Below are 52,001 nucleotides of genomic sequence, written 5' to 3'. Positions count from 1 at the left end.
CGGCCGAGGCGGAGTCCAGGACGCTGTGCACGCGTGCGCGCAGCCGGGAGGAGGGAGGCAGCGCGGGGAACCAGCTCAGCCACGTCTCGGCGGGCAGTTCGCGCAGCAGCTCCGTCACGGGCTGCGGCAGACCCCCGGTGTGCCGGACCAGGCCGTGGGCCGCAGTGACGCTGAGGTCGATGCCGTGCAGGCGCCGGGCCACTTCCTGGACCTGCTGCGGAGTGAGCGGCTCCATGGGAATGCGGACCACCTGGTGCCCGGTGAGGTAGTCCAGGACGCCTGCCGGGATGCGCGGCGCGTCGGCGGGGTCCAGGGTCAGCAGGAACAGGATCTTCTTGCCGTGCAGCCGGCGCATGACGAATGTGAGGATACGCAGGCTTTCCACGTCGAGTTTGTGGACGTCGTCGACGGCGACCACCACGCTCCCGTGCGATTGCAGCCCTTCCAGGTGGGTGCCCAGCGTCGACGCGTAGTTGACCACCTGGTCCGTACTCAGGGAGGCGAGGGGACCCGCCGGAAGGTGCGGGCCGCCGTCGTACGCTTTCGCCGAACGCAGCGGCGGGGCGAGCATGAGCTGCGAATAGCCCGCGAGCGCAAACTGCGCTTCCCACTCGTCGCCCATGGCGGAAAGGACGCGGACGCCGCGGGCCCCCGTGCGGCAGTGTTCCAGGAAGGACTCCAGCACCGCGGTTTTTCCGGAGCCGGCGGGCCCGGCGAGGACCACGGCGGCCACCTTGCCCTTACGGACGGTGCGGAGGATTTCCGCGAGCTCAGTGAACACTGCCTCGCGGCCTACCAGCGCCGAATCCGCGCCAATGTCGCCCTGGACGGACCCCGCAGTCATGGCCGCCAGTCTACCGGAGCGCCCTGCCCGCCCGTTCCGGCGGGGGTCCATGCTAGCCCAGGTCCCCGCCGGCCACCGGAAGGATGCTGCCGGTGAGGTAGGACGCTTCGTCGGAGGCGAGGAACACGATGGGCGCGGCCTGCTCGTCCAGGGTGCCGTAGCGCTTCATGAAGGACGATTCCACGGTCTGGTCCACGATCACCTGGTACCAGGCCTTCTCGGTGGCGGATTCGGCTTCCGGGCCACGTTTGACCTTCCGCGGTGGAGCTTCGGTGCCGCCCGGCGCAGTGGCAACCACGCGGATGCCGCGGCCGGCAACCTCCATGGCCAGGGCCTGGGTCAGGGCGTTGACGCCTCCCTTCGCCGCGGCATACGGGACGCGGTGCATGCCGCGGGTGGCAACCGAGGACACGTTGACGATGGTCCCCGATTCCTGTTCCAGCATCGCCGGCAGGACCGCCCGGCAGCTCCAGAGGGTCGGAAACAGCGAGCGGCGGATCTCCTTTTCGATCTTGTCCTCGTCGTATTCCTCGTATGGGCGCGCCCAGATGGTGCCGCCAACGTTGTTGACCAGGACATCCACGCGTCCGTGGGCTGCAAGCGCAGCCTTGACGGCCCGGTTGGCGCCGGCGAAGGTCTCCAGGTCCGCTGTGACGGACGTGGCCGAACCACCGGAACCGGAGACCTTGGCGGCCTCTCCGATGCCGCGGGCCACGTCGTGGACCAGGTCGGCGCGGTCCACCAGGACCACTGCGCCGCCTTCGGCGCCTATGCGTTCGGCCACTTTCCGGCCGATCCCCTGGGCGGCACCGGTGACGACGGCGACCTTGCCGCCGAAGCGGCCGGGGGTCACGAACTGCCCGGCGTACGGCGCAGCCATCAGAGGGCGGCCTTGGCGTCGATGGCGCCGGCCATGGTGTCCTTCGCGTCGTGGGCATGTGCGGTGATGACGGCGCGGAGGCGGTTCTTGTCACCGCGTTCGAAGGCGTCCACGATGTCCAGGTGGTCCTGGGTGACCCGCTCGAAGATCGGCGTTCCGGCGTCGAGGGCCGCGGCCATCTGGGCGTGCACATCCAGGCGCCGGTAGGACTCCAACAACATGGGGTTGTCGCAGACCATGAAGAGGTACTCGTGGAATTCCTCGTTGGTGCGCGCGAACTCCTCGGGGTCCCTGATGTTCCCGCCGTCCACTGACGCTGTGGTGGCTTCGGCGAGCCGGCGGAACTGGCGCAGCTGCGCTTCGCTGAGCCTGCCCAGCAGCAGTTCGCTCACCGCCAACTCCAGGCCCATGCGGGCGTCCAGCTGCGCGAAGCTGTCTTCCTTGCGGAAATCCAGCCGGCCGGTCTCCAGCGAGGACACTGCCTCGCCGCGGCTCATCGTGTCTCCTTCGGCCCGGATCTTCCCGGCCGGCGCCGGGGCACCCGTTTCGGCGTCGCCTCCGGTCGTCTCCTTCGGAGCGAACCGCTCGAAGTAGAAGTTGGCGGGCTGGATGCCGTCAGTGTCCAGCCACTTGGAGACGGCGTTGACCATGGGGGGCGGGCCGCAGAGGTAGATGTCCACGTCGCCGTCGTTGAGGTGTTTCGGTTGGATGATCTGGGTGACGTAGCCGGTGTGCGGGGCCGAGGTGCCGGGCTCGGAGACGATGTAGTCCCAGGTGAAGCCGGGCAGCTTCGCTTCGTAGGCACGCAGCCAGTCCAGGCCCACGATGTCCGCCTCCCGGGTGAGCCCGTAAATGAGGTGGACCGGGCTGGACGGCGGCTTTTCGGAGAGTTTTTCCAGGATGGACAGGAGCGGGGCCAGTCCGGTGCCGCCGGCCAGGAGCAGCAGGGGCCGCTTGGGTTCGCGCAGGAAGAACGAGCCGTAGGGGCCGGTGAATTCAACGGAGTCGCCTACTGCGGCGCGGTCACGTAGGTATTCGGACATGGCGCCCTGTGGGGTGACGCGGACCATGAAGGACGCGTCCTGAACCTCGGGGCCACTGCTGAAAGAGTAGGACCGCTCGGCGTCGGTGCCGGGGACCTTGAGGTTAACGTACTGGCCGGGAAGGAAAGCAAGCGCTTCCCGGTTGTCCACCTCAAGGGTGAAGGACACCGTGGTGTCCGTGTGCCGGTTAAGCTCCTTGATGGTGGAGGTGAAGGTGGCCGCCGCCGTTTTGGCCGATTCCGACGTGGCCGGGATCTGGATGGCCAGGTCGGATTCCGGGACGGCCTGGCAGGTCAGCAGGTAGCCCTTTTCGAGTTCCTCTTCGGTCATGGCGTCGTCGATGTAGTCGCCCGGGTCGAAGGACCCCGAATCGCAGAAAGCCTTGCAGGTGCCGCAGGCGCCGTCGCGGCAGTCCGACGGGATGTTGATGCGCGCCTTGTAGGCCGCGTCCATGACGGTCTCATAGTCGCCGACCTTGATGACTTTGGTGACGCCGTCTTCGAAGCTGAGGGCTACTTTGTGGCCCATGGGGTCCTCCTGGCTGTGCGGGCGCGTCGTCGCGTCCCGGGAAAGTTCTGGCGTGCCCGGCGGGCACGGAATGGGACCTGCAGTGCGGCGCCGGGGAACTCCGGGCGCCGCACTGGGCGGGTCAGATCATGTAGACGTCCACCACGTGGTGGATGTAGTCGTTCTTCAGGACTACTTTCTTCTTCAGAATCACCGGCTCGGGGCCGGAAAGGTCGATCGTGTAGTAGCTGGTGCCGAAGTATGTGTCCGTCGTGTTGTAGCGGAAGTACAGGGTGAACCAGTTGAAGCGCACCTCGACGCGGCCGCCGTCGTTCGCCAAAACCTCAACGTCCGTGATGTTGTGGCCCGTGCGCGGCTCGGGGAGGGAGGTCGCCGAAGACCGGTCGGTCTTGATCCGGAACACCCGGTCCTCGATGCCGCCGCGGTTGTCGTAGTAGATCAGGGAGATCTCGTTCTGGGGGTCCTGCGTCAACTGGTCGTCCACGTCCCAGGCCGGCATCCAGAATTCGGAATCCGGGTGGTAGCACTCCAGCCACTCATCGAACTGGCGGTCGTCCAGCAGGCGGGCTTCCCGGTAAAGGAAGGCCCGGACCGTTTCGAGGGTTGCGATCTCCTCTTCGGTCTTTAGGACCGGGGCGGTTTGGGTCAGGTTTGTCATGGGTTCTGCGCTCTCTGTGGTTCCGGTGGGCTCTGTCAGGCGGAGGCGGGGACGGAATCCAGCGCGGCGCGGTCCTCTTCGTCCACCAGGGCACGGTCCATGACTTCCTTCCAGTACCCGTGCTGGATGGGGTAGAGCCCTTCGTCTTCGGTGCGCACGCCGGAGGCGATGACCCTGGTCATGCCCAGGGCCTGGGCCTGCTCGTCCGGGCCGGCGATCTCGTGCGTAGAGCCTCGGGTCATGTCGTTCCACGGGGCGCTGGTGGCCCAGTAGGTCTTGTTGCAGGAGCGGAATTCCTCCAGGTCGTCCGGTGTGGCCATGCCGGTGGCGTTGAAGAAGTCCTCGTACTGGCGGATGCGCTTGGAGCGGTTCTCCTGGGACTCGCCCTTGGGCGCGATGCAGTAGATCGTCACCTCGGTCTGGTCCGCGGAAATCGGCCGGAAGTGGCGGATCTGCGAGGAGAACTGGTCCATGATGTAGACGTTCGGGTACAGGCACAGGTTTCGCGAGATGTTGATCATGAAGTTGGCCATCTCCTCGCCGTACTTCTGGACCAGTTCCTCGCGGCGGTCCCAGAGCGGACGGTCCTCGGGATTGGTCCATTCCTGCCACAGGAGCAGGTGGCCGTGGTCGTAGGAGTAGAAGCCGCCTTTGACCTTGCCCCACTTGCCGGCGTCCATGGCCTTGGTCTTGTTGGCGGAGTCACCGGCGCTGCGGCGGGCTGTGGTGGCGGCGTAGTTCCAGTGCACGGCCGTGACGTGGTAGCCGTCCGCGCCGTTCTCGGCCTGGACCTTCCAGTTGCCGTCGTAGGTGTAGGTGGATGATCCGCGCAGCACCTCCAGCCCTTCGGGTGACTGGTCAACGATCGAGTCGATCACCTTCGTGGCATCGCCCAGGTGCTCCTCGAGCGGCAGCACGTCAGCCTTCAGCGACCCGAACAGGAAGCCGCGGTAAGACTCGAAGCGGGCCACCTGGGTGAGGTCGTGCGAGCCTTCCTTGTTGAAGGTCTCGGGGTAGCCGGCGTTCCTGGAATCCTTGACCTTCAGCAGTTCGCCGGAGTTCTTGAACGTCCAGCCGTGGAACGGGCAGGTGAAGGTGGTGCGGTTGTCCGTCTTGCGGCGGCACAGCATGGCGCCGCGGTGCGAACAGGCGTTGACCAGGCAGTTGAGTTTCTCGTCCTTGTCCCGGGTGATCATCACCGGGGTGCGGCCGATGTACGTGGTGAAGTAGTCACCCACATTGGGGATCTGGGACTCGTGGGCCAGGTATACCCAGTTGCCTTCGAAGATGTGCTTCATCTCGAGCTCGAAGATCTCCTGGTCGGTGAAGATTTCGCGCTTGGCCCGGATGATGCCGTTCTCACGGTCGTCGATCACGGCGTCGGCAAGGACCTCGCGGGCATGGATCAGGTTCTCGGTCATGGCGTGCTCCCTCATTGGAGATTGCTGGACGGATGGGCGGGAGGTCCGGGCTGGCGGCGGCGCCGGCCGTGGACGTTAGAGGCAATCCTTCCCCGCCGTGACTCGTCCCACATCAGGCAAACACCTAGGGTCCACCAAGGGTGTTTTTATGTCCCGATAATGACTAAAAACCGGCCCTATCAATATTTGTTTCGTCATTATCTTCGGACCTACGATGAGACAGACATCACGCGACGCCACGGCCCGCAGGTTCTCCTGCGCCGGCGTCCCGCGGCGGGTACAGGAGACCTTCCTGGGCCCCAATTTCAAAGACGAAGGTGGAGACCGCCATGACTGAGACCCAAGTGGATATCCGGAACGAGAACGAGGGCACGGCCGTTGAAGCCGGCTCGAAGGCCACCGAACGCTTCACCGCTTCCGGCAAGCTTTCGGAACTGAACGTGCCCAAGGAACGCGTGAGCCTGCTGGCCGGCGCGCTCATCAAGGCCGCGAATGACATCGTCGTTGAGCACGAGGTCACCTATGAGGAGTACAACGCCCTGAAGGCGTGGCTCATCAAGGTAGGTACCGACGGCGAATGGCCGCTGTTCCTTGACGTGTGGCTGGAGCACACGGTGGAGGACGTCAACTCCCAGGAGCGCCCCGGCACCAAGGGCACCATTGAGGGCCCTTACTACGTGCCAGGGTCGCCGGAGCTTGCGACGCCGGCCACTGTCCTCATGCGCGACGGCGAGGAGGGCACCCCGCTGCGCTTCACCGGCCAGTTCACGGACACCAACGGCAGCGCCCTCCAGAACGCCCAGGTGGAAATCTGGCACGCGGACGCCGCCGGTTTCTACTCGCAGTACGCCCCGGGCCTGCCCGAGTGGCTCTTCCGCGCCACGGTCAAGGCTGACGACCAGGGCCGCTTCGAAATCAACACCATGCGTCCGGCGCCGTACCAGATCCCCACGGACGGCGCCTGCGGCCAGCTCATCGAGGCGGCCGGCTGGCACGCCTGGCGCCCGGCCCACATCCACATCAAGGTCTCGGCACCCGGCTACCAGCCTGTCACCCAGCAGCTCTACTTCCCGGGCGACCCGCACAACGCCGACGACATCGCCTCGGCCGTCAAGCCGGAACTGATGCTGGACCCCCGCCCCCGCACGGACGGCGGCGCGGGCGAGGAAGTTGTCTACAACTACATCCTCGCCAAGGAAGGCGAGACCAAGTAGGTCTTTGCCCCTGCCTGTTTGAGGCCGGGCGCCAGATCCCGGCAACCCAGGCGCCCCGGAGCTGCATCTCCGGGGCGCCTGTCCTTTCTGACCACGCAGCCAGGAGCCAGGATGCCCACTTCCCGCAAGGACCCATTCACCCAGCCCGAAACCGCAGCAGCACCCGTCCATGCAGAGGCGGCGCCCGGGCTGCCGGCCGCGGAGGTGCCGCCTGCGCAGCAACCGCTCCTGGAACGGCCCGGACGCCGTCCGGCCGGACCACGACGTTTCCTTCGGGACGTGGCACCCGCCTACCTGTCCAACGGCGCCATTGGCCTGGTCTTCACCGCCTCCGGGCCCATCGCCGTCACCCTGGCGGTCGGGGCAGCGGGCGGGCTCAGCCAGGACCAGCTCGCCTCGTGGGTTTTCGGCATCCTGTTCTCCGGCGGCGCCGCGACACTCCTCATGTCGCTGCTGTACCGGCAGCCGCTGGGATTCGCCTGGTCGATTCCAGGCACGGTACTGCTCGGGCCGTCGCTGCAGCACCTTTCATTCGCGGAAGTAGTAGGCACGTTCTTCACTGCCGGGCTGCTCATCCTGGCCTTAGGGGCAACAGGGGTGGTCCGGCGAATCATGGCGATGATTCCCATGCCGATCGTCATGGCCATGGTCGCCGCCGTCTTCCTCCGCTTCGGTACGGACATCGTTTCCTCCAGCCAGTCCAATCCGGCCATTGCCACGCCGATGGTGGGCGCCTTCCTGCTCCTGACCGCCGTACCCGCCCTGGGGAAGTTCCTGCCCCCGGTCCTCGGGACCCTCGTGGCCGGCTGCCTGGCGGTGGCAGTCAGCGGGCAGTTTGTCGCCGGCGTACCCGGGCCGCTCCTGGCCGCCCCGGTCTTCACTCCTCCCGTCTTCACGTGGGCGGCGCAGCTGGAACTGGTGGTCCCCCTGGCGCTGACGGTCCTCTTCGTCCAAAACGGCCAGGGCATCGCCGTGCTCCGGGCCGCCGGCCACCGGCCACCGGTGAACGTCTTCGCCATCGTGTCCGGCGTGTTCTCCCTGCTGAACGCCAGCCTGGGTGCCGTATCCGCCTGCGTGACGGGCCCTACGAACGCCCTGTTGACGTCGTCGGGAGTTAAAGAACGGCAGTACACAGCAGCGGTGACCTACGGCTGCCTCGCCCTGGCCGGCGCCGCGCTGGCTCCCACCCTGACCCGGCTGATGCTCGCCACGCCGAAGGAATTCGTCCTGGTCCTTGGCGGAATTGCGATGCTGCGGGCACTCCAGCAGGCGTTCGTGACCGCCTTCTCCACCACCTTCACTCTGGGAGCGCTGGTGACCTTCGTCGTGACCATCTCCGGCCTGGATCTGTTCAACATCCACGCAGCCTTCTGGGGCCTGGTCATCGGATACGCCGTTTCACGGCTGCTGGAGCGTCCGGACCATCTCGATCTCGAGGGGATCAACCCGCAAGGTCGTCCTCGGACCAGCCCCTACCCAAGCGTTGGACCTCAGTCTCACTGAGGGATACTCAGCTCCGCCGCCCACAACGCCAGGTCGTGGATGCGCAACAGCTGAAGCACCAGTCCTATGTGGCCAATCAAGCAATTCACGTGTCTTTCCTTTTAGGCTGCGCGAGAATCACCGGCCGAAACGTCGGAGGGCCGGCCTCCACCGAAGGCAGTCCCCCGGCAGGCAGGCAGCGCGTCACCAGCCCACGCTTTGTTCCACACCAAAGTCAGCGAAGTCATGTAGTCCCACGTACCTTCGCCCATGAACAGCTGTTGGCCAAGAAACCACGGACCCCACCACAGCAGGCGGAGAGCGCACCAGCCAGGACCCTCAACCCGTCACCTCACACCTGAAGAGGCCATCGCGGCGGCCAGGCCACAGTCGGCGAACCACCCGGCAGAGCGACGGTGCCACAAGATCTGTACGCACGTTAAAGCAAAAAACCCCTCTGACGAGGGGATATGCTGTGCCCGAGGTGGGACTCGAACCCACACACCTTTCGATACCGCATTTTGAGTGCGGCGCGTCTGCCAATTCCGCCACTCGGGCGCGGAATACGCAAAGCAAACCGGTACGCCCACAGCTGATTGTGAGCAACGCGATCGCTTCACGTACGCGGAATTACTCTACAGCCAGATAGGCTGAATTCCAGAATCGCGCCGCCGACGCCGCAACCGACCATGCAGATCATGTACAGGACCGGGCGCACCTAAGATAGTGATGTCCCCGCCGTACCTTTCCAAGGAGATCCCGTGACTGAACAGACGGAGTCAAAGCCCACGTCCCAGCCGGCGCGCCGCGTCATTGTGGCCGAGGATGAAACCCTCATCCGCCTCGACATCATCGAAATCCTGCGCGGCGAAGGCTATGACGTTGTGGGCGAGGCGGACAACGGCGAGAAGGCCGTCCAGCTGGCCGAGGAACTGAAGCCGGACCTCGTCCTGATGGACGTCAAGATGCCCGTTATGGACGGCATTTCCGCAGCCGAGAAGATCGTCAAGGCCCGCATCGCCCCCGTGGTGCTGCTGACCGCATTCAGCCAGAAGGAACTCGTGGAGCGTGCCCGCGACGCCGGTGCCATGGCGTACGTGGTGAAGCCGTTCACCCCCGCAGACCTCATCCCCGCCCTGGAGATCGCACTCTCCCGCCACGAGGAAATCAAAGCACTGGAAAGCGAAGTCTCCGACCTCCAGGAGCAGTTCGCCACCCGCAAGCTCGTGGAACGCGCCAAGAGCCTGCTCACCACCAAGATGGGCCTCACGGAGCCGGAAGCTTTCCGCTGGATCCAGAAGACCTCCATGGACCGCCGCCTGAGCATGCGCGAAGTCGCCGAGACCATCATCAACCAGGTCAACTAGGTCCGCACGGTCGGGTCTGCCAAAATCCGGCAGGCCCAACCAGCGGACCACAACGTAAAAGGACCCCTGCCGGCCGGCAGGGGTCCTTTTACGTAATCCGAAAGCCTAGGCCTTCTTCTTCTTTTCCGGCCAGGGGCCGAGCTTTTCCTTGTTGCTGGTTGCTTCGCCAACGCGGGTGGAGTCGGCGAGGTCGCCCACCTTGTGCACCTTCAGAGAGTTGGTGGAGCCGGCCTTTCCGGGAGGCGAACCGGCGGCAATAACCACCAGGTCGCCGTCGTCCACCAGGCCCATCTCCATGAGGCTGCGGTCAACCTGCGCGGTCATCTCATCGGTGTGGTCCACCATCTGGACCAGCACCGGCTGGATGCCCCAGGTCAGTGCCAGCTGGTTCCAGACCTGCTCCACCGGAGTGAAAGCGAAGACCGGCTTGATGGGGCGCAGGCGGGACAGGCGGCGTGCGGAGTCGCCGGACTGGGTGAAAGCACAGATGTACTTTGCGTCCAGCTGGTCGGCAATTTCGACGGCGGCACGCGTGATGGCGCCGCCACGGGTCTTGGGCTTGGTACCCAGCGGGGGGACGCGCTCAAGGCCGTGGACCTCGGTGGACTCGATGATCCGGGCCATGACCTTGACGGTCTCGATGGGGTACTTGCCCACGCTGGTCTCGCCGGAGAGCATCACAGCGTCTGCACCGTCGAGGACGGCGTTGGCGCAGTCGGAGGCCTCTGCACGGGTGGGGCGCGGGTTGTCGATCATGGATTCCAGGACCTGGGTTGCCACGATGACCGGCTTGGCCCAGCGGCGGGCCAGCTCGATGGCACGCTTCTGGACGATCGGCACTTCCTCCAGGGGAAGCTCAACGCCCAGGTCGCCACGGGCCACCATGATGGCGTCAAACGCATCGATGATCTCGGACAGCTGCTCCACGGCCTGGGGCTTCTCGATCTTGGCGATGACCGGCACGCGGCGGCCTTCCTCGTCCATGATCTCGTGCACGCGGACAATGTCCGACGCGTCCCGGACGAAGGAAAGTGCCACCAGGTCAACGCCGCGGCGCATGGCCCAGCGGAGGTCGTCCTCATCCTTTTCGCTCAGGGCGGGCACGTTGACGGCCACGCCGGGAAGGTTGATGCCCTTGTTGTTGGACACCATGCCGCCCACGGTCACCTCGGCGACCACCTTGACGTCGTCAACAGCCGTGGCACGCAGGGCCACCTTGCCGTCGTCGATCAGCAGGGCGTCGCCCACGTTAACGTCATCGGTGAGGCTCTTCAGCGTGGTGGAGCAGATGTCCTTGGTGCCGGGAACGTCTTCGGTGGTGATGGTGAACGTGTCGCCAACGGCGAGTTCGTGCGGGCCGTCAACGAAGCGGCCCAGGCGGATTTTGGGACCCTGCAGGTCGGCCATGATGGCCACGGCCTTGCCCAGGTCCGCCGCTGCCTTGCGGACGTTCTCGTAGGTGTTGTCGTGCACGGAGTAGTCGCCGTGGCTCATGTTCATGCGGGCAACGTCAACACCGGCTTCCAGTACCGCGAGTGTGTTTTCGTAGCTGGCGATGGCCGGGCCGAACGTAGCCACAATTTTTGCGCGTCTCATATACCTACCCTATTGGTCTCTTGCATTGGTTAAGTTGTCGCGGAGGTGAACCTCCGGTGCATCGCTAGAGGACGGCGATGGCGCGGTCCGTCGGGGCCACGGGAGCGGGCAGGATGGTGCTGCCCATCAGGTACTTGTCCACGGCTGCGGCGGCGGCGCGCCCTTCGGCGATGGCCCACACAATGAGGGACTGGCCGCGGCCGGCGTCACCGGCCACGAAGACGCCCTCGGTGTTGGTCATGTAGTAGCCGTCGCGGGACACGTTGCCGCGGCCGTCGAACTCCGCCTTGACCTGCTCGGTGATGCCTGCGGGCTCCGCTCCGGTGAAGCCGAGTGACAGGAACACCAGGTCCGCGGGAATGATCCGTTCCGTGCCGGCCTTGGGCAGGCGCTTGCCGTCAACGAATTCCGTCTCGGCAACCTTGACGCCCGTCAGCTTGCCGTCCTCGCCCACGAACTCCACGGTGGAGGCAAGGTACGTGCGCTCACCGCCTTCCTCGTGGGCGCTGGCAACCTCGAACAGCGTGGGGAACGTCGGCCACGGCTGGTGGCCGGCGCGCTCCGCCGGCGGCTGCTTGCCGATTGCCAAAGTGGTCACCGAGGCGGCACCGTGCCGGTGTGCGGTGCCGAGGCAGTCCGCGCCGGTGTCGCCGCCGCCGAGGATCACCACGTGCTTGCCCTGGGCGTGGATCTGGTTCTCGATTGCCTCCCCGGCCACGGCACGGTTTGCCGGAACCAGGTAGTCCATGGCGAAGTGCACGCCGTCCAGTTCGCGGCCCGGGATGGGCAGGTCCCTCGGGACGGTTGCGCCGGTGCAGACCACCACGGCGTCGTAACGCCGCCGCAGCTGCTCCCAGGTCACGTCGGTGCCCACGGCCACGCCGGTACGGAAGCGGGTGCCTTCCGCTTTCATCTGCTCGACGCGGCGGTCCACCTGCTCCTTTTCCATCTTGAAGTCGGGGATGCCGTAGCGGAGCAGGCCGCCGATCTTGTCGTCGCGCTCGTACACGGCCACGGTGTGGCCCACGCGGGTTAGCTGCTGCGCCACCGCCAGCCCTGCGGGGCCGGAGCCGACGACGGCGACCGTCTTGCCGGTCAGGCGTGCGGGAGGCAGGGGCTCTACCCAGCCGTTGTCCCAGGCTTCGTCAATGATGGAGACTTCCACCTGCTTGATGGTGACCGCAGGCTGGTTGATCCCCAACACGCAGGACGCCTCACACGGCGCCGGGCAGAGCCGGCCGGTGAACTCCGGGAAGTTGTTCGTGGCGTGGAGGCGCTCAATAGCTTCCTCGCCCTTGTCCCGCCACGTGAGGTCGTTCCACTCGGGAATGAGGTTGCCCAGGGGGCAGCCCTGGTGGCAGAACGGCACGCCGCAGTCCATGCAGCGGCCGGCCTGTGCCTTCAGGGTGCCCTTCTCCTGCGCCTCGTACACTTCCTTCCAGTCCATGATGCGGACGGGAACGGGACGGCGCGGCTGGGTTTCACGCTGGCGTACTTTCAAAAATCCGCGTGGATCAGCCACCGGTTACCTCCAGGATTCGGGACCACACTTCTTCGCCGTCGGGGTCCAGGCCCTCTTCGATGGCGTCGAGACGGGTCTGCAGTACGGCAGCATAGTCGCGCGGCAGCACCTTGGTAATGCGGGCGGCGGTGTCATCGAAGTTCTCGAGGAGGCGCGCCGCCAGCTGGGAATCAGTTTCTTCAACGTGCTTGACCAGCAGGCCGTGCACTATGTCGCGGTCCTCGGCGTCCAGCTCGCGGAGCTGGAGTTCGCCGGACTGCAGGGCGTCCTTGTTGACGCGGGCAGCGTCAAGGTCAAGGACGTACGCGGTACCGCCGGACATGCCGGCACCGAAGTTGCGTCCGGTGCGGCCGATGATCAGCGTCTGGCCGCCGGTCATGTACTCGCAGCCGTGGTCGCCGATGCCTTCGACGACGGCGGTGGCGCCTGAGTTGCGGACCAGGAAGCGTTCGCCCACCTGGCCGCGCAGGAACATTTCACCGCTCGTTGCACCGTAGCCAATAACGTTGCCGGCGATGACGTTGGTCTCCGCTTTGAAGACGTTGGTGCGGTCCGGGCGGACGATGATGCGGCCGCCGGAGAGGCCCTTGCCCACATAGTCGTTGGAGTCGCCGAACAGCCGCAGGGTGATGCCCGCGGGCAGGAACGCGCCCAGGGACTGGCCGGCGGTGCCGCTGAGGGTGATATCAATGGTGTCCGTGGCCAGGACATCCGTGCCGAACGTCTTGGTGACCACGTGCCCCAGCATGGTGCCCACCGAACGGTCCGTGTTGATGACGTCCACGGCAATCTTGACCGGGCTGCGGTCCGTCAGTGCCTCGGTGGACATGGTGATCAGGCGCTGGTCGAAGTGCTTGTCCAGCTCGTGGTTCTGGCCGGTCATGTTCCGCAGCGGGGCGTCGTCGTCGAACTCCAGCCCGTGCAGGATCGGGTCCAGGTCCAGGCCGTCGGCCTTCCAGTGGTTGACGGCCTCCCGGGCGTCGAGGACCTCGGCGTGGCCGATTGCCTCCTCCAGGCTGCGGAAGCCAAGCTCGGCCAGGATTTCGCGGACTTCCTCTGCGAGGAACTCGAAGAAGTTGACCACGAATTCGGGCTTGCCGCTGAAGCGTGCGCGGAGTTCCGGGTTCTGCGTTGCCACGCCCACCGGGCAGGTGTCCAGATGGCAGACGCGCATCATGATGCAGCCTTCCACCACCAACGGGGCGGTGGCGAAGCCGAATTCCTCGCCGCCGAGCAGCGCTGCGATCACCACGTCGCGTCCGGTCTTGAGCTGGCCGTCCACCTGCACCACCACGCGGTCGCGCAGTCCGTTCAGCATCAGGGTCTGCTGGGTCTCGGCCAGGCCGAGCTCCCACGGAACACCAGCGTGCTTGAGCGAGTTCAGCGGCGAGGCGCCGGTTCCGCCGTCATGGCCGGAGACCAGTACGACGTCGGCCTTCGCCTTGGTGACACCGGCGGCAACCGTGCCGATGCCCACCTCGGAGACGAGCTTGACGTGCACCCGGGCCGAGGGGTTGGCGCGCTTGGCATCGTAGATCAGCTGCGCGAGGTCCTCGATGGAGTAGATGTCGTGGTGCGGGGGCGGGGAGATGAGCCCGACGCCGGGCGTCGAGTGCCGCGTCCGGGCCACCCACGGGTAGACCTTCTGCGCCATGAGCTGGCCGCCCTCGCCGGGCTTGGCGCCCTGGGCCATCTTGATCTGGATGTCGTCCGCGTTGGTCAGGTACAGGCTGGTCACGCCGAACCGGCCGGACGCGATCTGCTTGACGGCCGAGCGGCGCTTGGGGTCGAGCAAACGGTCAACGTCCTCGCCGCCTTCGCCGGTGTTGGACTTGCCACCCAGCTGGTTCATGGCGATGGCCAGCGTCTCGTGGGCTTCCTGGGAGATGGAGCCGTAGCTCATGGCACCCGTGGAGAACCGCTTGACGATGCTGGAGACGGGCTCCACTTCCTCGAGCGGAACGGGCGGGCGCTCGTTCTTGAACTTGAGGAGGCCGCGGAGGGTCATCAGGTTCTCGGACTGGTCGTCCACTCCCCTGGTGTACGCCTTGAAGATGTCGTAGCGGCGCTCACGCGTTGCGTGCTGCAGCCGGAACACTGTCTCCGGGTTGAAGAGGTGTGGCTCGCCGTCACGGCGCCACTGGTACTCGCCGCCGCCCAGCAGCGGGCGGTGGGGCTGCTCGATGCCGCCTTCGGGGTAGGCCATCTGGTGGCGCGCCGAAACTTCCGCGGCGATGACGTCCAGGCCCACGCCGCCAAGCTGCGAGTGGGTGCCGGCGAAGAACTCGTCCACCAGCTCCTGGCCCAAGCCGAGCGCCTCGAACGTCTGGGCGCCGGTGTAGGACGCCACCGTGGAGATGCCCATCTTGGACATGATCTTCAGGACGCCCTTGCCGAGGCCCTTGATCAGGTTGTACACGCCGTCCTGCGGGGTGACCCCGGTGACGTCGCCGGCGGCAATCAACTGCTCCACCGATTCCATGGCCAGGTACGGGTTGACGGCGGAGGCGCCGTAGCCGATCAGGACGGCCACATGGTGCGTCTCGCGGACGTCCCCGGCTTCCACCACCAGGGCAGTCTTGGTGCGGTTGGCGCTGCGCAGCAGGTGGTGGTGCACGGCGCTGACCAGCAGCAGCGACGGGATGGGCGCCCACTGCGCGTTGGAGTCGCGGTCGGAGAGCACCACGTACTGGACGCCGCGGTTGATGGCACCGGACACCTGCTCGCAGATCTCGGTGAGCCGTGCACGGAGCGCGTTCTCGCCGCCCTCGGGGCGGTACAGCCCGCGGACTTTCATGGCCACCTTGTCGCCGTCGGCGTTTTCAATGTTGGCGATCTTGGCGAGCTGGTCGTTGTTGATCACCGGGAACGGCAGCTGGACCTGCGGCTGGCGGACCTGCTTGGTGTCCAGGAGGTTGCCGTTGGGGCCGATGGCACACGTCAGGGAGGTGACCAGTTCCTCGCGGATGGCATCCAGCGGCGGGTTGGTCACCTGCGCGAAGGACTGCACGAAGTAGTCAAAGAGCAGACGGGGGCGCTTGGACAGCACGGCCACCGGGGTGTCCGAGCCCATGGCGCCCAGCGGCTCGGCGCCGGTGCGGGCCATCGGGCCGAGCAGGATCTTCAGTTCCTCGGTGGTGTAGCCGAAGGTGCGCTGCCGGATGTTCACCGACGCGGCCGTGTGGACCACGTGCTCGCGTTCGGGGAGCTCGTTGAGGTCAATCAGGTTGTCCTTGACCCACTCCGCCCACGGGTTGGCGGCGGCGACCTCGGCCTTGACCTCTTCATCGTCGATGACGCGGCCAGCCTCGGTGTCCACCAGGAACATCTTGCCCGGGGACACGCGGCCCTTCTTGACCACCTTGGAGGCTTCGACGTCGATGACGCCCACCTCGGAGGCGAAGACGATCAGGCCGTCCTCGGTGATCCAGAAGCGTCCCGGACGCAGGCCGTTGCGGTCAAGCGTGGCGCCCACCAGGCTGCCGTCAGTGAAGGAGACGGCAGCGGGGCCGTCCCACGGTTCCATCAGCAGGGAGTGGTACTCGTAGAACGCACGCCGTGCCGGATCCATGGTGGCGTGGTTTTCCCAGGCCTCGGGGATCATCATCATGATCGAGTGCGTGATGGGGCGTCCGGAGAGCCACAGCAGCTCGGCCACCTCGTCGAAGGACGCGGAGTCCGAGGCACCCGGGGTGCAGATGGGGTACAGCTCTTCCGGGGTGTCGCCCAGCAGCGGGTTGGCCAGCTGCGACTGGCGGGCGCGCATCCAGTTCCGGTTGCCCTTGACGGTGTTGATTTCGCCGTTGTGCGCGATGGTGCGGAACGGCTGGGCCAGCGGCCAGGACGGGAAGGTGTTGGTGGAGAAGCGCGAGTGGACGATTGCCAGCTTGGTCTTGAAGCGCTTGTCAGAGAGGTCCGGGTAGAACGGCTCCAGCTGGGCGGTGGTGAGCATGCCCTTGTAGACAATGGTGCGCGAGGACAGCGACGGGAAGTAGACGCCGAACTTGTTCTGGGCGCGCTTGCGGATCCGCCAGGCGCGGGAGTCCAGCTCATTGCGGTCCAGTTCCTCGCCGGTGGCGGATCCCAGGAAGGGCTGGGAGAAGTACGGCATGCAGGCGCGTGCCATGGCCCCGACCAGGTCCGCGACGATGGGCACTTCGCGCCACCCGAGCACCGTCAGGCCCTCGTCGGCTGCCAGGCCCTCGATGCCGGCCTTCGCGGCGTCGGCCTCGCGCTGTTCGGCGGGAAGGAAGGCGGTGCCGGCCACGTACTGGCCGGGAGCGGGAAGTTCGAACTCCGTGACCGCGCGGAAGAACTCGTCCGGGATCTGCATGAGGAGGCCCGCGCCGTCACCGGTGCCCTCGTCCGCGCCCACGGCACCGCGGTGCTCAAGGTTGCGCAGGGCAGTGAGGGCGGCGTCCACGATGTCATAGCCGGGCTCGCCGCGGAGCGTGGCGATGATCGCAAGACCGCAGGCGTCCTTCTCCTGCTCCGGGTTGTAGAGCCCGGCCGCCTCCGGCAGGGCTGCGAAGCGCTTGAACGGCGACATGGCAGTCTCAGGCTGGTCCGGTTCTGACCAGCTGGGAGTGTGAAGAGTTTGGGTCATGGGAGACGTCCTTCCTCCTGATCGTGCGTATGGAAGGGACACCGTTGGCCCCACTCGTCGGCGCCGCTCTGATGGGCACAACAAAGTGTTATTTACTGGAAATTGTAGGTCAGCATGGCCTGCTGAACTAACAGTTACGCAGGCCCCTGCCCCGGGCAACACCGGACAGCAGCTCTATGCTGTCCAGGGTGGCCCCGCTGCCACGACGCTGTGGTGATTGGGCGCTTCGAGCGGTGGCTCTGCTGCCCTGCCTGGCCCGCGCGCTACTTGGTAGCGCCGGCTTCCGGCCCGGTTCCTGTGGCGGTGCTGCCGGACTTTCCGGCGGCCGTTGCATCCGGTCCGGGCGTGGTGCCCGCCGGTGCAGCCGCGGCCTCTTCCGTTGGCACGGAAGCACGCCGGGAACCGTTTTGGTTATCAGGGAGATTATCACGCGATTCACTATCTGAGACAACAGTGTCCGGATCACGGACCTCGTCGCCGGCGGCGGCTGCAGCCTTCGGACCGTCAGCCTTCTCCGGCTCACGGCCCGTTAAATACACGGTGTCCCGCCCGGTGCGCTTCTTCCGTCCCAGCAGGATGAAGGCCACGAGGGCTGCCAGGAACACGAAGATGCTGGTCCAGACGTTCAGGCGGGTGGTGATGCCAAACAGTTCAATCTGCTCGGCGTCATCGATCCGCATCGCCTCGATCCAGACCCGGCCCAGCGTGTAGTACATGGCGTACAGCCAGAAGAGCCTGCTGCGCCGGAAGTTGAACTTCCGGTCCAGTGCGAGCAGGAGGACGACGCCGGCCAGGTTCCACAGCGATTCGTACAGGAACGTGGGGTGGAACAGCGTGTCCGCCGGAGTTCCGGCCGGAAAGTTGGGGTTGTCGGCGTCGATCTGCAGGCCCCACGGCAAAGTGGTGGGGCCGCCGAAGAGTTCCTGGTTGAAGTAGTTGCCCCAGCGGCCTATGGCCTGGGCCAGCAGCAGCCCTGGCGCGGCGGCGTCCAGGAAGGCGCTGAGCTTGACGCCGCTGCGGCGGCAGCCGATCCAGGCGCCCACGACACCCAGCACAACGGCGCCCCAGATGCCGAGTCCGCCGCGCTGGATCTGCGGAATCAGGGACAGGTCGCCGGTGCCGTCGAAGCCTGGGCCGAAGTAGGCGTCAGGCGATGACACCACGTGGTAGAGGCGGCCTCCGATGATGCCGAAGGGGATGGCCCAGACCACGATGTCCCAGACGCTGCCTTCAGGCGCGCCGCGTTTGGCCCAGCGGACGGAGGTCAGCCAGAGGCCCGCCATGATGCCCGCCAGGATACAGAGGGCGTAGGCGTGGATGCGCAGCGTTCCCCAGGGCAGGGGAATATCGAAACCGGACCAGTCCGGGCTCGGAATGCTGGCCGGCACCAGTGCGGCTGCCTGAAGGAGGATCTGCATTGACTAGGCTTCTTCCTCTGTCAGTCCGGAGCGGCTCAGTCCGGTGCTGAGGTCCTTGGTGAGGGCAGCGACGGCGTCCACACCGCCGTCTCGGATTGCTGCCACCAGGGCGGTGCCCACGATCACCCCTTCGGCGTAGGCGGCGATCTCGCGGACCTGGCTGGCGTTGGAGACGCCAAGGCCCACGCAGACGCGGTCGGCGCCGGCAGCGTGTGCTGCTGCCACTACGTCCTTCGCCGCGGTGCTGACGGAGGTCCGCGCGCCGGTGACGCCCATGATTGACACGGCATAGACGAAGCCCCGGCTGGCGTCCACTGTCCGCTGCATGCGCTCGGGGGTGGAGGACGGCGCCACGAGGAACACCCGGTCCAGGCCGTACTTGTCGGAGGCTTCCATCCACTCGGAAGCCTCGTCCGGAATGAGGTCAGGGGTGATGAGCCCTGCTCCCCCGGCTTCGGCCAGGCGGCGGGAAAACTCGTCCACACCCATGCGGACCACGGGGTTCCAGTAGGTCATGACCAGGACGGCGGCATCGGTGCTGCTTGTGATGCCCTGCACGACGTCGAACACCTGGCTGACGGTGAATCCGTTGGCCAGTGCCTCGGTGGTGGCGGCCTGGATGACCTGGCCGTCCATCACTGGGTCGGAGTAGGGAATGCCGATCTCAATGAGGTCGGCACCGTTCTCAGCCAGGGCGATGCCCGCAGCGATGGTGTCTTCAACCCTGGGGTAGCCGGCGGGAAGGTAGCCGATCAGGGCGGCGCGGCCCTCGGCACGGGCCTTGTCGATGGCCGCTGCTGACTTGCTGGTGGTCTGTGCAGTGGTCACAGCTGCTCCCCCTCTTTGCCGATTTCCGACTCGGCGGAATCCTTGTCCAACAGGTCAAACCATTCGGCTGCGGTGGCTACATCCTTGTCGCCGCGGCCCGAAAGGTTCACGATCACGATCTTGTCCTGCGCAGTCCCGCCGCTGGCCGCGGCTTCGGCGGCAAGGCGCTGGCCCACCTTGATGGCTCCGGCCAGGGCATGGGAGGACTCAATAGCGGGAATGATGCCTTCCGTGCGGCACAGCAGCCGGAAGGATTCCATGGCCTCGCTGTCCGTGATGGGCTCGTAGCTCACCCGTCCGATGTCCGCCAGGTAGGAGTGCTCGGGGCCCACGCCGGGGTAGTCGAGGCCGGCGGAGATCGAGTGGGACTCGATTGTCTGGCCGTCGTCGTCCTGCATGAGGTAGGACCGGGCACCGTGCAGCACGCCGGGCTTGCCCAGCGTGATGGTGGCTGCGTGGCGCCCCGTGTCCACGCCGTCGCCGCCGGCTTCGAATCCGTAGATCTTCACGGACGGATCGTCAAGGAAGCCGTGAAAGATGCCGATGGCGTTGGAGCCGCCGCCGATGCAGGCACAGACGGCGTCCGGGAGCCGGCCTTCCTGCTCCAGGATCTGGGCACGGGCTTCCTCCCCGATGACTTCGTGGAAGTACCGCACCATGGCCGGGAAGGGGTGCGCGCCTGCCGCGGTGCCAAGGAGGTAGTGGGTGTTGTCCACGTTGGCCACCCAGTCGCGCAGGGCGTCGTTGATGGCGTCCTTGAGGGTCTGCGATCCGCTGGTCACGGGGATGACTGTGGCGCCAAGGAGTTCCATGCGCGCAACGTTCAGCGCCTGGCGGCGGCAGTCCTCGGCACCCATGTAGACGACGCACTCGAGCCCCATGAGGGCAGCGGCAGTGGCGCTGGCCACACCGTGCTGGCCTGCGCCGGTCTCAGCGATGACGCGGGTCTTACCCATCCGCTTGGCGAGCAGCGCCTGGCCGAGGACGTTGTTGATCTTGTGCGATCCGGTGTGGTTGAGGTCCTCGCGCTTGAGGAAGATGCGGACCCCTCCGGCGTGCTGGGAGAAGCGCTTGGCTTCGGTCAGCAGGGACGGGCGGCCGGAGTAGTTCTTGTTCAGGTCGGCGATCTGTGCCCGGAATTCGGGATCTTCCTTGGCCTTGTTGAAGGTGTCCTCAAGCTCGTCCAACGCGGCGATCAGGGATTCCGGCATCCAGCGTCCGCCGTAGCTTCCGAAGTAGGGCCCCGGGGCGTGCTTCAGGGAGCCGCCCTGCAGGAATGCTTCGGCGGCATTGTTGTCAGTATCGTTGCCGGCGTTGCCGGAGGGTGCTTCAGCCATCAGTCCCGTCCTGTTCCAGTTGGATGTTTCTCAAAGTGTGGTGCCCGCGGGCCGGGTATACAGGACCGGCCGGCCGGGCGAGCCCCGCCTTCCGCTCCTGCACCGTGTGTGCGTCAGGCGCGGGCTGCGATGGCGGCGGCGCCTGCCGCCTTGAATTCGGCGATCCGCTCCCGCGGCGTCGAGTGGCTGACCAGGGCCTCGCCGACGAGCACGGCGTTGGCGCCGCTGGCGGCGTAATGCGTGACGTCGTCGGCGTCCCGTACGCCGGACTCGGCGACCACCACTGCCCCGGCCGGGATCTGCCCGGCCAGTGAGGCAAAGACCGAACGGTCGACGTCGAGCGTCTTCAGGTTCCGCACGTTGACGCCGATAATGCGCGCCTGCGCGGCAACCGCCCGCTCGATTTCCTCTTCAGTGTGCGTTTCCACCAGCACGCTCATGCCAAGGTCGCGGCTGAGGGCACTGAACTCGGCGAGCTGGGCGTCGGAGAGCGCGGCAACGATGAGGAGGATCAGGTCCGCGCCGTGGGCACGGGCTTCCCAGATCTGGTACTCGTCAAGGGTGAAGTCCTTCCGCAGGAGTGGAACGTCGACGGCGGCCCGCACGGCGTCGAGGTCCGCGAGGGACCCGCTGAAGCGGCGCTGTTCGGTGAGGACGCTGATGACGGAGGCACCGCCGTCGGCATACTGCCTGGCGAGGGACGCGGGGTCCCCGATGGCGGCAAGGTCTCCCTTGGAGGGGCTGCGGCGTTTAATTTCCGCGATGACTTTGAGCTCAGCCCGGGAAGGTGATGGGCCGCCGAGCGCTGCCCAGGCGTCGCGGGCAGGTGCCGCGGCCTGCGCCAGGTCCTTCAGTTCAGCCAGCGAAACAAGCTGTTTCCGGGCCTCCATATCCTCCCTGACACCGGCATTGATGTCATCGAGAACAGTGGACATCAGTGGCCGGAGTTCTTCAGCTTGCTGCCTTCAACGCCGTAGCCTGCCTTGCGCATGACGTAGCCCAGGATCAGGCCCAGCACCATGACGCCGCCGCCGGCGATGAAGATGGGGGTGTTGGCAATGACGAATGCGATTGACATGATCAGGGCGCCGACCAGCATCACGATGACGCAGGTCCAGGCTGCGGGGCTGTTGCCGTGGCCAAGTTCCTGGCTGTGGTCGATGACGCCCGGGGCAACGGTGCGGGTGCCGGACTTGGAAACGGACGCAGGTGCTTTGCTCATGGAAATCTCCTCAGGGTGAATACTGCTTACATTCTGCCATTTTTTGGCCCGCAACCGGTTATCGGGCGGCGCGCAGCCGGTGCCGCGGCCAGTCCAGGCCGGGTCAGGTGGGATCGTCGCCGCGGGAGAGCCGGTCCCAGCTGTCGATCTCGTCCACCGGGCCTGCTGCCGCGGGACTGCCCGCCGCCGGTGCGTCATATTTCGTCCGGGCCTTCCAGTACCGCCCCGCGGGGACAATCAGCAGGGCAGCCAGGGCCAGCAGGCATCCGGCCACGACGGCGAGGAGCGGGAAGGCAGTGACAGCCACCTGGGCCTGGCTTCCGGTAACGCCGGTGGCTTCCGCAATGGAACCCTGGGCGGCCGCCAGCGGGCTGGAGAGGACCGTCGCGGCCGCGGCGACAATTCCGGCGGCGGCCAGGACGATGATGGCGGTGATGATCCACCGGGCAATCCTGCCGGCAATGGCGGCTGCCAGTCCCCCGGCGAGGGCCACCAGGGCCAGGGCCGTGACGGCGGTGGCGGCCTTGCTGCCCTGCACCGGGAGTGGTTCCTGCGCGGCGCCGCCCTGGCCAAGCTGGTTGGGATCGAGGGTGACACTGATCCAGGTCTGGGTGGTGGTGCCGAAGACCGCCAGGGCCAGGACGGAAATGAGCAGCACCAATGTGGACCTGCGTGCCCAGGCGGGCGCCGCCGGGCCCGTGCCCGCAGCTGCCGCATGTGCTGAGCCTGCTTGCCCTGCTGCAGGTTCCTGTGCTTGTGCGGGTTCCGGACGGGGCATCAGGACTCCGACCCGCCGGGAAGCGAGTCCGCGGAGATGTTCTGCAAGGTACCCGCGGTGTGGACGGCGCGGAGGGGCGCTGCGGCCTTGTTGACGGTTTCCAGGGCCTCGGTGTCGTTGACCGAATCAGCCACGATGCCGCCCCCGGCCTGGACATAGGCGCGCCCGTCCCGGATCAGCGCGGAGCGGATGGCGATGGCCATGTCCATGTCGCCCGCGAAATCGAGGTAGCCCACCACTCCGCCGTAGATACCCCGGCGGTGCGGTTCGAGTTCGTCCAGGAGTCGCAGCGCACGGGGCTTGGGGGCGCCGGAAAGGGTGCCGGCCGGGAAGGTTGCCTTCAGCACGTCATAGGCCTTGGCCTGCGGCGAAAGCTGCCCCACCACGGTGGACACCAGGTGCATGATGTGGCTGAAGCGCTCCACCTCCATGAACTGGGTGACGTCCACCGTCCCCGCCACGCAGACCTTGGACAGATCGTTCCGTGAAAGGTCCACCAGCATCAGGTGTTCGGCACGTTCCTTCTGGTCCGCCAGGAGTTCCTCGGCAAGTGCCTTGTCCGCCTCCACTGTCCGGCCCCGCGGCCGGGACCCGGCAATGGGGTGGGTGATGACTTCCTCACCGGTCACCGTCACCAGCGCCTCGGGCGAGGAACCAACAATGGAATACTCCCGGCCCTCGGCGTCCTCGAGGCTGAAAATGTACATGTAGGGGCTCGGGTTGGTGTTCCGCAGGACCCGGTAGACGTCCAGGGCCGATGCCTGGCACTCCATTTCGAAGCGGCGGGAGATGACCACCTGGAACACCTCGCCGTCCACGATGGCCTCCTTGCCGCGGTCCAGGGCAGCCAGGTACTCGGCCTCGTCCCAGCGCTCCTGGACGCTCGAGGCGAAGTCCAGTGCCGCGGGAGCCAGGACCGAGACGGGCTGCGCCACGGGAGTGCTGACCTTGGCAAGCAGCGCCTTGACCCTGGCCACGGCGTCGTGCCAGGCCTCATCCACGCGCTCGGAGCTGTCATCGAAATTGATGGCGTTTGCGATGAGCAGCACGGTGCCGTCCACATTGTCGTGGACGGCCATGTCCGTGACCAGGTTCAACGCCATCTCCGGGAGCTGCAGGTCGTCCTCGGGCGGGCTGACCAGGCGTTCCCAGTGCCGGACCGTTTCCCAGCCCAGGAATCCCACCAGGCCGGAGGTAAAGGGCGGCAGTCCGTCGAACCTGTCGGTCCGGAGGGCTTCGATGGTGTCGCGAATGGCGTCCACCGGGCTGCCGTCCACGGGGACGCCGGCGGGAGGCTGGCCCAGCCAGTGTGCGTTCCCGTCCTTGGTGGTCAGGGTGGCCCTGGACCTCGCGCCGATGAACGAGTAGCGGGACCACGCCCCGCCTACTGCCGCGGATTCCATCAGGAACGTGCCGGGCTGGCCGTTCGCGAGCTTCCGGTACAGGCCGATGGGGGTCTCGGCGTCCGCGAGCACCTTGAGCCGGACGGGGATGACGCGGCTGTGCCCGGCCAGCTCCCTGAATTCCTCGAGGCCCGGGCTGATGATTCCAAGGTCCTGCATGGCTATGCTGTTCCGCCTGTTCTCGTTGGGCCGTCTGCGCCGGCGCATGTGGGTGTGCTTGCGGGGGCGGCCGGCCCTCCCCCGCGTGACCGCAGCTGGCTGCGGCTCCTGAAGATGTTCAGCCCGCCTGGCCGGTGGTGACAGCCAGGTCCCGGCCGTCGAAGCAGGTGCGGGTGCCGGTGTGGCACGCTGCGCCCACTTGGTCCACCCGCACGAGCAGCGCGTCGCCGTCGCAGTCCATCGCCACGGACTTGACCCACTGCACGTGCCCGGAGGTGTCCCCCTTGCGCCAGTATTCCTGGCGGGAACGCGAGTAGAAGGTGACCCTCCCGGTGGTCATGGTGCGGTGCAGGGCTTCGTCGTCCATCCAGCCCAGCATCAGGACCTCGTTGGTGTCGTACTGCTGCACCACCGCGGCCACCAGGCCGGCGCTGTCACGCTTGAGCGCGGCGGCCAGTTCCCCGGGAAGCGGGCTTGGGGATGACGCGGCGGCCGGGCCGGGCGTGGCAGCCACAGGCACGGCGGAGCCGGGGTTCGGGACGGGGGCGGGGTACTCAGACATCAGGTCAAGTCTAGTGCCTGCACCGCCGCCCCGAACGTGTGTGAACAACGGCACGCCAGCGGGGTGGCCGCGCTGCCCAACTCCGCGCCGGTCATGCTAGTTTCACAAGTGATGCATTTCGTCGAACCGTCCCGAGAAGTCCTGGCCGAGACCCTGCTTGCGGCCGGCCCTGATGCGCCCACGCTGTGCAAGGGCTGGCGCACCAGGGACCTTGCCGCGCACCTGTACCTGCGCGAACGCAAAGCAGCCGTAGGGCTGGGCCTGATTATCAAACGGCTGGCTAAAGCCTCGGACCAGGCCACTGCCAGGCTCGCCGCGAAACTGACCACTCCGGAAGCTTACGCAAAGCTGGTCAACACATTCCGGGCAGGGCCGCCTGCGCTGTCCCCGATGAACATCAAGGCCCTCGACGAGAGCTCCAACCTCATCGAATACTTCGTGCACACAGAGGACATCCGCCGCGCCGTTGACCGGTGGGCGCCGCGGGCACTCGACGAGGCGTACTCGGAGGCCCTCTGGGACGAACTCGTCAAGCGCGCCGCGATCCTTTACCGCGGCGTTGACCTGGGAATCGTCCTGGTCCGCCCGTCCGGGCCCCGGCACGTCGCCAAGCGCGCACCTGTATCGGTGGCCATCGTGGGTGAGCCGGGCGAGCTGCTGATGCACGCCCACGGCCGCACCCGCCACGCCCTGGTGACCTTCGAAGGCCAGCCCGACGCCGTCGCGCTCCTCCAGTCGGCTGAAGTAGGCCTCTAACCCCTCCAACTGAGTAGCGCTAAGTGTCGTTATGAGCCCCCAAAACGACACTTGGCGCTACTCAGTTGGGTTGGGACACGCGTTAGCGGACTTCGAAGCCTGCGTTCCGGATGGCGTCCTTGACCTGGGACATCATGTTGTCCGGTCCCCAGTGGAAGATCGATGCTGCCAGCACCGCGTCGGCACCCGCGGCGACGGCCGGCGGGAAGTGGGCAGGCTCCCCTGCCCCGCCCGAGGCAATAATCGGGACCTTCACCGCAGCCCGGACCAGCCTGATGAGTTCGAGGTCGAAGCCGTCCTTGGTGCCGTCAGCGTCAATGGAGTTGAGCAGGATCTCGCCCACTCCGCGTTCCGCGGCTTCCCTGGCCCACTCAATGGCGTCGATCCCGGTGCCGGTCCGTCCGCCGTGGGTGGTTACTTCAAAGCCCGACGGCGTGGGCTGGGACCCGGGGCGGGTGCGGCGGGCATCGAGGGACAGGACGAGGACCTGGGAACCGAAGTGCCGGGTGATTTCGTCGATGACGTCGGGCCGGGCGACGGCGGCGGTGTTGATGGAAGCCTTGTCCGCGCCGTACCGCAGCAGCTTGTCCACCTCGGCGACACCGCGGACGCCGCCGCCCACCGTGAGCGGAATGAAGACTTCCTCCGCGGTGCGGCGGACGACGTCGAACGTGGTTTCCCGGTTGCCCGAGGACGCCGTGACGTCCAGGAAGGTCAGCTCGTCCGCGCCGGCGTTGTCGTAGCGGTGCGCCAGCTCCACGGGATCGCCGGCGTCCCGCAGGCCCTCGAAGTTAACGCCTTTGACGACGCGCCCGGCGTCCACGTCGAGGCAGGGAATGACGCGTACTGCTACTGCCATGGGAGCTCCTGGAAATTCTGTCTTTTGCTGCGCTGGGTTGTTAAAGCGCGGGTTGGTACTGCGGGGGCCGGCTCAGATGCGGCAGGCGTGGATGCTGCTGACCAGGATGGCGCGTGCACCGAGGTCGTACAGCTCGTCCATGATCCGGTTGGTTTCCTTCTTCGGGACCATAGAGCGGACGGCCACCCAGTCCGAATCCCGCAGCGGGGAGACGGTGGGCGATTCCAGGCCGGGGGTCAGCGCAGCGGCACTTTCCACCAGTTCCTTGCGGATGTCGTAGTCCATCAGCACATACTGGCGCGCCACCAGCACGCCCTGCAGGCGGCGGATCAGGACCTCGATCTCCTTGGCGGTGCCGTTCGCGGCGCCGCCTTCGCCGGTGCGGCGGATCAGCACGGCCTCGGACTTCAGGATGGGATCGCCGAAGATTTCCATCCCGGCGGCCTTGAGGGTGTTGCCGGTTTCCACGACGTCGGCGATGGCGTCTGCCACGCCCAGCCTGACCGATGATTCAACGGCGCCGTCCAGGCGGACCACCTTGGCGTTGATGCCCTTCCCGGCGAGGTAGCCGCGGAGCAGGCCGTCGTAGCTGGTGGCCAGCCGCTTGCCCTCAAGCTCCTCAACCTTGGCAAAGTCCCCAACGGGACCTGCGAAACGGAACGTCGAGGCAGCGAAGCCCAGCGGAAGGAGCTCTTCCGCCTCCACCTCGGCATCCAGGAGAAGGTCGCGTCCGGTGATGCCGACGTCGAGCGTTCCCTGGCCAACATACACCGCGATGTCCCGCGGGCGGAGGAAGAAGAACTCGATGTCGTTGTCCGGGTCCACCATGACGAGTTCACGGGTATCCCGCCGCTGGCGGTAGCCCGCCTCGGAGAGCATGGCGGAGGCGGCTTCGGACAGGGAGCCCTTGTTGGGGACGGCTACTCGCAGCATTGGAGGTCTTTCTGGTGTGGGGAGGTCTAGGTGTTCAGGCAATGCAGGCCACAGCGGGCACCGGCGGCGTGGAGCGCGCCGGACCGGTGGCTACAGATGCTTGTAGACGTCTTCCAGGGTCAGGCCTTTGGCGAGCATCAGAACCTGCAGGTGGTACAGCAGCTGGGAGATTTCCTCTGCCGCGGCTTCATCGGATTCATATTCGGCAGCCATCCATACTTCGGCTGCTTCCTCAACGACTTTCTTGCCGATGCCGTGGACACCGGAGTCCAATTCAGCGACGGTGCGGGAGCCTTCCGGGCGGGTGGCTGCCTTCTCGCTGAGCTCAGCGAACAGCGTCTCGAAATTCTTCACGCCCTCCAGCCTACTTGCTGCAGCCCACAGGGCGCTTCCCGGGCCGTTGCATGACGGGCGCGATGTGAGCGAATACACAAGCGCGCCCGTCCTGCAGGCTCCGTTACTTGCCGTACTGCTTGAGCACGACGGCGGTGGCCAGCGCCGCGGTGACGGCCTCGTGGCCTTTGTCTTCCTTGGAGCCGGGAAGGCCGGCACGGTCCAGGCCCTGCTGTTCGGTGTCGCAGGTCAGGACGCCGAAGCCCACCGGGACGCCGGTGCGCACGCTGACGTCGGTGAGTCCCGACGTCGCTGCCTGGCACACATAGTCAAAGTGCGGGGTTCCGCCGCGGATGACGACGCCAAGGGCCACGACGGCGTCGAAGTGCGGTGCGAGCCGGGCGGCGGCAACCGGCAGCTCAAAGCTTCCCGGTACGCGCAGGACGGTGGGCTCGGCGATGCCGGCGTCCTTCGCTGCCCGGAGCGCTCCGTCCAGGAGCCCGTCCATGATCTGGGTGTGCCAGCTGGCCGCCACAATCGCCAGCCGCAGCTGGGACGTTTCTGCGGGGTTGAGGGTGCTGAGGTCGATATCGGGGGCGCCGTGTCCGCTCATGGGTCAGTCTCTTCCGTTCAGTGGTGGTGTGTGTTGTCAGTGCCGCGGCCGGAGGGCAGGCCTCAGCCGGTCAGTCTTGTTCGTGGTCGAAGGTTTCCGGGGTGGTGACGGGAACAGCCACCACATGGGTGTCCAGCAGCAGCCGGTGTTCCATGCGGTCCTTCTTGGTGCGCAGGTAGCGGATGTTCTCGTCGCGGGACGGCACTTCGGTGGGAACCATCTCCACTACCTTCACACCGGCCCGTGCCAGCCTGTTCTGCTTGTCCGGGTTGTTGCTCAGGAGCCGCACCTCATGGAGTCCCATCTCCGCGAGGACCTGGGCCGCGGCGTTGTAGGAGCGTGCGTCCACGGGAAGGCCCAGCTGCTCGTTGGCCTCCACCGTGTCAAAGCCCGCCTCCTGCAGCGCGTAGGCCTTGATCTTGTTGGCCAGGCCGATGCCCCGGCCTTCCTGCCCCCGCAGGTAGAGCAGGGTGCCGCCGTTTTGCTGGATCATTTCCAGGGCGAAGGCAAGCTGCTCCCCGCAATCGCAGCGGTAGGACCCAAAAATGTCGCCGGTGAGGCATTCCGAGTGCAGCCGGACGAGGGGGGCCTTGCCGTCCTTGGGCGGGTTGGGGGAACTGACGGCCAGGTGCTCCACGCCGGTCACCAGGTCGGTCCAAGCCTGCGCCACGAAATCACCGAAGGCGGTGGGCAGCTGCACTATCGGGCCGCCGCTCACGGGGTGCGGGGCAACGCCGCTGCTGCTGCGCTCCTGACCGTTGGCGGAGGACCCGTGGCTCGCCGTGGAAGCCCCGTGGCCGTTCCGGGACGTTCCGTGGCCGTTCGGCGAACCGCTGTCGCGGGCTGTCGAAGAGGTCATCGTGTCTCCTTCTTGCCGCCCGCAACTTCGCGGGCGCTCTCCGTGGGCTTGCCTTGCCCCGCTGCGAGGTAGGCCGCGAGATCCTCAATGGAGATCAGGGGGCAGCCATGCTCAGCAGCGAAGGTCAGGAGCCCGTCCAGGCGCATCATCTCGCCGTCGTCGTAAACAACTTCCGCAATCACGCCCACAGGCTCGAGGCCAGCCAGGCGGCACAGGTCAACCGCAGCCTCGGTGTGGCCGGGACGTTCCCGCACACCACCGTCAACTGCACGCAGCGGAAATATATGCCCGGGCCGGGTCAGGGATGCCGGCACGGCGTGGGGGTCGGCCAGGACCCTGGCGGTGAGGGCCCGGTCCGTGGCGGAAATCCCTGTGCTGACACCCAGGGCGGCATCGCAGGAAACGGTGTAGGCGGTCCCCTTGGCGTCCTCGTTGACCGCCACCATGGGAGGCAGCGCAAGGGCATCCGCCCGGTCGCCGGACAGCGGAACGCAGATGACGCCCGAGCTGTGGCGGATGGTCCATCCCATCAGCGCGGGGGTGGCATGCTGTGCCGCGAAGATGATGTCGCCCTCGTTTTCGCGGTCCTCGTTGTCCACCACGAGCACCGGCCTGCCGGCGGCCATGGCCTGCACCGCCACCTCGATGGAGTCGAGCCCGCGGACACCGGGGGCAGGCTCAACACCTGCCTGCGCTGCCTCGGGTTCGAGCCGGAGAACGGCGTTCACAGTGCACCTCCGTCAGCAACTGCCGGCGCTGACGTGCTGAACGCCAGGAGGCGTTCCGTGTACTTGGCCAGGACGTCCACCTCGAGGTTGACCCGGCTGCCCGTGGTCTTGGACCCCAGCCCGGTTTCGGCCAGGGTGGTGGGGATCAGGCCCACTTCGAACCAGGGCTCGGGCTCGGCGGCCGCGCTGACGGCGGTGACGGTAAGGGAGACGCCATCGATGGCGATCGAGCCCTTTTCCGCGATGTAGCGGGCCAGGTTGGCCGGCACGCCGAACCGGAGCCGCTCCCAGTTGCCCAGCGCTTCCCGCTCCAGCAGCACGCCGACGCCGTCAACATGCCCCTGCACCACATGCCCGTCCAGCCGGCCGCCCGCAGGAACGCAGCGCTCAAGGTTGACGGCGTCGCCCGGAGCCAGTTCGCCAATGGTGCTGCGGACCAGGGTCTCCCCCATCACATCGACGCTGAAGTCCGTGCCGTTGATCTCGGTGGCCGTCAGGCAGACCCCGTTCACGGCCACAGAGCCGCCCAGGGCGAGCCCTTCAGTGCTGCCGGGCGCGTGCAGCCGGAGGGTGGCGCTGGCGTCCCCGTCCCGCTCGACGGACAGAACGTGCCCTTGTTCGGCAATAATTCCGGTAAACATCAGTGGCCTTCCTGGGCTTGCTCCGCTGTTGCGCGGGATGGTTGGGGGTCTAGGGCAACGGTTCGTTGCGGTCTGAGGTGGAGTCTCAGGTCGCGGCCAAGCCTGCGCACCGCACCGCCGTCGGACTCGTCCCATTCCCACTGCTGGGCATCGGCGAGGGTGCTGATTCCGAGGCCGTCCAGGGCAGGGGTGCCGGAGCCGAGCAGGGTGGGCGCCAGGTACACGATGAGCTCATCCACGAGTCCGGCAGCAAGGAACGCGCTCAGGATGCGCGAGCCTCCCTCCACCATGAGGTGGCGGGTCCCGGACGCGTACAGCAGGGACAACGCCTCGTGCGGGTCGCGGGTGCGCAGGTGCGTGACCCGCCCGTCAGTTCCGCGTACGGCGGCCCCGCCGGGGACGTCCCGCAAGCCCATGACAGCCCGGACCGGCTGGTTCGGCGCCGGTGTTCCCTGCGGGTCGCGGGCGGTGAGCCGGGGGTTGTCCACCAGGACGGTCTGGGTGCCCACCAGGATGGCGTCGATCCGCCCGCGGATGGCGTGGTTGTCCGCGAGGGATTCCGGGCTGGATATCCACTGGCTGGTGCCGTCCTGGGCAGCGATGCGGCTGTCCAGCGTCTGGGCGATGTGGAGGGTGACGAAGGGCCGCTTCGCGGTCACCGCTTCGAACCACTGCCGGTTCACGTCCAGGGATTCAGCGGCTCCCAGGCCGCTGCGGACGCGGACGCCGGCGGCGCGCAACGTTGCTGCTCCACCCGCCGCGGGGTCATGCGGATCGTCCACGGCGTACACCACGTCCGTGATTCCGGCGGCAATGATGGCCTGCGCGCAGGGGCCGGTGCGCCCGAGGTGGTTGCAGGGCTCCAGCGTCACCAGCATGGTGCAGCCTGTAAGGTCCAGGCCCGCTGCTGCCGCCTGGGCGATGGCATCGGCCTCCGCATGCGCGGTGCCGGCGCCGCGGTGGAACCCGGTGATCAGGTGGTTGCCATCAGGATCGACGACGACGGCGCCCACGAGGGGGTTCGCCCCACGCGGGCCCCGCAGGGCTGCTTGCAGCGCAGCCTCCATAGCCCTGGTCTCGCCGGCGCTGAAGGCGGTAACCACGCCATCGGCGGGCTGGAGCGGGTGGCCCGAATGCAGGGCGGTGCCGGCTCCGGCACCGAAAGATTGTGTGGCCGCCATCATGCCGCGACCATCGCCACGGCTGCGTCCTCCGCTGAAGCGGCGGAACGTTCGGCATCTAAGAGCCATCGCTTGGGGTTCATGCTGTGTCGTTCCTTCCCTCTCGAACCGCGATGGCTCCGGGGGTATACGACAGCAGAAGGCTGCGGGACCGGGACGGCCCCACAGATACAGCTGTACGTGCTTCTCTCATCCAGACTTTAACTGTCGGTACCGGAATTTCACCGGTTCAACCGTCTGCCGGGCTTTCCTTGCGGAAGGCACCGGCTCGCGGGTCGCGGACTGTCACCGCCGGTTCGGACTTACACCGACCCCGGAGCACGTATGTGTGTTGCTATTGTGCCATAACAGGCGCGGGCTCCCGGCTATTCCGCAGACGCCGCACGTAACGGACGGCTGCCCTGGACGCGGAGCCGCTCGATGGCTGCGGCGGGATCGTCAGCGCCGTAAACAGCGGAACCGGCAACAAAGACAGTGGCGCCGGCTTCTGCTGCCCGGATAATCGTTTCCTCCGTGATGCCGCCGTCCACCTGTATGGCCACGCCGGCTCCGGAGCCGTCGATAGCTGCCCTTGCCCGCCGGATCTTTGGCAGGGTGAGGTCCAGGAAGGCCTGTCCACCGAACCCGGGTTCAACGGTCATGATGAGCAGCATGTCCAGCTCCGTGAGCATGTCCAGGTACGGTTCCACCGGGGTGGCGGGCCGAAGCGCCATTCCTGCTTTCGACCCCCTGCTGCGGAGTTCGCGTGCCAGCTTTACCGGGGCGAGGGAGGCCTCGGCGTGGAAGGTGACCGAGGCCAGGCCGGCGTCGGCAAATCCCGGCGCCCACCGGTCGGCGTCGGCAATCATGAGGTGGGCGTCGAGGGGGATGGGGCTGACAGCCTGGATGCGCTGCACCACGGGCAGCCCGATGGTCAGGTTGGGGACGAAGTGGTTGTCCATGACATCCACGTGCACGGCGTCAGCGGTGCTGATGCGCTTCAGTTCCGCTTCCAGGTTGACGAAGTCGGCGGAGAGGATGCTCGGGTTGATGCAGCATTGCGTCACGGGGTTGCCTTTCACTGGTCTGTTGTTGCTTTCGCCTAGGCCTTTTTATGGATGAGCGCCAGGAACATGGCGTCCGTGCCATGGACGTGCGGCCAGAGCTGCGCCGTGGACTCGTGGCCCGCGTCCAGCTTCCCCGGAAGGCTGACGGCGTCCAGAGCTGCCCCGGCGTCCAGGAGCTCCAGGTCCTCACGCTTGCGGAGGGCGTCGGCAACCACGGCGGTGGTCTCCGCCGGATGCGGGGAACACGTCACGTAGGCCACCACTCCCCCGGGCCGCACGGCTGCCAGCGCCGAGGCGAGGAGCTCGCGCTGCAACGGGCCGAGGTCCGCCAGATCCTTGGGCGACCGGCGCCAGCGGGACTCGGGCCGGCGCCGCAAAGCGCCCAGCCCGCTGCAGGGAACGTCCACCAGGACGCGGTCAAAGGAGCCGGGCTTTTCGGAGCCGAGCTCGCGGCCGTCGCCGGTGCGGACCTGCCACGTTTCGGCCGGCACGGCCGAGAGGGCCTGGCTCACCAGCTTGGCCCGGTGCGGGGCGGGCTCATTGGCCAGAAGCGTGGCGCCCTGCTGCTTTGCCAGCGCGCCGAGCAGGGCAGCCTTTCCGCCGGGGCCGGCACAGAGGTCCAGCCACGCCTCGGCCCTTCCGTCGCCTGTCCCGCCCGCTGGCTGGCCAAGATCTACGGCCGCCATGGCCCGGGCCACCAGCTGCGAGCCAACGTCCTGGACGCGGGTGGTTCCTTCCCTGACTGAGGAGAACCGTCCCAGGTCACCGCCGCTGGAAAGAGCCGAACCCTGGACGAGCCCACCCGGAGTAGCGCCGTGTTCCAGGGCCTCGTCCAGGTTGCCGAGCCCCGGGAGGGCTACCAGGTTAACCACGGGAGCAGCATTGTCCGCTTCCAGCAGGTTGTTGATTTCATCGGCGGAGCGCCCGTGTGCAACCAGGGACTGGCGCATTGCACGGACGATCCATTCGGGGTGGGCGTAGCGGAGCGCAGCGATCTTCGTTGCGTCAGTCTCGCCTGCCACGAGCTTGTCCAGCCACTCCTCCAGGGTGTGCGCGGCAACTTTGCGCAGCACGGCATTGATGAGCGCAGACGGGCCTGCTCCGATCACGGCGCGCGCCAGGCCCACGGTTTGGTCCAGGGCGGCGTGTGCCGGCACGCGCATGGCCAGCAGCTGGTGCGCCCCGATGCGCAGGGCATCCAGGATGGCGGGATCCAGCTGGTCCAGCGGGCGGTCCACGCAGCGGGCCAGGATGGCGTCGTAGGTGCCCTGGCCGCGCAGGGCGCCGTACGTCAGTTCGGTGGCGAATCCGGCGTCGCGCTTGTCCAGCCCGTGGTGGCGGATCCGCGCCGGCAGGACAAGGTTGGCGTAGGCGTCCTCCGCCGCCACGGCGCGCAGGACTTCGAAGGCGACAAGCCGGGCGGGATCGGCCCGGCGGGTGCGCTGGGACGGGGCGTTGTCCGTGAAGCTCCGCTGCGGACCGCGGTTGCGTTCACGTCCCTGGGCGTTACGACGGCTGTTGTCCCGGGGTCCGCCCTTGCCGCGGCCGTGCCCGGAGTTGCCCTGCCCGCCGCCGCGCCCGCCTGGATTGCCGCCGGACCCGCTCATTCGAACACCACGCTTTCAAGGGAAGCCATGCCGCGTGCCCAATCAGCCGCGGCCATCATTTTTTTGCCCGCAGGCTGGATCCGGGTCAGTTCCACGGCGTGGGAACCCGTGCCCACCAGCACGCTCTTGCCGTGCAGCGCCAAGGCTCCCGGAGCAAGCGTCGTGACATCCGGACGCAGCCGGACCGGTTCCAGTTTCACCCGCTGCCCGTCCAGTACCGTCCACGCACCCGGTTCGGGCGTGACGCCGCGGGCCTGCCGGCTGATGGCAAGGGCGGGATGGCTCCATTTAAGGTGGCCATCCTCAAGGGTCAGCTTGGGTGCCAGTGACACCTCGCCGGCCTGCGGCTGCGCCGAGGCTTTGCCTGCCCCAATGGCGGACAGCGTCTGGGCCAGGAGGACCGCACCGCTGCGGGACAGCCTTTCCAGGAGTTCACCCGCGGTGTCCTCCGGACCCACGGATTCGGTCAGGGTGCCGAAGACGGGGCCTGTGTCCAGCCCCTCTTCCAGCAGGAAGGTCACGGCTCCGGTGACGTCGTCCCCGGCCATGACGGCGCGCTGCACTGGCGCGGCGCCGCGCCACGCAGGCAGCAGGGAAAAGTGCAGGTTGATCCAGCCGTGCCGGGGAACGTCCAGGGCAGCAGGCGGAACCAGCCCGCCGTAGGCAACGATGGCGGCTACATCCGGGTTTACGGCAGCGATCCTGGCGGTTGCCTCAACGTCAACGCGGGCTGCGCGGATGACCTCGATTCCGAGTTCGGCGGCGCGCGCAGCGACGGGCGACGGCGTGAGGACGCGCTTCCGGCCAACGGGGGCATCGGGACGGGTCAGCACGGCAGCGATGTCGAAGCCTGCCTCCACCAGCGCATCAAGGGAGGGGACGGCGACGGCGGGGGTTCCCGCGAACAGGACCCTCACCCGGCGTTACCGGCCGCTCCGGGACCAAAACTGGAGCCGGGCAAGGAGCCGCCGAAGCTGGATCCGACCGTCTTGGCGCGCTTGGCGGCTGTCCGCTCGGTAACCGAGCCGTAGTTGGCGTTACGGATGGACCGCAGGGCGGCCTTACGGTCCTCCCCCTCAAGCCGGTCGGTGTAGAGGATGCCGTCCAGGTGGTCGTTCTCGTGCTGGAAGCACCGTGCCAGCATCCCTTCCCCTTCCACCGTGACGGGATTTCCGTGCATGTCCACACCGGTCACACGGGTGGAGCGGAAACGCCGGACGGGAAAGCCGAGGCCGGGGATGGACAGGCATCCCTCCACGTGGTCGTCCTGGTAATCCTCGCTGTTTTCCAGGACGGGGTTGATGATGTGTCCTTCCACGCCGTCAATCCGGTAAGTGAAAACCCGCTGGCTGATGCCCACCTGGGGCGCGGCCAGGCCTGCGCCGTCCACGTCCTCCATGGTTTCGGTCATGTCCGCGACCAGCTTGGCCAGCTCCGGCCCGAATTCCGTCACGGGATCGGCCACTGTGCGCAGCACAGGATCGCCGATGATGCGGATATTCAGGATAGCCATGCGCAGTAATTCCTTACAGTTGGCGGAAAAGGGAACCTGTCCAGTTTAGGCGCAGTCATCTGGTCCGCAGACATACCAAATGCAGACAAAGTGCTAGGCGGTGCGCACCTGCGCCAGCGGCGGCGGGGCGATGGGAAGCAGCGCGGAACCGGCGCTGATGGTATCCGCGTTGAGCTCCCACACCCGCCGCAGGGCACAAAACTTCCACCAGTGGTGCTTGAGGACCTCGGGATTGGCCCGCACCGGACGCACTTCGGTTTCACCGATGGCCACCGCCAGGAGGACGGGGTCTTCCCCGTACTTCCACGGCTCCCAGGTCCCGGCCTCGGGGTCAACAAGGCTCTCTTCCGCCTTCATCCCGGCGACAAGCTGCATCACCACCTTGTCATCGAGCGGTTTGACCAGGCCGTCCCGGGTGGTGCCTTTGGTTTTGTAGTCGATGAGGCAAACGCGGCCGTTGATGCGGGCCACCAGGTCCAGGGTTCCCGCATACCCCACCGCGTTGTTCCAGACCGTGATTTCCGGGGCGATAGGCTCCACCCGGAACAGCTCCCACCACTCGTCAAAACGCACCGCGAAGGCTTCCTCTCCGTTGGCCGCCAGGGCCTCACGGGTTTCCTTCATGGCGTGCGGCCGGCCCAGGGCGCGGAGCGCCACCTGCTCGCAGTAGTTGTGCACCCGGTCCCCGCGCCTGGCGGCTTCATCGCGGTACGTCTCAGCCGCCTTGGCTGCCCGGCTGACAGCCTGTTTGATCTTGGCAGGGCTACCCAGGCAGTCCGCCAGCAGGGGATCGTTTGCCAGGCTGCTCGCGCCCATGTAGCCGAACCAGCCATCCAGCCCGTGCGGCTGCTGGCTGATGACGGTGGTAATGGACGGAACCGAAAACTGCTCCGACGTGGAGCGGGCGTACATCCGGCCGTATTCGGTGGCATGGGCAAGAAGTGGAGCTGTCATGGAAAAAACTCTTTCACAGGGGGCCGACAAAATCTGGAGGCACGGATCCGCAGACAAAAAAGGTCCGTTTCCGCTGCGAGCGGAAACGGACCTTTGTACGGTGGGCGATACTGGGTTCGAACCAGTGACCTCTTCGGTGTGAACGAAGCGCGCTACCACTGCGCCAATCGCCCTGATGCACTTGAATGCTAGCCGACGCCGCACCCAATTCAAAAATCGGCACGTCGTGACCCATTCCATGGCAGCCGGAAGCCGGCCGGCCCGTCCGGCACCCTGCCGGATACGGCACCCAAGGCACCCGCCCGTCGTCGTAAATTACACAGTTGTAAGTAAGCCAAACCGCGCCATTGCTGGGAAGAACGGACACATAGGGCAATCGGGGCGCAGGCGATTTGGAGAATCCTTGAACCTCCTATATTGTTTTTACTCGTTGGAACGCGAGGAAATGCCGGGAACGGCAGGGAATCAGCCTCCAAAATGCGGACGTAGCTCAGCTGGTAGAGCACCACCTTGCCAAGGTGGATGTCGCGAGTTCGAATCTCGTCGTCCGCTCGCAGGACACTGTCACGGCAAAGGTTCTTTGGAACCGACGCTTACACGGTGGGTTGGCCGAGAGGCGAGGCAGCGGCCTGCAAAGCCGTATACACGGGTTCGAATCCCGTACCCACCTCGGTGAAAACCATGGTTTCCGGATAATACCCGGATGGACATGGGCGATTGGCGCAGCGGTAGCGCGCTTCCCTGACACGGAAGAGGTCACTGGTTCGATCCCAGTATCGCCCACCAAGCAAGGAAACTTGCTTCATGCAGTTCGACCGGCTCCGGCCGGAACGCACTTCATATCTGCGGACGTAGCTCAGCTGGTAGAGCACCACCTTGCCAAGGTGGATGTCGCGAGTTCGAATCTCGTCGTCCGCTCTCTTGTTTCTTAGGATCCCATCAGCCGGTCTTCCGGTTCCGGGCGATTGGCGCAGCGGTAGCGCGCTTCCCTGACACGGAAGAGGTCACTGGTTCGATCCCAGTATCGCCCACAGGCAGCAGCTCTCCGGAGCTGCTTTTTTCTTGCCCGGCCACTGTGCGCGCACTCGCCTACGGTTCCCCTACGGGTGACATGGGAACCGCACCCGCTGCAGGCAGGCGTACATCCGCTGCGGGCGAACGCCCGGAACCCCTGATTTCCTTGGCAGGCCTTCCCGGCGGCGCTAGGATCGAATGCGGAGGAGCGACCTGGCTCCGCGATTGAAGGGAGGTGCTCGTGGGACTGATTGACGATCTAAAGGGCAAGGCTCAGGGTCTCATCCGCGGCAACGAGCAGGCCATCAAGAACGGCATCAACAAGGCCGGTGATTTTGTGGACACCAAGACCGGAGGCAAGTACTCGGGCCACGTGAACAAGGTCCAGGATGGCGCTTCCAAGCTCATTGACAAGAACGGCACCCCGGGACAGGCACCTGCCGCTGAGCAGGTGCCGCCGGTCACTCCCGTCAACCCGGTTCCGCCGGCTGACAGGACTCCGTAAACAGGATTTGGCCAGGGTCTTGCCCTAGCACGTCAAGGGGGTGCAGGTCCCGCCGGGAGGCGGCACCTGCACCTTTGGCGTTTAAGCGGCACGTCTAAGCGGCATGTCCCAGGCCGATGAAGGCTTCACGGAACAGGGCCGGTAACCTGCCCGTATGGCGAAGTCCCCCGCATATCCCACGGCACAGCAATCACCCGGGCGGCACAAGCTCGACTCCCGGCCCGTTGTGGCAGGTATCGTCACCGCGCTGGTGGGATTTACGTCCTCCTTCGCCGTGGTCCTGGCCGGGCTCAGGGCGGTGGGCGCCAGCCCCGCGCAGGCGGCGTCCGGACTGCTGGCACTGACCGTTGCCGTGGGCCTTGGGGTGCTCTGGCTTTCCTGGCGTTCCAAAGTGCCGGTGACGCTCGCGTGGTCCACGCCCGGCGCTGCCCTGCTGGCAACGTCCGGAACGGTCGACGGCGGGTGGCCGGCCGCCGTCGGGGCCTTCCTTGCCACCGGGGTACTGATTGCGATGACCGGCCTGGTCCCTGCCCTGGGGCGGCTGATGGCAAGGATCCCGGCAACCCTTGCGCAGGCAATGCTCGCCGGCGTCCTGCTGCAGCTTTGCCTGGCACCGTTCAAGGCGTTGGGGACAGTGCCGCTGTTCATTGCACCGGTCATCCTGTGCTGGCTGTTGATGATGAAGCTGGCGCCCCGCTGGTCCGTCCCGGCAGCCCTGCTGGTGGCCCTGGCCGTGATCGGGATTTCCCTGGCCTCGGGGGGCACTTCCCTGGGGGATGGCGAAATTCTTCCAGTCCTTGCCTGGACCACGCCGGCCTTCAGCCTGCAGGCAATGGCGGGTATTGCGCTTCCGCTGTTTGTGGTGACGATGGCGTCCCAGAACGTCCCGGGCGTGGCAGTGCTCCGGTCTTTCGGCTACGACACCCCGTGGCGTCCGGCCATGCTGGTGACCGGTGCGGGGACCGCGGCAGCAGCGCCGTTCGGCGCCCACGCCGTTAATCTCGCCGCGCTCAGCGCCGCCCTGGCAGCCGGTGAGGAGGCGGGGCCGGACCGGCACCGCCGGTGGGTGGCCGGCTTCACGTCCGGGCTTGCCTACCTTGTGCTGGCTGCATTCTCCGCCGCGCTGGTGACCCTGGTGACGGCCGCACCGGCCGGCATGCTCGAGGCAGTGGCCGGCCTGGCACTCCTGGGGACCCTTGCGGGTGCCGTGTCAGCCGCGCTGGCCGATCCGGAGGACAGGATAGCCCCGGCCGTCACCTTCCTCATGGCGGCCTCGGGCCTTGCTTTTGCCGGTATCGGGTCAGCGTTTTGGGCACTCGCCGCGGGGCTGGCGGTCCGGCTGGTGCTGCAGCCGCGCCGTCCCGGAGCAGCCAGCTGACCGGGCCGGGCCGCCGCTAGGACGGTTCGTGGTTCTGGCCTTCCCGGGCCAGCGCGGTGAGCCGGGAGACGGCGCGGAAGTACTTCTTCATGTAGCCGCCGGTCATCATTTCCTCGGTGAACAGCTGGTCGAACGGAACACCGCTGGCGAGGATGGGGACATCCTTGTCATAAAGCCGGTCAGCAAGCACCACGAACCTCAGCGCCACGGCCTGTTCGGTGATGGTGTGGACGTTGCGCCACACCACGCCGTCAACGCCGTCAATCAGCTGGCGGTAGCGGCTGGGGTGCACGCCGGCCAGGTGGTGGATCAGCGTGCTGAACTCGTCCTGGGCCACCGTCTTCCCGTCGAATTCCGCCTTCATGTGCGAGGACAGTTCACTGTTTTTCAGGGGCGCCGGCGCTGCCGGCAGCCCACGGTGCCGGAAGTCTTCCCCGTCGATTCGGAGGACGTCGAACTGGTCCGCGAGGACCTGGATTTCACGCTGGAAGTCGACGGCTGCGAACCTGCCGTCGCCCAGCGATCCGGGCAGGGTGTTGGAGGTGGCTGCGAGTTTCACCCCGGCGTCGGCGAGTTCACGCATGAGCCGGGACATGAGGACGGTGTCGCCCGGATCATCGAGCTCGAACTCATCGATGCACACAAGCTTGTAGCTGCTGAGCGCGTCCACCGTCTTGCGGAAGGACAGCGCACCCACCAGGTTGGTGTACTCCACGAAGGTCCCGAAGGCTTTGGGGCCGGGCGAGGCGTGCCACAGCGAGGCGAGCAGGTGGGTCTTGCCGACGCCGAACCCGCCGTCGAGGTAGATGCCGGCGCGGGTTTCGTCCTTCTTGGCGAAGAACTTCTTGAACAGTCCTCCCCCGCCCGCGGAGCCCACGCCGTCGGCAAACCCCTCCAGTGCCCTGACGGCCGCAGACTGGCTGGGCTGCTTGGGATCGGGGCGGTAGCTGGAAAAGGAAACCTGGCCGAACCGCGGCGATGGATAGAAACCTTTGAGGAGCTCATCCACCGAAACTGCCGGAGTGCGGGCGGCAAGCTGTTCGATCTGTACCAAGGGGGTCCGTTCTGCTGGTGGTTGGTCCCCAGAAAGAATACCGGCAATGCGGCGCCGCATTGCCGTCCCATGATGCGTCACACAGTGCTTCCACACACTGCGTCACAGGTTCCCGCCCGCGCAGCGTGATGAAGGCAACATGTCGTCCTGTTAACGGAATACGGACACGGGCCGGGGTGCTGGCTAGTGTGGAAGCAGGTCCCCATGCCGGCGCCGCCAGGTCCAGCAGGCTCTCCGTGTCCTCAATGAAAGGCCAAGATCATGCCCTACCCCGTTGAACAGAACGAGAAGTTCGCAGCTTACGCACACCCGGAGCGGCTGGTCTCCACAGGGTGGCTTGCTGCTGCTATCGAAAGCGGCGCCGTCGCCAACGGTGAGCTGGTGGTGGTCGAATCTGATGAGGACGTGCTGCTCTACGAAACCGGACACATCCGCGGCGCCGTGAAGATCGACTGGCACACGGACCTGAACGACGACGTCACCCGCGACTACGTGGACGGCGCCGCGTTCGCCGAGCTGGCGGCGTCGAAGGGCATCTCCCGTGACAGCACCGTGGTCATCTACGGGGACAAGTCCAACTGGTGGGCTGCCTACGCCCTCTGGGTTTTCGAGCTTTTCGGCCACCAGGACGTGCGCCTGCTGGACGGCGGCCGGGACAAGTGGATTGCCGAAGGGCGGGAACTCACGAGGGAGAAGCCGGCCCCGGCCAGGGGCGACTACCCCGTCGTCGAGCGCAACGACGCCCCCATCCGTGCCTTCAAGGAAGACGTCCTTGCCCACCTGGGCAAGCCGCTCATCGACGTCCGCTCCCCCGAGGAATACACGGGCCAGCGCACGCACATGCCGGCCTACCCGGAGGAGGGCGCCCTCCGCGGCGGCCACATTCCCACCGCCGCTTCAATCCCCTGGGCACGCGCCGCCGCAGAAGACGGCACCTACCGCAGCCGTGCGGAACTTGAGGCCCTCTACCTCGACGAGGCAGGGCTGGCCGAAGGCGACGACGTTGTGGCGTACTGCCGCATCGGCGAGCGTTCCAGCCACACCTGGTTCGCCCTCAAGTACCTCCTGGGCTTCGATTCCGTCCGCAACTACGACGGTTCATGGACCGAGTGGGGCAACGCCGTGCGGGTGCCGATCGCCAAGGGTGCGGAACGCGGTTCTGTTCCTGTTGCAGTAGGCTCCTGACGCGGCCCGTACCGCAACAATTGCGTAGACTTGAACCGATGACTACTCAAGCCCTGCCTTCCGCCCTGGCGGCCATCGTGGACGATTTCCAGGCCATGTCCGAACCCGAGCGGCTGCAGCTGCTGCTGGAATTCTCCGAGGGCCTGCCGGAACTTCCGGACCGGCTCAAGGACCACCCAGAGCTGCTGGAGCAGGTGGTGGAGTGCCAGTCGCCGCTCTTCCTTACCATTGAGACGGAAAAGGACGGCGGTCCGGCCGGTACCGTGCGGTTGTTCTTCAAGGCTCCGGCAGAGGCCCCCACAACCCGGGGGTTTGCCGGCGTGCTGCACGAGGGGCTGGACGGGTTGTCCGCGGAAGAGATCCTCTCGGTCCCGGACGACATGCCGGAACTTCTCGGACTCACCCGTGCCATCACGCCGCTCCGCATGCGCGGCATGACCGCCATGCTGGGAAGGATCAAGCGCAAGGTCGCTGCCGCGTCCGGCGTGCGCTCCTAGCCGCAGCCCGGACCAGCATCATGGCCCGCAGGAACGCGTCACAGGGAACCCCGGCAACGGCGGCACTGACCGCGGCCGGGGTTCCCTTCGTGCTGCACCCCTACACGCACGATCCCTCAGCAGCCAGCTATGGGGCGGAGGCTGCCGAGGCTCTCGGCATTGATCCCTCAAGGGTTTTCAAGACCCTGATGGTAGAGGTGGAGGGCCGGCTGGCCGTGGGTATCGTCCCCGTCAGCGGAACCTTGGACCTGAAGGCGCTGGCCACCGCGCTCGGGGCCAAGAAAGCGGCAATGGCAGATCCGGCGGCAGCCCAGCGTCGCACCGGCTACGTGCTGGGAGGCATCTCCCCGCTCGGCCAGCGGCAGCCCTCCCCCACCGTCCTGGACTCAAGTGCCCTGGCCCTGGAGACCCTGCTGGTCTCCGGCGGAAAGCGTGGCCTGGACATAGAACTGGCACCGGCTGACCTGGTCCGCCTCACCCAGGCAGTGACGGCACCGATCGGCTCGCCAGCCGGCTGACCGGCTCAGGGACTGACCGGGGCCAGGGCGCCCGGATTCAGCCTGGGTGCCAGCTGCTGCCGCAGCCACGCCTTCACCAGACTTTCCCACCGCTCCGGATCGACATTCCATTCCTTGGTGTGCCGTGCCTGGTGGAAGGGCTCGAAGGTCACCATCTCCGGGTTTCGCTCGGCGAGCAGGGCCGAGGGCCCGTACGGCACGTATTCGTCGTCGACGCTGTGCAGCACCAGCGTAGGCGTGCGGAGTTCCACTGCACGCGACACCCAGTCCATCGCCTTGAGGTCAACCGGGGCGGACAATCCCGTGAGTCGCCTCCCCAGGGGATGGCCCAGCATGAGCTGGCCATACCGGCCCACCAGGGAGGGAATCCTGTTCAGCTGTGCATGATGGGCCAGGACATTCACCCAGTCAGTGACGGGCGCATCGAGCACCATCGCCCGGATCAGGTGCCGGCAGCGGGACAGGTCGGCCGCCTGCAGGCAGATGGCGCCGCCCATCGACCACCCGAACAGCACTATTTCTTCTGCACCGTTGGCCAGCGCGTACTCGATCGCCGCCTCGACGTCGCGCCATTCCGTGGAACCCAGGCCGTACCGGCCGTCGTCCGCGGAGGGGGCAAGGCCGTCGTTGCGGTAGGACACCAGGAGGCTGGTCAGCCCCAGCTCCAAAGCGGGGCCTACGGCGCGCAGCGCCTCCTGGCGTGTGGCTCCGCGTCCGTGCACCATGACCGCCCAGGTCCGGGCCGTACCGCCGGCGCGGACAAGCCATGCCGGGGCCTGCCCCCGGTCGACGTCGATCATTACCTCCTCATACGGAAGTCCGACGGCGGCGGGGTCCGGATGGACAGCCCCGCTCCACCAGCCGCGGCGGGCCGTGGAGAGGTCCCCGGCGTACACCGCTTCAACGTCCCGCAGGACGGTCCGCTCGGCGGGCGAATAGGAGACGATGCGGCCGATCCGCGCGTGCCCTTTGCCGCCGTCGAAGAAGAACCCGTAGACACCGTCCACCGTGGTGTCGTCCGTGGCGGCGAAGATCGCCTGCTGCCGCTGGCCGTCCCTGATGAGCGCGAGCATTTCCTGGTCTGCTGCCCGCTGCCGTGCCGGTGTGATGACCCGCCGCGCGAAGTACACGGCGAGCGCCGATGACCCTGTGGCCAGGAGTCCTGCCAGGCCGCCCCCACCGATCGCTCCGCCGATTGCCCATTTGGCCCGCAGGGACATCCCCCCGGAATCGGGGCTGCTCTGGACGGGGGCGGGGCGGGTTCGCTGGAAAGATGCCATGAACTATTCTTACCGGCCCGGGACCGATGCCCGCATTCCGCCGCGTGCGGCCATCGCCTGTTGGCGCCAACAGACGGGCGCGGCTGCCCCTGCGCAGGGCAACGCTGCAGGACTAGGCTAGGGCCATGAGTGAACCCATCGTCATCCTGACCGAAGAACCCCTGGGGGCGGACGACCGCCTGAACATCGAACGCCTCGTGGCCGGCGCGGATACCCGCCTGGTTGTCCTGGTGCCGGCAAACACCGAGCGGCACCTGCTGGTGGACTTCCTCGAAAACCTTTCGCTGCTGGACATCGCCAAGGCCTTCCGGGAGCTGACCTCCCACGCGCCGGATCCCTCCCAGGAACGAGCCCAGGCGGCGGAGACCCTGTCCGTGTCCCTGGCGGCCCTGGAAGGACTGGGCTCAGGCGTCACGGGGGAAGTCGTGGACGGCGGGGCCGTCAGTGGACTGGTCGCCAAAGTACGGGAGACCGGCGCTGCGCAGGCAGTGGTGATTACCCGGCCGCATGCCGTGGCGGACACGTTCCACACGGACTGGGCCAATAAGGCACAGGACCAGCTGGGTCTTCCCGTGCTTCATCTGTACGCGGGCTCGGGATTTATTGGTGACTCGTGAGCGTTGACAAGGCTATGAGCATCTTCGGAAACAGCATCTTCGGACACAAGGCCCCAGACACAGCTCCGGGAGCAACATCCGCCGTGGGCGGCAAGGGCGTTGAGAAGACCGATGCCCAATGGCGTGAGGAACTCACGCCGGAGGAATACCATGTGCTCCGCCAGGCGGGGACCGAGCGTCCGTACACCGGTGAATACTGGGACACCCACACAGCCGGCGTCTACCAGTGCCGCGCGTGCGGGACAGAGCTTTTCACCAGCAAGGAAAAGTTCGATTCCCACTGCGGCTGGCCGTCCTTCTGGGCCCCGCTTGCTGAGGGGAACGTCCGCTACATCCACGACCGCACCCTGGGGATGGAGCGGGTGGAGGTCCGCTGTGCATCGTGTGACTCCCATTTGGGCCATGTGTTCGAAGGCGAGGGTTTCGGAACCCCTACGGACCAGCGTTACTGCATCAACTCCATCTCCATCCGGCTGGTCCCGCAGGAGGATACGCAGGTCAGCGCAACGGAGCCCGAGCACTGATCCCCCAGCTGCGGGCCTCCTCCCGTGGCAGATTGGGCACCTGAGCCCAACGCTTTCTTAGGCTAAAGCACTTTCCGCATTAGCCCTGCTGGTTGCTTGCTACGCTCGGCATCAGGTAGCAAGCAACCAGAAAGGCAGCCGACGATGACCGAAACCCTGACCACCGCCGTCACCGGGATTTCCGCAGAGAACCAGGACTGGAAGCGGCTCAAGGCCGCCGCCACTGCCCTGCAGGCCCTCCAGGTCCAGGACGGCTCCATCCCGGACGCCGCCCACCACTCCGAGGCCGCTTCCCGGGTGGAGGACATCGTCAGCGCCGTCCGCGCCCTGGCCCCCGCCTTCCCGCACGACGCCGCCTACCTGGACGCTGTGTGCGCGGATTTTTCAAGCTGGGCCGGCACCGGGTTTGCCACTCCAGACTTCCTGTCCTCCCTCCTCGCCTTCCAGCCGCAGGAGCAGCGCCGGAACGGCCTCCAGCACCTGGTCGTCTTCCCCATGTACACGCAGAACGGCAGCAGCAGCCGCATGGTGGAGGCAGTCCTGGTCGAGGTGATCTGGCCGGAGTTCATTGCCGGCCTCGAGGCGGGAGACTACTCGAACAAGCTGTTCGTTCCCATCCGCTTCGTGGACTTCACCGCCGGCTATGACACCAATTCCGCCGTGCTGTTCCCGGAGACCGTTGCGGTCAGCAAGACCCCCACCTTCACCTGGGGGGCCATCTTCGCGGACCGGGAAGCGGCCAGGTTCCGCCGCGTGCTCAAAGCCGCAGCCGAGACCACCTGCCTTGAACTGCCCGAAGGCGCAGCGGAGATGCTCGCCGACCAGGACCTGACCGAGGCCACGTTTGTCATGTGGGACCTGATCCACGACCGGACGCACATGCGTGGCGACCTGCCGTTCGATCCGTTCATGATCAAGCAGCGGATGCCCTTCTTCCTGTACTCGCTCGAAGAACTGCGCTGCGACCTGACGGCGTTCCGCGAATCCGTACGGATAGAAAAAGATGAGGACGCCGATCCCGAGGCCCGGCGCCACGCCAAACTGGTGCAGTACGCCATCATCTTTGACCGCATCTTCCGGTTTGCCATCACCGGCAGCCGGGTCCGGAACTACGATGGCCTGGGCGGCCAGCTCCTGTTCGCCTGGCTGCACCAGCAGCGGGTCCTGCACTGGACGGACACCAGGCTCACCATCGACTGGGACGAAGTGGCCAACGCCGTCATCGCCCTCGGCGCAGGCATCGACGAGCTGTACTGGCGCTCCATCGACCGGCCCAAGACTGCCCACTGGCTGGCCGCGTACCAGCTGATTTCCGCGACCGTCACGCCCCACCCGGCGTCCGTCTGGGCGAAGGGCCCGGAGGCCCTGCCGCTGGCCGGTCCGCCCCGCGGACTCACCGACCAGGTGCTCGACGACGAATTCCCGCTGTCCATGTTCTACGAAGCGCTGGAGAAGAAGATGCGCCCTGTCATTGAGTCCACGGCGGGCATCACCGGAGCCACTGCCCTGTGACACAACGGAGGCTGAACGTGCTGGTCACCGGCGGCAGCGGAGTGTCCGGCATCGCGGTGGCCCGCGCCCTCCGGGAAGCGGGCCACCGCGTCTTCACCGTAGGGTCTGACCAGGCCAGGATCAGTGCGGCGGCGGAACAGGCGGGCGACGGCGTTGCCCCCTTCGTGTGCGACCTCGCACGGATGGAGGAGGTACAGCAGCTGCGGGCCGAGGTCTCCGCTGCTGCCGGGCCGATGGATGCCGTGATCCACCTGGTGGGCGGCTGGCGGGGCGCGCGCGGCATCACGGACCAGACGGACGAGGACTGGGACTTCCTTGAGCGGGGAGCCATCACAACGCTCCGCAACGTCTCGCGCGTCTTTTACGACGACGTCGCCGCCTCCCCGGACGGCCGCCTGGCCATGGTGTCCTCCACCGCCGTCGCCAAGCCCTCGGCGGCGGCGGCCAGCTATGCCGCAGCGAAGGCCGCCGCCGAAGCATGGACCATGGCCGTGGCGGACGGTTTCCGCCGGGACTCCGGCAGAGTCGACGGCGGCAAGGCAGCCGCCGTCGTCCTGGTGGTCAAGTCCCTGGTGGATGATGGGCTGCGGCGCAGCCACCCGGAGCGTTCATTCCCGGGGGCGACGGACGTCCGGGACCTGGCGCGCGCCGTCGTCGGCCTCTTCCACGTCCCTGCCGCTGAACTGAACGGCAGCCGGATGCTGCTGGCGCCCTGACCTACCTAGACTGAAAGCGTGAGCAAACCCATGACAACAACTGCTGAAACCGCCGCCGGGATCCGCCTCCACGATCCGAACGTGCGGGGCTTCGCCTCGGACAACTATTCCGGGGTGCACCCGGAAGTCCTCGCGGCACTGGCTGCCGCGAACGACGGCCACCAGGTCTCCTACGGCGAGGACGACTACACAGCCAGGCTGCAGGAACTGATGGAGGAGCATTTCGGGCCCGGGATTGAGTGCTTTCCGGTCTTCAACGGCACCGGCGCGAACGTCCTTTCGCTGCAGTCGCTGCTCCCCCGCTGGGGTGCTGTGGTTTGTGCCTCCACGGCCCACATCAACATGGACGAAAACGGTGCCCCCGAGCGCGTCGGCGGCATCAAGCTGCTGCCCGTTCCGACGCCCGACGGCAAGCTCACGCCCGAACTCATTGACCGGGAGGCCTGGGGCTGGGGCGACGAACACCGTGCCCAGCCGCTCGCCGTCTCCATCACCCAGACCACGGAACTTGGCACCTGCTACACGCCGGAGGAAGTCCGCGCCATCGCCGACCACGTCCACGCCAGGGGCATGAAGCTCCACATGGATGGTGCCAGGCTGGCCAACGCCGCAGCCCACCTCCAGGTTCCGCTGCGTGCCTTCACCCGCGATGCCGGCGTGGACATCCTGTCCTTCGGCGGAACCAAGAACGGCCTGCTCTTCGGTGAAGTGGTGGTGGCGCTGAACCCGGAAGCCGCGCACGGGCTGGTGTACCTGCGCAAGATGAACATGCAGCTGGCATCCAAGATGCGCTTCATGTCCGCGCAGTTCATCGCGCTCCTGGAGGGCGACCTGTGGCTGCGCTCCGCCGCCCACGCCAACGCCATGGCCGCCCGGCTCCGCGCCGCCGTCGACACCATCGACGGCGTCCATCCCACCCAGAAGACCGAGTCCAACGGTGTGTTCGCCATCCTCCCCGAAGGCGTGGCTGACAGGCTGCGCACGTCCTTCCGCTTCTACGACTGGAATGAAGCTGCCAGGGAAGTCCGCTGGATGTGTTCCTTTGACACCACCGAGGAGGACGTGGATTCCTTTGCTGACGCCATCCGCCGGGAGCTCAGGCAGCGTGCGGGCTAACGCTTCCGGCAGCCGGGGCAAGGGGCGGCGGCGAGCCTACCAGCCCGTCCCGGCACAGTTGCGTAACCTGCGAAGGTGAACGCACTTGACCAGGTTCCCCCGGAGTTTCTCCACGCCTTGGGAACCCTCAGGAAAGCCCAGTGCCGCCGGGAGCTCCGCCTGGCGGAGATTCCGGCGCCTGCCCGCCTGGCGCCCTTTGCCGTGGCCCTCGGTGCCGAGGTTTACGCTCCCGGCGCCGGCACACCGGGAACGCCGCTCCACGGCCCGGCTGCCATGGCACTGGCTGCCGCGTCGGGAACGGAAGACGACGGCGGCACGGAACTGGCAACCGGCCGCTTCATCCTCCTGCATGACCCGGACGGATCGGAGGTCTGGGGCGGGGAGTTCCGCATCGTCACCTATATCCGCGCGGAACTGGAGCCCGAGATGGGCAACGATGAGATGCTCGGAACAGTCGCCTGGACCTGGCTCGTGGAGGCACTGGAAAACCACAAGGCGCCGTACCGGGCAGCGGGCGGTACGGCCACGCGCGTCCTCTCCGAAAGCTTCGGCACCCTCTCGGAGCGTCCTGGATCCATCGATATTGAACTCCGTGCCTCCTGGACCCCTGCCACATCCGATGTCAGGGCCCACCTCGAGGCGTGGTCGGACATGGTCTGCACGTTCGCCGGCCTCCCGCCACTGCCCGACGGCGTCACGCCGCTGACGCACCGGCGGCGGAACTGAGGACCATGGCCGGTGGCGCACACATCGCGCCCGGGACGGAAGGTGGCACTGTGCAGGCCCGCACGATGGCACGCACGCAGGCGCGGACCGGCCGGCCGGTAAACTGAAGGCATCATGACCCCAAACATTCCGGATAACACCACGGCCGGCGTCCCGGCTGCTGATACCGCACCCCATATCACGGTGGAAGGCTTTGACAGCCCCGTCCCCGAAATCGTCGAACTCGCAGCACCCCGGGACGGCGTTCCCCTGGTCATCGAAACGCAGTCCGGCCTGGAGCGCTGCGCTGCGGCCATAGCGGCAGGAACGGGGCCCGCGGGGGTTGACGCTGAGCGTGCTTCCGGCTTCCGGTACGGGCAGCGGGCTTTCCTTGTCCAGATCCGGCGTGAAGGCGCCGGGACCTGGCTGATCGATCCTGAACCCTTCGGGAACCTGGACATCATCAACGACGCCCTGCGCGGCGTCGAGTGGATCCTGCACGCCGCCAGCCAGGACCTGCCCTGCCTCTCCGAACTTGGCATGTGGCCGGACAAGCTCTTTGATACCGAACTCGCGGCACGGCTCGCCGGGCTCCCCCGCGTGGGACTCGCCGCAGTCATCGAACAACTTCTGGGCTTCGGGCTCGCCAAGGAGCATTCCGCCGCCGACTGGTCCACCCGTCCCCTCCCCGAACCCTGGCTGCGGTACGCCGCCCTGGATGTTGAGGTCCTGACGGAACTGCGGGAGGAGCTGATCGAACTCCTGGAGGCCGACGGCAAGCTGGAGTACGCCGAGCAGGAGTTCGCGGCAATCCTGGCCGCGGGACTGGCGCCCGCCCGCGTCGACCCGTGGCGGAAAACCTCAGGCCTCCACCAGATCCGGGACCGCCGGCAGCTTGCTGCCGTGCGGGAACTGTGGCTGGAGCGGGACTCCCTGGCGCAAAAGCGGGATGTTGCACCCGGCAGGCTGATCCCGGACTCTGCCCTGGTGGCAGCAGCCAAGGCGATGCCGTCCACGGTACCGCAGCTGCTGGGGACCAAAGGCTTCCACGGCCGGGCTGCCCAGCGGGAGGCTCCCCGCTGGCTGCGGTGCATCGCGGCAGCCCGGGACCTGAATGAGCTCCCGCCGCTGCACCTGCCCACCAACGCACCACCCCCGCCGCGCGTGTGGGCCGACCGCGATCCGGCAGCGGCTGCCCGGCTGTCCACCGCCCGGCCACTGCTGCAGGCACGGGCCGAGGAGTTGAACCTGCCACTGGAGAACCTGCTGACCCCCGACTACCTGCGGCGGGTGGCCTGGCGGCCACCGGCGGATGTCAGCGAGGATGCGATTGCCGCGGAACTGCGCGCACTGGGGGCACGGGACTGGCAGGTGGAACTGGCCGCCCCCCTCATCTCCGACGCGTTCCTGCACCCCCAGCCGCTGCCCGCCAAGGAACCCAAAGCGGACGCAGCCCCGGCCGGCCAGTAGCCCAGCCAACAACTCCCCAAACGCTCTCTCACTCGATGCCGGTCAAACCCACACGCTCGCTCACTTGATGCCGGTCAACCCCAAACGCTCTCCCACTTGATGCGTGAATATTAGCGACGCTCGCTCACTTTCCTGAAGAGAGTGAGAGAGCGCTGGCCAAAATGTCGCATTAGGTGAGAGAGCGTCCCTTCAAACTGCGGGCCTTGCGGGCTAAGTTACTCACGAGTAACATCGGAGGTATTGCCGCCAGGCTGGCTGCCGCATCCCGGCATGCAACCGGCGCCTACGTCTCGATGAGGAGTTATACGTGAGCCACCAGGAAAGCGGCGCATCCATGCGCACTGTCCGGGACGTCGTCTTTGTGGACGGCCTCCGCACACCGTTCGGCAGGGCCGGGGAAAAGGGCATCTACGCGGGCACCCGGGCTGATGACCTGATGGTGAAATGCATCCGCGAACTGCTGCGCCGCAACCCCTCGCTGCCGCCGGAACGTATTGATGAGGTGGCCATCGCCGCCGCCACCCAGACCGGAGACCAGGGCCTCACCCTGGGCCGGACCGCCGCCCTGCTGGCCGGCCTGCCCAGGACGGTCCCCGGCTTCGCTATAGACCGGATGTGCGCAGGGGCCATGACTGCGGTGACGGCTGTGGCCGGCGGAATCAGTTTCGGAGCCTATGACGTGGCGGTGGCAGGGGGCGTCGAGCATATGGGGAACCACCCCATGGGTTCAGGCGCCGATCCGAATCCGCGCTTCATGTCCGAACGGCTGGTGGACCCCGCCGCCCTCAACATGGGGAACACCGCAGAGAACCTGCACGACCGCTTCCCGTCCATCACCAAGGACCGCACGGACGCATACGCCGTAGCCTCCCAGGACAAATATGAGGCCGCCCGCCGCAGCGGCCGCATCCAGCCGGACCTCGTGCCGGTGGCAGCCATGAAGCCCGGCCAGGGCTGGACGCTGCACCCAGTGGACGAGCCCGCCACCCCGACCTGCAGGTCATCTTCGTGGAGTCAGG

General features: G+C 66.8%; 48 protein-coding genes, 7 tRNA genes, 1 pseudogene and 1 riboswitch. Of the genes and pseudogenes, 23 read left to right on the top strand and 33 right to left on the bottom strand.

The features are described 5' to 3' along the window. The 5 genes from ACKAE7_RS07755 to benA all read right to left on the bottom strand — a co-directional run. Nucleotides 1-844 (bottom strand): AAA family ATPase (locus ACKAE7_RS07755; RefSeq protein WP_408978858.1); only part of this gene is annotated, 844 nt, incomplete at its 3' end. A gap of 52 nt (nt 845-896) precedes the next feature. After that, on the bottom strand, nt 897-1,724 hold the full coding sequence (locus ACKAE7_RS07750; RefSeq protein WP_190611957.1) for a 1,6-dihydroxycyclohexa-2,4-diene-1-carboxylate dehydrogenase: 828 nt from the start codon (nt 1,722-1,724) through the stop codon (nt 897-899). Beyond that, nucleotides 1,724-3,295, bottom strand: a complete 1,572-nt coding sequence (benC, locus tag ACKAE7_RS07745; protein ID WP_408978857.1) for a benzoate 1,2-dioxygenase electron transfer component BenC — start codon at nt 3,293-3,295, stop codon at nt 1,724-1,726. Before benC ends, ACKAE7_RS07750 begins: the two co-directional genes overlap by 1 nt. Before the next feature lie 121 nt (nt 3,296-3,416). Continuing rightward, on the bottom strand, nt 3,417-3,953 hold the full coding sequence (gene benB, locus ACKAE7_RS07740) for a benzoate 1,2-dioxygenase small subunit (protein WP_192044084.1): 537 nt from the start codon (nt 3,951-3,953) through the stop codon (nt 3,417-3,419). Between the two features lie 35 nt (nt 3,954-3,988). Then, on the bottom strand, nt 3,989-5,374 hold the full coding sequence (gene benA, locus ACKAE7_RS07735) for a benzoate 1,2-dioxygenase large subunit (protein ID WP_408978856.1): 1,386 nt from the start codon (nt 5,372-5,374) through the stop codon (nt 3,989-3,991). A gap of 214 nt (nt 5,375-5,588) precedes the next feature. Between benA and ACKAE7_RS07730 the strand changes: the two genes are divergently transcribed. From ACKAE7_RS07730 to ACKAE7_RS07720, 3 genes are all read left to right on the top strand, one after another. Further along, on the top strand, nt 5,589-5,711 hold the full coding sequence (locus ACKAE7_RS07730) for a hypothetical protein (protein WP_286132723.1): 123 nt from the start codon (nt 5,589-5,591) through the stop codon (nt 5,709-5,711). Continuing rightward, on the top strand, nt 5,704-6,588 hold the full coding sequence (gene catA / locus ACKAE7_RS07725) for a catechol 1,2-dioxygenase (protein ID WP_190611962.1): 885 nt from the start codon (nt 5,704-5,706) through the stop codon (nt 6,586-6,588). Before ACKAE7_RS07730 ends, catA begins: the two co-directional genes overlap by 8 nt. A 111-nt stretch (nt 6,589-6,699) precedes the next feature. Next, nucleotides 6,700-8,091, top strand: coding sequence for a benzoate/H(+) symporter BenE family transporter (locus tag ACKAE7_RS07720; RefSeq protein WP_408978855.1), 1,392 nt, complete (start codon nt 6,700-6,702; stop codon nt 8,089-8,091). 455 nt (nt 8,092-8,546) lie between these two features. Here the strand turns inward: ACKAE7_RS07720 and ACKAE7_RS07715 are convergent. Then, nucleotides 8,547-8,628, bottom strand: a tRNA-Leu gene (locus tag ACKAE7_RS07715). A 203-nt stretch (nt 8,629-8,831) separates the two neighbouring features. On the opposite strand from ACKAE7_RS07715, the gene ACKAE7_RS07710 reads away from it, so the two are divergent. After that, entirely contained in the window at nt 8,832-9,437 is a 606-nt protein-coding gene (locus ACKAE7_RS07710) for an ANTAR domain-containing response regulator (protein ID WP_009358190.1), read from the top strand. 105 nt (nt 9,438-9,542) lie between these two features. Here ACKAE7_RS07710 and pyk read toward each other — a convergent pair whose 3' ends face one another. From pyk to hisI, 11 genes are all read right to left on the bottom strand, one after another. Continuing rightward, on the bottom strand, nt 9,543-11,033 hold the full coding sequence (gene pyk / locus ACKAE7_RS07705; RefSeq protein ID WP_188812724.1) for a pyruvate kinase: 1,491 nt from the start codon (nt 11,031-11,033) through the stop codon (nt 9,543-9,545). A gap of 64 nt (nt 11,034-11,097) precedes the next feature. Then, on the bottom strand, nt 11,098-12,555 hold the full coding sequence (locus tag ACKAE7_RS07700; RefSeq protein ID WP_188812726.1) for a glutamate synthase subunit beta: 1,458 nt from the start codon (nt 12,553-12,555) through the stop codon (nt 11,098-11,100). Continuing rightward, on the bottom strand, nt 12,548-17,161 hold the full coding sequence (gene gltB / locus ACKAE7_RS07695; RefSeq protein WP_408978854.1) for a glutamate synthase large subunit: 4,614 nt from the start codon (nt 17,159-17,161) through the stop codon (nt 12,548-12,550). The genes ACKAE7_RS07700 and gltB overlap by 8 nt, the downstream gene beginning before the upstream one ends. Nucleotides 17,162-17,424: 263 nt before the next feature. Further along, nucleotides 17,425-18,579, bottom strand: a complete 1,155-nt coding sequence (lgt, locus tag ACKAE7_RS07690; RefSeq protein ID WP_408978853.1) for a prolipoprotein diacylglyceryl transferase — start codon at nt 18,577-18,579, stop codon at nt 17,425-17,427. A 3-nt stretch (nt 18,580-18,582) separates the two neighbouring features. Then, the gene (gene trpA, locus ACKAE7_RS07685) at nt 18,583-19,407 is read right to left on the bottom strand and encodes a tryptophan synthase subunit alpha (protein ID WP_408978852.1); all 825 of its coding nucleotides are present in this window, start codon (nt 19,405-19,407) and stop codon (nt 18,583-18,585) included. Continuing rightward, nucleotides 19,404-20,744 (bottom strand): tryptophan synthase subunit beta, encoded by a 1,341-nt coding sequence (gene trpB / locus ACKAE7_RS07680; protein ID WP_191035672.1) that lies wholly within the window; start codon nt 20,742-20,744, stop codon nt 19,404-19,406. Before trpB ends, trpA begins: the two co-directional genes overlap by 4 nt. 113 nt (nt 20,745-20,857) lie before the next feature. After that, nucleotides 20,858-21,679, bottom strand: coding sequence for an indole-3-glycerol phosphate synthase TrpC (trpC, locus tag ACKAE7_RS07675; protein WP_188812736.1), 822 nt, complete (start codon nt 21,677-21,679; stop codon nt 20,858-20,860). Then, nucleotides 21,679-21,966, bottom strand: coding sequence for an HGxxPAAW family protein (locus ACKAE7_RS07670; RefSeq protein ID WP_066275356.1), 288 nt, complete (start codon nt 21,964-21,966; stop codon nt 21,679-21,681). Before ACKAE7_RS07670 ends, trpC begins: the two co-directional genes overlap by 1 nt. Before the next feature lie 103 nt (nt 21,967-22,069). After that, nucleotides 22,070-22,744, bottom strand: a complete 675-nt coding sequence (locus ACKAE7_RS07665) for a Trp biosynthesis-associated membrane protein (protein WP_408978851.1) — start codon at nt 22,742-22,744, stop codon at nt 22,070-22,072. Continuing rightward, complete coding sequence (locus ACKAE7_RS07660; protein ID WP_188812739.1) at nt 22,744-24,306, bottom strand: anthranilate synthase component I; 1,563 nt, start codon at nt 24,304-24,306, stop codon at nt 22,744-22,746. Before ACKAE7_RS07660 ends, ACKAE7_RS07665 begins: the two co-directional genes overlap by 1 nt. Nucleotides 24,307-24,424: 118 nt before the next feature. Further along, nucleotides 24,425-24,868 (bottom strand): phosphoribosyl-AMP cyclohydrolase, encoded by a 444-nt coding sequence (hisI, locus tag ACKAE7_RS07655; protein WP_188729999.1) that lies wholly within the window; start codon nt 24,866-24,868, stop codon nt 24,425-24,427. A 111-nt stretch (nt 24,869-24,979) separates the two neighbouring features. On the opposite strand from hisI, the gene ACKAE7_RS07650 reads away from it, so the two are divergent. Further along, nucleotides 24,980-25,624 carry a TIGR03085 family metal-binding protein gene (locus ACKAE7_RS07650; RefSeq protein ID WP_188812852.1) on the top strand — a complete coding sequence of 215 codons (645 nt, stop codon included), beginning with the start codon at nt 24,980-24,982 and terminating at the stop codon, nt 25,622-25,624. An 82-nt stretch (nt 25,625-25,706) separates the two neighbouring features. Here the strand turns inward: ACKAE7_RS07650 and hisF are convergent, their stop codons facing one another. The 14 genes from hisF to ACKAE7_RS07580 all read right to left on the bottom strand — a co-directional run bounded on the left by hisF (nt 25,707) and on the right by ACKAE7_RS07580 (nt 37,064). After that, nucleotides 25,707-26,483 (bottom strand): imidazole glycerol phosphate synthase subunit HisF, encoded by a 777-nt coding sequence (gene hisF / locus ACKAE7_RS07645; protein WP_066275346.1) that lies wholly within the window; start codon nt 26,481-26,483, stop codon nt 25,707-25,709. Nucleotides 26,484-26,555: 72 nt separating this feature from the next. Then, nucleotides 26,556-27,416: an ATP phosphoribosyltransferase gene (gene hisG / locus ACKAE7_RS07640; protein ID WP_066275344.1), complete on the bottom strand. Its 861-nt coding sequence runs from the start codon at nt 27,414-27,416 to the stop codon at nt 26,556-26,558. A 90-nt stretch (nt 27,417-27,506) separates the two neighbouring features. Continuing rightward, entirely contained in the window at nt 27,507-27,770 is a 264-nt protein-coding gene (locus ACKAE7_RS07635) for a phosphoribosyl-ATP diphosphatase (RefSeq protein ID WP_015936881.1), read from the bottom strand. Between the two features lie 103 nt (nt 27,771-27,873). Then, entirely contained in the window at nt 27,874-28,362 is a 489-nt protein-coding gene (gene ribH, locus ACKAE7_RS07630) for a 6,7-dimethyl-8-ribityllumazine synthase (protein WP_104187712.1), read from the bottom strand. Nucleotides 28,363-28,432: 70 nt separating this feature from the next. Then, nucleotides 28,433-29,221, bottom strand: coding sequence for a GTP cyclohydrolase II (gene ribA, locus ACKAE7_RS07625; RefSeq protein ID WP_408978850.1), 789 nt, complete (start codon nt 29,219-29,221; stop codon nt 28,433-28,435). Beyond that, entirely contained in the window at nt 29,218-29,949 is a 732-nt protein-coding gene (gene ribB, locus ACKAE7_RS07620) for a 3,4-dihydroxy-2-butanone-4-phosphate synthase (RefSeq protein WP_190611986.1), read from the bottom strand. Before ribB ends, ribA begins: the two co-directional genes overlap by 4 nt. Next, nucleotides 29,946-30,590, bottom strand: a complete 645-nt coding sequence (locus tag ACKAE7_RS07615; RefSeq protein WP_191035675.1) for a riboflavin synthase — start codon at nt 30,588-30,590, stop codon at nt 29,946-29,948. Before ACKAE7_RS07615 ends, ribB begins: the two co-directional genes overlap by 4 nt. After that, the gene (ribD, locus tag ACKAE7_RS07610; RefSeq protein WP_190612108.1) at nt 30,590-31,771 is read right to left on the bottom strand and encodes a bifunctional diaminohydroxyphosphoribosylaminopyrimidine deaminase/5-amino-6-(5-phosphoribosylamino)uracil reductase RibD; all 1,182 of its coding nucleotides are present in this window, start codon (nt 31,769-31,771) and stop codon (nt 30,590-30,592) included. Before ribD ends, ACKAE7_RS07615 begins: the two co-directional genes overlap by 1 nt. 176 nt (nt 31,772-31,947) lie before the next feature. Further along, nucleotides 31,948-32,097, bottom strand: a riboswitch (FMN riboswitch). Between the two features lie 39 nt (nt 32,098-32,136). Continuing rightward, nucleotides 32,137-32,817, bottom strand: coding sequence for a ribulose-phosphate 3-epimerase (gene rpe / locus ACKAE7_RS07605; protein ID WP_188812858.1), 681 nt, complete (start codon nt 32,815-32,817; stop codon nt 32,137-32,139). Between the two features lie 35 nt (nt 32,818-32,852). Next, nucleotides 32,853-34,424, bottom strand: a complete 1,572-nt coding sequence (locus ACKAE7_RS07600) for an RsmB/NOP family class I SAM-dependent RNA methyltransferase (protein WP_188812747.1) — start codon at nt 34,422-34,424, stop codon at nt 32,853-32,855. Then, nucleotides 34,421-35,341 (bottom strand): methionyl-tRNA formyltransferase, encoded by a 921-nt coding sequence (fmt, locus tag ACKAE7_RS07595; protein ID WP_408978849.1) that lies wholly within the window; start codon nt 35,339-35,341, stop codon nt 34,421-34,423. The genes ACKAE7_RS07600 and fmt overlap by 4 nt, the downstream gene beginning before the upstream one ends. Next, nucleotides 35,338-35,937 carry a peptide deformylase gene (gene def / locus ACKAE7_RS07590; RefSeq protein ID WP_188812751.1) on the bottom strand — a complete coding sequence of 200 codons (600 nt, stop codon included), beginning with the start codon at nt 35,935-35,937 and terminating at the stop codon, nt 35,338-35,340. The genes fmt and def overlap by 4 nt, the downstream gene beginning before the upstream one ends. A gap of 93 nt (nt 35,938-36,030) precedes the next feature. Continuing rightward, nucleotides 36,031-36,891 carry a cytochrome gene (locus ACKAE7_RS07585; protein WP_188812753.1) on the bottom strand — a complete coding sequence of 287 codons (861 nt, stop codon included), beginning with the start codon at nt 36,889-36,891 and terminating at the stop codon, nt 36,031-36,033. A 101-nt stretch (nt 36,892-36,992) separates the two neighbouring features. Then, nucleotides 36,993-37,064 (bottom strand) — tRNA-Val (locus tag ACKAE7_RS07580). Nucleotides 37,065-37,370: 306 nt separating this feature from the next. On the opposite strand from ACKAE7_RS07580, the gene ACKAE7_RS07575 reads away from it, so the two are divergent. From ACKAE7_RS07575 to ACKAE7_RS07545, 7 genes are all read left to right on the top strand, one after another. Beyond that, nucleotides 37,371-37,443, top strand: a tRNA-Gly gene (locus tag ACKAE7_RS07575). A gap of 47 nt (nt 37,444-37,490) precedes the next feature. Continuing rightward, a tRNA-Cys gene (locus ACKAE7_RS07570) sits at nt 37,491-37,561 on the top strand. A gap of 41 nt (nt 37,562-37,602) precedes the next feature. Then, nucleotides 37,603-37,677 (top strand) — tRNA-Val (locus tag ACKAE7_RS07565). Nucleotides 37,678-37,736: 59 nt separating this feature from the next. Then, nucleotides 37,737-37,809 (top strand) — tRNA-Gly (locus tag ACKAE7_RS07560). Nucleotides 37,810-37,850: 41 nt separating this feature from the next. Next, nucleotides 37,851-37,922: transfer RNA gene (locus tag ACKAE7_RS07555), tRNA-Val, on the top strand. Between the two features lie 224 nt (nt 37,923-38,146). Next, the gene (locus ACKAE7_RS07550; protein WP_174179273.1) at nt 38,147-38,410 is read left to right on the top strand and encodes an antitoxin; all 264 of its coding nucleotides are present in this window, start codon (nt 38,147-38,149) and stop codon (nt 38,408-38,410) included. Nucleotides 38,411-38,564: 154 nt separating this feature from the next. After that, on the top strand, nt 38,565-39,788 hold the full coding sequence (locus ACKAE7_RS07545) for a benzoate/H(+) symporter BenE family transporter (protein WP_408978848.1): 1,224 nt from the start codon (nt 38,565-38,567) through the stop codon (nt 39,786-39,788). Between the two features lie 16 nt (nt 39,789-39,804). On the opposite strand, the gene zapE is transcribed toward ACKAE7_RS07545, so the two are convergent. Beyond that, the gene (zapE, locus tag ACKAE7_RS07540; RefSeq protein WP_188812757.1) at nt 39,805-40,842 is read right to left on the bottom strand and encodes a cell division protein ZapE; all 1,038 of its coding nucleotides are present in this window, start codon (nt 40,840-40,842) and stop codon (nt 39,805-39,807) included. A gap of 261 nt (nt 40,843-41,103) precedes the next feature. Here zapE and ACKAE7_RS07535 point away from each other — a divergent pair, with 261 nt between their 5' ends. From ACKAE7_RS07535 to ybaK, 3 genes are read left to right on the top strand one after another with little or no spacing between them, the layout of a single operon-like run. Beyond that, on the top strand, nt 41,104-42,027 hold the full coding sequence (locus tag ACKAE7_RS07535; protein ID WP_190612002.1) for a sulfurtransferase: 924 nt from the start codon (nt 41,104-41,106) through the stop codon (nt 42,025-42,027). A gap of 38 nt (nt 42,028-42,065) precedes the next feature. Then, nucleotides 42,066-42,524, top strand: coding sequence for a SufE family protein (locus tag ACKAE7_RS07530; RefSeq protein ID WP_188812762.1), 459 nt, complete (start codon nt 42,066-42,068; stop codon nt 42,522-42,524). A 20-nt stretch (nt 42,525-42,544) separates the two neighbouring features. After that, nucleotides 42,545-43,042 (top strand): Cys-tRNA(Pro) deacylase, encoded by a 498-nt coding sequence (ybaK, locus tag ACKAE7_RS07525; RefSeq protein WP_188812764.1) that lies wholly within the window; start codon nt 42,545-42,547, stop codon nt 43,040-43,042. Nucleotides 43,043-43,047: 5 nt separating this feature from the next. Here the strand turns inward: ybaK and ACKAE7_RS07520 are convergent, their stop codons facing one another. Beyond that, nucleotides 43,048-44,322 carry an alpha/beta hydrolase family protein gene (locus ACKAE7_RS07520; RefSeq protein WP_408978847.1) on the bottom strand — a complete coding sequence of 425 codons (1,275 nt, stop codon included), beginning with the start codon at nt 44,320-44,322 and terminating at the stop codon, nt 43,048-43,050. 125 nt (nt 44,323-44,447) lie between these two features. Between ACKAE7_RS07520 and ACKAE7_RS07515 the strand changes: the two genes are divergently transcribed. The 8 genes and pseudogenes from ACKAE7_RS07515 to ACKAE7_RS07480 form a co-directional block, all read left to right on the top strand. Then, a complete protein-coding gene (locus ACKAE7_RS07515) occupies nt 44,448-44,939 on the top strand; it encodes a hypothetical protein (RefSeq protein WP_188812767.1) in 492 nt (163 codons plus the stop codon). A 14-nt stretch (nt 44,940-44,953) separates the two neighbouring features. Further along, nucleotides 44,954-45,463: a peptide-methionine (R)-S-oxide reductase MsrB gene (gene msrB / locus ACKAE7_RS07510; protein WP_408978846.1), complete on the top strand. Its 510-nt coding sequence runs from the start codon at nt 44,954-44,956 to the stop codon at nt 45,461-45,463. A 144-nt stretch (nt 45,464-45,607) separates the two neighbouring features. Further along, nucleotides 45,608-46,975, top strand: coding sequence for a DUF6421 family protein (locus ACKAE7_RS07505; protein WP_190612007.1), 1,368 nt, complete (start codon nt 45,608-45,610; stop codon nt 46,973-46,975). After that, nucleotides 46,972-47,691, top strand: a complete 720-nt coding sequence (locus tag ACKAE7_RS07500) for an SDR family oxidoreductase (protein ID WP_188812772.1) — start codon at nt 46,972-46,974, stop codon at nt 47,689-47,691. Before ACKAE7_RS07505 ends, ACKAE7_RS07500 begins: the two co-directional genes overlap by 4 nt. Nucleotides 47,692-47,721: 30 nt before the next feature. Continuing rightward, nucleotides 47,722-48,807, top strand: coding sequence for a threonine aldolase family protein (locus tag ACKAE7_RS07495; RefSeq protein WP_408978859.1), 1,086 nt, complete (start codon nt 47,722-47,724; stop codon nt 48,805-48,807). Nucleotides 48,808-48,882: 75 nt separating this feature from the next. After that, on the top strand, nt 48,883-49,533 hold the full coding sequence (locus ACKAE7_RS07490) for a DUF3000 domain-containing protein (RefSeq protein ID WP_188812774.1): 651 nt from the start codon (nt 48,883-48,885) through the stop codon (nt 49,531-49,533). A 114-nt stretch (nt 49,534-49,647) separates the two neighbouring features. Then, nucleotides 49,648-50,982, top strand: coding sequence for an HRDC domain-containing protein (locus ACKAE7_RS07485; RefSeq protein WP_188812776.1), 1,335 nt, complete (start codon nt 49,648-49,650; stop codon nt 50,980-50,982). 307 nt (nt 50,983-51,289) lie between these two features. Continuing rightward, a pseudogene (locus ACKAE7_RS07480) lies at nt 51,290-52,001 on the top strand (acetyl-CoA C-acyltransferase); the annotation flags it as partial.

The organism is Pseudarthrobacter sp. NKDBFgelt (genome assembly GCF_046097905.1).
GTDB lineage: Bacteria > Actinomycetota > Actinomycetes > Actinomycetales > Micrococcaceae > Arthrobacter > Arthrobacter polychromogenes.
This window is presented reverse-complemented; position numbering and strand designations above follow the sequence as displayed.

Bases quoted from the DNA above. Each gene is read 5' to 3' on its own strand.
- pyk (WP_188812724.1), bottom strand. From the start codon at position 11,033: ATGAGACGCGCAAAAATTGTGGCTACGTTCGGCCCGGCCATCGCCAGC.
- catA (WP_190611962.1), top strand. From the start codon at position 5,704: ATGACTGAGACCCAAGTGGATATCCGGAACGAGAACGAGGGCACGGCC.
- ACKAE7_RS07495 (WP_408978859.1), top strand. From the start codon at position 47,722: ATGACAACAACTGCTGAAACCGCCGCCGGGATCCGCCTCCACGATCCG.
- ACKAE7_RS07750 (WP_190611957.1), bottom strand. From the start codon at position 1,724: ATGGCTGCGCCGTACGCCGGGCAGTTCGTGACCCCCGGCCGCTTCGGC.
- ACKAE7_RS07665 (WP_408978851.1), bottom strand. From the start codon at position 22,744: ATGCCCCGTCCGGAACCCGCACAAGCACAGGAACCTGCAGCAGGGCAA.
- ACKAE7_RS07530 (WP_188812762.1), top strand. From the start codon at position 42,066: ATGACTACTCAAGCCCTGCCTTCCGCCCTGGCGGCCATCGTGGACGAT.
- trpB (WP_191035672.1), bottom strand. From the start codon at position 20,744: ATGGCTGAAGCACCCTCCGGCAACGCCGGCAACGATACTGACAACAAT.
- hisI (WP_188729999.1), bottom strand. From the start codon at position 24,868: ATGTCTGAGTACCCCGCCCCCGTCCCGAACCCCGGCTCCGCCGTGCCT.
- trpC (WP_188812736.1), bottom strand. From the start codon at position 21,679: ATGTCCACTGTTCTCGATGACATCAATGCCGGTGTCAGGGAGGATATG.
- ACKAE7_RS07505 (WP_190612007.1), top strand. From the start codon at position 45,608: ATGACCGAAACCCTGACCACCGCCGTCACCGGGATTTCCGCAGAGAAC.
- benA (WP_408978856.1), bottom strand. From the start codon at position 5,374: ATGACCGAGAACCTGATCCATGCCCGCGAGGTCCTTGCCGACGCCGTG.
- ACKAE7_RS07670 (WP_066275356.1), bottom strand. From the start codon at position 21,966: ATGAGCAAAGCACCTGCGTCCGTTTCCAAGTCCGGCACCCGCACCGTT.
- benB (WP_192044084.1), bottom strand. From the start codon at position 3,953: ATGACAAACCTGACCCAAACCGCCCCGGTCCTAAAGACCGAAGAGGAG.
- ACKAE7_RS07520 (WP_408978847.1), bottom strand. From the start codon at position 44,322: ATGGCATCTTTCCAGCGAACCCGCCCCGCCCCCGTCCAGAGCAGCCCC.
- ribH (WP_104187712.1), bottom strand. From the start codon at position 28,362: ATGAGCGGACACGGCGCCCCCGATATCGACCTCAGCACCCTCAACCCC.
- ribD (WP_190612108.1), bottom strand. From the start codon at position 31,771: ATGGCGGCCACACAATCTTTCGGTGCCGGAGCCGGCACCGCCCTGCAT.
- benC (WP_408978857.1), bottom strand. From the start codon at position 3,295: ATGGGCCACAAAGTAGCCCTCAGCTTCGAAGACGGCGTCACCAAAGTC.
- ACKAE7_RS07535 (WP_190612002.1), top strand. From the start codon at position 41,104: ATGCCCTACCCCGTTGAACAGAACGAGAAGTTCGCAGCTTACGCACAC.
- gltB (WP_408978854.1), bottom strand. From the start codon at position 17,161: ATGACCCAAACTCTTCACACTCCCAGCTGGTCAGAACCGGACCAGCCT.
- lgt (WP_408978853.1), bottom strand. From the start codon at position 18,579: ATGCAGATCCTCCTTCAGGCAGCCGCACTGGTGCCGGCCAGCATTCCG.
- def (WP_188812751.1), bottom strand. From the start codon at position 35,937: ATGGCTATCCTGAATATCCGCATCATCGGCGATCCTGTGCTGCGCACA.
- ACKAE7_RS07600 (WP_188812747.1), bottom strand. From the start codon at position 34,424: ATGAGCGGGTCCGGCGGCAATCCAGGCGGGCGCGGCGGCGGGCAGGGC.
- ACKAE7_RS07585 (WP_188812753.1), bottom strand. From the start codon at position 36,891: ATGACAGCTCCACTTCTTGCCCATGCCACCGAATACGGCCGGATGTAC.
- ribA (WP_408978850.1), bottom strand. From the start codon at position 29,221: ATGACCTCTTCGACAGCCCGCGACAGCGGTTCGCCGAACGGCCACGGA.
- msrB (WP_408978846.1), top strand. From the start codon at position 44,954: ATGAGCATCTTCGGAAACAGCATCTTCGGACACAAGGCCCCAGACACA.
- ACKAE7_RS07615 (WP_191035675.1), bottom strand. From the start codon at position 30,590: ATGTTTACCGGAATTATTGCCGAACAAGGGCACGTTCTGTCCGTCGAG.
- ACKAE7_RS07730 (WP_286132723.1), top strand. From the start codon at position 5,589: ATGAGACAGACATCACGCGACGCCACGGCCCGCAGGTTCTCCTGCGCC.
- ACKAE7_RS07485 (WP_188812776.1), top strand. From the start codon at position 49,648: ATGACCCCAAACATTCCGGATAACACCACGGCCGGCGTCCCGGCTGCT.
- ACKAE7_RS07720 (WP_408978855.1), top strand. From the start codon at position 6,700: ATGCCCACTTCCCGCAAGGACCCATTCACCCAGCCCGAAACCGCAGCA.
- ybaK (WP_188812764.1), top strand. From the start codon at position 42,545: ATGGCCCGCAGGAACGCGTCACAGGGAACCCCGGCAACGGCGGCACTG.
- ACKAE7_RS07650 (WP_188812852.1), top strand. From the start codon at position 24,980: ATGCATTTCGTCGAACCGTCCCGAGAAGTCCTGGCCGAGACCCTGCTT.
- ACKAE7_RS07545 (WP_408978848.1), top strand. From the start codon at position 38,565: ATGGCGAAGTCCCCCGCATATCCCACGGCACAGCAATCACCCGGGCGG.
- hisG (WP_066275344.1), bottom strand. From the start codon at position 27,416: ATGCTGCGAGTAGCCGTCCCCAACAAGGGCTCCCTGTCCGAAGCCGCC.
- ACKAE7_RS07660 (WP_188812739.1), bottom strand. From the start codon at position 24,306: ATGCAGGACCTTGGAATCATCAGCCCGGGCCTCGAGGAATTCAGGGAG.
- hisF (WP_066275346.1), bottom strand. From the start codon at position 26,483: ATGGCAGTAGCAGTACGCGTCATTCCCTGCCTCGACGTGGACGCCGGG.
- ACKAE7_RS07515 (WP_188812767.1), top strand. From the start codon at position 44,448: ATGAGTGAACCCATCGTCATCCTGACCGAAGAACCCCTGGGGGCGGAC.